General features: G+C 47.7%; 43 protein-coding genes and 1 riboswitch (1 of these 44 only partly in view). Of the genes, 25 read left to right on the forward strand and 18 right to left on the reverse strand.

Going from position 1 to position 54,587, the window contains the following annotated elements:
* From M3630_RS17330 to M3630_RS17360, 7 genes are all read right to left on the reverse strand, one after another.
* A protein-coding gene (locus M3630_RS17330; RefSeq protein ID WP_251252880.1) for a collagen binding domain-containing protein crosses the window boundary here: on the reverse strand, nucleotides 1-2,708 show its 5' portion. It extends 2,176 nt beyond the left edge of the window; 2,708 of the gene's 4,884 nt are visible here — the first part of the coding sequence; its start codon is at nucleotides 2,706-2,708; the stop codon falls past the left edge of the window.
* 54 nt (nucleotides 2,709-2,762) lie between these two features.
* Nucleotides 2,763-3,380: a class D sortase gene (locus M3630_RS17335; protein ID WP_251252881.1), complete on the reverse strand. Its 618-nt coding sequence runs from the start codon at nucleotides 3,378-3,380 to the stop codon at nucleotides 2,763-2,765.
* Between the two features lie 263 nt (nucleotides 3,381-3,643).
* Nucleotides 3,644-4,276, reverse strand: a complete 633-nt coding sequence (locus M3630_RS17340; RefSeq protein ID WP_251252882.1) for a YHYH domain-containing protein — start codon at nucleotides 4,274-4,276, stop codon at nucleotides 3,644-3,646.
* 11 nt (nucleotides 4,277-4,287) lie between these two features.
* Nucleotides 4,288-4,920 carry a LysE family translocator gene (locus M3630_RS17345; RefSeq protein ID WP_251252883.1) on the reverse strand — a complete coding sequence of 211 codons (633 nt, stop codon included), beginning with the start codon at nucleotides 4,918-4,920 and terminating at the stop codon, nucleotides 4,288-4,290.
* Nucleotides 4,921-5,072: 152 nt separating this feature from the next.
* The gene (locus M3630_RS17350; protein ID WP_251252884.1) at nucleotides 5,073-6,836 is read right to left on the reverse strand and encodes an SH3 domain-containing protein; all 1,764 of its coding nucleotides are present in this window, start codon (nucleotides 6,834-6,836) and stop codon (nucleotides 5,073-5,075) included.
* Nucleotides 6,837-6,850: 14 nt separating this feature from the next.
* Nucleotides 6,851-7,786: a hypothetical protein gene (locus M3630_RS17355; RefSeq protein ID WP_251252885.1), complete on the reverse strand. Its 936-nt coding sequence runs from the start codon at nucleotides 7,784-7,786 to the stop codon at nucleotides 6,851-6,853.
* Entirely contained in the window at nucleotides 7,783-7,932 is a 150-nt protein-coding gene (locus M3630_RS17360) for a hypothetical protein (protein ID WP_007724683.1), read from the reverse strand. Before M3630_RS17360 ends, M3630_RS17355 begins: the two co-directional genes overlap by 4 nt.
* Before the next feature lie 199 nt (nucleotides 7,933-8,131).
* Between M3630_RS17360 and M3630_RS17365 the strand changes: the two genes are divergently transcribed.
* The 9 genes from M3630_RS17365 to M3630_RS17405 all read left to right on the forward strand — a co-directional run bounded on the left by M3630_RS17365 (nucleotide 8,132) and on the right by M3630_RS17405 (nucleotide 23,706).
* Nucleotides 8,132-9,925: a vWA domain-containing protein gene (locus tag M3630_RS17365; protein WP_251252886.1), complete on the forward strand. Its 1,794-nt coding sequence runs from the start codon at nucleotides 8,132-8,134 to the stop codon at nucleotides 9,923-9,925.
* Between the two features lie 13 nt (nucleotides 9,926-9,938).
* A complete protein-coding gene (locus M3630_RS17370; protein WP_251252887.1) occupies nucleotides 9,939-13,328 on the forward strand; it encodes a tubulin-like doman-containing protein in 3,390 nt (1,129 codons plus the stop codon).
* Between the two features lie 118 nt (nucleotides 13,329-13,446).
* Entirely contained in the window at nucleotides 13,447-14,559 is a 1,113-nt protein-coding gene (locus tag M3630_RS17375) for an RNA-guided endonuclease InsQ/TnpB family protein (protein WP_251252888.1), read from the forward strand.
* Between the two features lie 159 nt (nucleotides 14,560-14,718).
* On the forward strand, nucleotides 14,719-17,067 hold the full coding sequence (locus M3630_RS17380) for a hypothetical protein (RefSeq protein WP_251252889.1): 2,349 nt from the start codon (nucleotides 14,719-14,721) through the stop codon (nucleotides 17,065-17,067).
* Complete coding sequence (locus tag M3630_RS17385) at nucleotides 17,064-18,341, forward strand: vWA domain-containing protein (RefSeq protein WP_251252890.1); 1,278 nt, start codon at nucleotides 17,064-17,066, stop codon at nucleotides 18,339-18,341. The genes M3630_RS17380 and M3630_RS17385 overlap by 4 nt, the downstream gene beginning before the upstream one ends.
* Before the next feature lie 17 nt (nucleotides 18,342-18,358).
* The gene (locus M3630_RS17390) at nucleotides 18,359-18,994 is read left to right on the forward strand and encodes a beta-mannanase (protein ID WP_251252891.1); all 636 of its coding nucleotides are present in this window, start codon (nucleotides 18,359-18,361) and stop codon (nucleotides 18,992-18,994) included.
* A 13-nt stretch (nucleotides 18,995-19,007) separates the two neighbouring features.
* Complete coding sequence (locus tag M3630_RS17395; RefSeq protein ID WP_048035301.1) at nucleotides 19,008-20,273, forward strand: TRAFAC clade GTPase domain-containing protein; 1,266 nt, start codon at nucleotides 19,008-19,010, stop codon at nucleotides 20,271-20,273.
* Nucleotides 20,273-22,771: a GAP1-N2 domain-containing protein gene (locus M3630_RS17400; protein ID WP_251252892.1), complete on the forward strand. Its 2,499-nt coding sequence runs from the start codon at nucleotides 20,273-20,275 to the stop codon at nucleotides 22,769-22,771. The genes M3630_RS17395 and M3630_RS17400 overlap by 1 nt, the downstream gene beginning before the upstream one ends.
* 200 nt (nucleotides 22,772-22,971) lie before the next feature.
* The gene (locus M3630_RS17405; RefSeq protein WP_251252893.1) at nucleotides 22,972-23,706 is read left to right on the forward strand and encodes an MBL fold metallo-hydrolase; all 735 of its coding nucleotides are present in this window, start codon (nucleotides 22,972-22,974) and stop codon (nucleotides 23,704-23,706) included.
* A 111-nt stretch (nucleotides 23,707-23,817) separates the two neighbouring features.
* Here M3630_RS17405 and M3630_RS17410 read toward each other — a convergent pair whose 3' ends face one another.
* Nucleotides 23,818-24,444 carry a cupin domain-containing protein gene (locus M3630_RS17410; RefSeq protein WP_251252894.1) on the reverse strand — a complete coding sequence of 209 codons (627 nt, stop codon included), beginning with the start codon at nucleotides 24,442-24,444 and terminating at the stop codon, nucleotides 23,818-23,820.
* A 129-nt stretch (nucleotides 24,445-24,573) separates the two neighbouring features.
* Between M3630_RS17410 and M3630_RS17415 the strand changes: the two genes are divergently transcribed.
* Nucleotides 24,574-30,483, forward strand: coding sequence for an AAA family ATPase (locus M3630_RS17415; protein ID WP_251252895.1), 5,910 nt, complete (start codon nucleotides 24,574-24,576; stop codon nucleotides 30,481-30,483).
* A gap of 44 nt (nucleotides 30,484-30,527) precedes the next feature.
* On the opposite strand, the gene M3630_RS17420 is transcribed toward M3630_RS17415, so the two are convergent.
* The 3 genes from M3630_RS17420 to M3630_RS17430 form a co-directional block, all read right to left on the reverse strand.
* Nucleotides 30,528-30,884 carry a response regulator gene (locus M3630_RS17420; RefSeq protein WP_173610273.1) on the reverse strand — a complete coding sequence of 119 codons (357 nt, stop codon included), beginning with the start codon at nucleotides 30,882-30,884 and terminating at the stop codon, nucleotides 30,528-30,530.
* Between the two features lie 194 nt (nucleotides 30,885-31,078).
* Nucleotides 31,079-31,441: a carboxymuconolactone decarboxylase family protein gene (locus M3630_RS17425; protein WP_015893867.1), complete on the reverse strand. Its 363-nt coding sequence runs from the start codon at nucleotides 31,439-31,441 to the stop codon at nucleotides 31,079-31,081.
* Nucleotides 31,442-31,528: 87 nt separating this feature from the next.
* The gene (locus tag M3630_RS17430) at nucleotides 31,529-32,203 is read right to left on the reverse strand and encodes a Crp/Fnr family transcriptional regulator (protein ID WP_087350557.1); all 675 of its coding nucleotides are present in this window, start codon (nucleotides 32,201-32,203) and stop codon (nucleotides 31,529-31,531) included.
* A gap of 198 nt (nucleotides 32,204-32,401) precedes the next feature.
* Between M3630_RS17430 and M3630_RS17435 the strand changes: the two genes are divergently transcribed.
* The 5 genes from M3630_RS17435 (at nucleotide 32,402) to M3630_RS17455 (ending at nucleotide 37,157) form a co-directional block, all read left to right on the forward strand.
* The gene (locus M3630_RS17435) at nucleotides 32,402-33,166 is read left to right on the forward strand and encodes a DUF4097 family beta strand repeat-containing protein (protein ID WP_251252896.1); all 765 of its coding nucleotides are present in this window, start codon (nucleotides 32,402-32,404) and stop codon (nucleotides 33,164-33,166) included.
* A 250-nt stretch (nucleotides 33,167-33,416) separates the two neighbouring features.
* Nucleotides 33,417-34,370 (forward strand): ABC transporter permease, encoded by a 954-nt coding sequence (locus tag M3630_RS17440; protein ID WP_251252897.1) that lies wholly within the window; start codon nucleotides 33,417-33,419, stop codon nucleotides 34,368-34,370.
* Nucleotides 34,367-35,308: an iron chelate uptake ABC transporter family permease subunit gene (locus M3630_RS17445; protein ID WP_016739568.1), complete on the forward strand. Its 942-nt coding sequence runs from the start codon at nucleotides 34,367-34,369 to the stop codon at nucleotides 35,306-35,308. Before M3630_RS17440 ends, M3630_RS17445 begins: the two co-directional genes overlap by 4 nt.
* Nucleotides 35,305-36,063: an iron ABC transporter ATP-binding protein gene (locus M3630_RS17450; RefSeq protein WP_251252898.1), complete on the forward strand. Its 759-nt coding sequence runs from the start codon at nucleotides 35,305-35,307 to the stop codon at nucleotides 36,061-36,063. The genes M3630_RS17445 and M3630_RS17450 overlap by 4 nt, the downstream gene beginning before the upstream one ends.
* 104 nt (nucleotides 36,064-36,167) lie before the next feature.
* Nucleotides 36,168-37,157, forward strand: a complete 990-nt coding sequence (locus M3630_RS17455; RefSeq protein WP_353057242.1) for a siderophore ABC transporter substrate-binding protein — start codon at nucleotides 36,168-36,170, stop codon at nucleotides 37,155-37,157.
* Nucleotides 37,158-37,246: 89 nt separating this feature from the next.
* On the opposite strand, the gene M3630_RS17460 is transcribed toward M3630_RS17455, so the two are convergent.
* The 7 genes from M3630_RS17460 to M3630_RS17490 form a co-directional block, all read right to left on the reverse strand.
* Nucleotides 37,247-37,903 carry a DJ-1/PfpI family protein gene (locus M3630_RS17460; protein ID WP_173610277.1) on the reverse strand — a complete coding sequence of 219 codons (657 nt, stop codon included), beginning with the start codon at nucleotides 37,901-37,903 and terminating at the stop codon, nucleotides 37,247-37,249.
* Between the two features lie 204 nt (nucleotides 37,904-38,107).
* Nucleotides 38,108-38,974 carry an ABC transporter ATP-binding protein gene (locus M3630_RS17465; RefSeq protein ID WP_251252899.1) on the reverse strand — a complete coding sequence of 289 codons (867 nt, stop codon included), beginning with the start codon at nucleotides 38,972-38,974 and terminating at the stop codon, nucleotides 38,108-38,110.
* 176 nt (nucleotides 38,975-39,150) lie between these two features.
* On the reverse strand, nucleotides 39,151-39,444 hold the full coding sequence (locus tag M3630_RS17470; protein WP_251252900.1) for a YxcD family protein: 294 nt from the start codon (nucleotides 39,442-39,444) through the stop codon (nucleotides 39,151-39,153).
* Nucleotides 39,432-39,866, reverse strand: a complete 435-nt coding sequence (locus M3630_RS17475; protein WP_047070069.1) for a hypothetical protein — start codon at nucleotides 39,864-39,866, stop codon at nucleotides 39,432-39,434. The genes M3630_RS17470 and M3630_RS17475 overlap by 13 nt, the downstream gene beginning before the upstream one ends.
* Nucleotides 39,867-40,015: 149 nt before the next feature.
* Complete coding sequence (locus tag M3630_RS17480; protein WP_251252901.1) at nucleotides 40,016-40,678, reverse strand: methionine ABC transporter permease; 663 nt, start codon at nucleotides 40,676-40,678, stop codon at nucleotides 40,016-40,018.
* Nucleotides 40,678-41,715, reverse strand: coding sequence for a methionine ABC transporter ATP-binding protein (locus M3630_RS17485; RefSeq protein WP_173610281.1), 1,038 nt, complete (start codon nucleotides 41,713-41,715; stop codon nucleotides 40,678-40,680). The genes M3630_RS17480 and M3630_RS17485 overlap by 1 nt, the downstream gene beginning before the upstream one ends.
* Before the next feature lie 43 nt (nucleotides 41,716-41,758).
* On the reverse strand, nucleotides 41,759-42,589 hold the full coding sequence (locus M3630_RS17490) for a MetQ/NlpA family ABC transporter substrate-binding protein (RefSeq protein ID WP_251252902.1): 831 nt from the start codon (nucleotides 42,587-42,589) through the stop codon (nucleotides 41,759-41,761).
* A 102-nt stretch (nucleotides 42,590-42,691) separates the two neighbouring features.
* A riboswitch (SAM riboswitch) is annotated at nucleotides 42,692-42,794 on the reverse strand.
* A gap of 220 nt (nucleotides 42,795-43,014) precedes the next feature.
* On the opposite strand from M3630_RS17490, the gene M3630_RS17495 reads away from it, so the two are divergent.
* The 10 genes from M3630_RS17495 (at nucleotide 43,015) to M3630_RS17540 (ending at nucleotide 54,269) form a co-directional block, all read left to right on the forward strand.
* The gene (locus M3630_RS17495) at nucleotides 43,015-43,371 is read left to right on the forward strand and encodes a Na-translocating system protein MpsC family protein (RefSeq protein WP_173610495.1); all 357 of its coding nucleotides are present in this window, start codon (nucleotides 43,015-43,017) and stop codon (nucleotides 43,369-43,371) included.
* A gap of 196 nt (nucleotides 43,372-43,567) precedes the next feature.
* Complete coding sequence (locus tag M3630_RS17500) at nucleotides 43,568-44,641, forward strand: ABC transporter substrate-binding protein (protein ID WP_251252903.1); 1,074 nt, start codon at nucleotides 43,568-43,570, stop codon at nucleotides 44,639-44,641.
* 188 nt (nucleotides 44,642-44,829) lie between these two features.
* Nucleotides 44,830-45,759 carry a nucleoside hydrolase gene (locus tag M3630_RS17505; protein WP_251252904.1) on the forward strand — a complete coding sequence of 310 codons (930 nt, stop codon included), beginning with the start codon at nucleotides 44,830-44,832 and terminating at the stop codon, nucleotides 45,757-45,759.
* A gap of 26 nt (nucleotides 45,760-45,785) precedes the next feature.
* Nucleotides 45,786-46,607 (forward strand): ABC transporter permease, encoded by an 822-nt coding sequence (locus M3630_RS17510; RefSeq protein ID WP_007724617.1) that lies wholly within the window; start codon nucleotides 45,786-45,788, stop codon nucleotides 46,605-46,607.
* Nucleotides 46,608-46,612: 5 nt separating this feature from the next.
* Nucleotides 46,613-47,401, forward strand: coding sequence for an ABC transporter permease (locus M3630_RS17515; protein WP_232774300.1), 789 nt, complete (start codon nucleotides 46,613-46,615; stop codon nucleotides 47,399-47,401).
* Between the two features lie 15 nt (nucleotides 47,402-47,416).
* Nucleotides 47,417-48,478: an ABC transporter ATP-binding protein gene (locus M3630_RS17520; RefSeq protein ID WP_251252905.1), complete on the forward strand. Its 1,062-nt coding sequence runs from the start codon at nucleotides 47,417-47,419 to the stop codon at nucleotides 48,476-48,478.
* Nucleotides 48,479-48,496: 18 nt separating this feature from the next.
* Complete coding sequence (locus M3630_RS17525; protein WP_251252906.1) at nucleotides 48,497-50,206, forward strand: adenine deaminase; 1,710 nt, start codon at nucleotides 48,497-48,499, stop codon at nucleotides 50,204-50,206.
* Between the two features lie 237 nt (nucleotides 50,207-50,443).
* Entirely contained in the window at nucleotides 50,444-51,928 is a 1,485-nt protein-coding gene (locus tag M3630_RS17530; protein ID WP_251252907.1) for a lytic polysaccharide monooxygenase, read from the forward strand.
* Between the two features lie 135 nt (nucleotides 51,929-52,063).
* Nucleotides 52,064-53,431 (forward strand): MATE family efflux transporter, encoded by a 1,368-nt coding sequence (locus M3630_RS17535; RefSeq protein ID WP_251252908.1) that lies wholly within the window; start codon nucleotides 52,064-52,066, stop codon nucleotides 53,429-53,431.
* 142 nt (nucleotides 53,432-53,573) lie between these two features.
* Nucleotides 53,574-54,269, forward strand: coding sequence for an MgtC/SapB family protein (locus tag M3630_RS17540; protein WP_173610291.1), 696 nt, complete (start codon nucleotides 53,574-53,576; stop codon nucleotides 54,267-54,269).
* The last annotated feature ends 318 nt before the right edge of the window (nucleotides 54,270-54,587 follow it).

Below are 54,587 nucleotides of genomic sequence, written 5' to 3' on the forward strand. Positions count from 1 at the left end.
CCGTATGCGGGTCTCACGGTCGTCTTGCCTTTATAGAGTGGAGTGCCTGTTATGTCACTATCATGCATAGTGGCATTGTTTTCGTACACTTCTCCGACAGGGAGATCAGCCAAACTGGTTGTGTACGTGATGCGATAGGCCGAATCGATCTCTCCAAGATGCAGTTCAAAACCGTTGGTTAATGGGTCGAATTTGATAGGAACAACTGGTCCTTCGACCACTTTCACGCCGTCTGCTCCACCTGTAAGCAACAATTTATGCACTCGTAACGAGTCTTTCACAAAAGTTTGTTCTCCGGTATAAAAATCCCGAATAATCGCGTTGTTAATCTTGTGAAGGTTATAGTTCACATCGATTGTCCATGTGATTTCTTTTGTGCGGGCGTCGTATGCGCCTGTTTTGTTGCCGTTATTGCTGGTGTAGCTGTCTGGTTTAACAGTAGCGGATTTCGTGATGGGGTCTTGTGCTTTCCCGTTTTCCTTCCAGTTCAGTTCAGCCTTGTTTTTGTACGCGGATGGACGGTCCTTGGAAGTAGGATCGAACTTCGTCAGGTACGTAATCACAAGGGCTTTTGTGACTGGTTTGTGGAAGGTGATCTTGAATCCTTCCTCGTACTTTGGATTCGGAGAGATGGTGTAGTCTTTGTCAGGGCCTTCTTCCAAATCCTTTGTCCAATCGTTGATTTTTACTTTGTCAGGAAGAAGAGTCAGCCCTTGTCCCGCATAACTGTCGGTAATGACGACTTCATCCATCACCTGATTGTCCTCGTTTAGACTAAGCGTCCACTCGATCGTTTTATTCAGGTAATCGACTTTTTCCTTTTTGGCGTTTTTCCAGAAGATTGCTTGCGTGATCTCTCTGGATGCATCTTTTTTGGTTCCATCATAGATCTCTACTTCATTTTTCACGAGGTAGCTGTCTTGGTGGACCCGATTTTTGGCTTTGGTTTGGTAGGTGATTTCGTAAGCTGCTGATACGTCATGGTCAAACTCCAAGCGGAAGCCGGTATCCGATGGGGTTACGTTGTACCCTTTGATGGCAGCCCCGTCTTTTGTTCCGTTTCCGTTGTCGCCGATGGTCATTTTATGAACGGTAAAAGAACCATTCACGAGCTCTTGATGACTGGTATCGAAGCGATCCTCGAGCCATGCATCGCTTTGCTTGATCAGTTTTTCATTGTAGTTGTACTGAATAGCCCAGGTGATTGTTTGCGTGTTGTAATCATAGCCAATCGCTTTTTTATTCAAAGGCTGGCTGAATCGAACAGGGACATTTGCGGAATCGATTAAATCCTTTGGAAGGTTCGTTCCTGTGACAGTGGCTTTATTCGTGTAGGTTGTATCTGTCGTACCGGTGACGTTGGTCTTGTACGTGACCCGATAAGCACCGTCGATGTCGCCAAAGTTCATTTTGAACCCATTTCCTTCTGTCAATTTCTCAGGAGTGAAGGTAGTTACCTCAGCCATTGGATTAACAGAGCCATTCAACTGAACTTCTAATGGAAAAACCTTAATCGAGCTCATGTCGATGTCCAGACCGCTTGGAATCTCATCCGTAAAGATAGCGCCTTTAATCGGATTTTCACTCATGTTAAAATCGACGGTCCAGTCGAGGTGGCTAGGATTCATGCCCTTGTTTGCTTTTCCGTTCTTGTCGATTTCATTATTGTTTTTGGCTTTGAAATGGACAGAGATCGGGGCGATGCCATCGAATTTAAAATCGATTTCCTGTCTCGTGCCGCCCTCAAATTTTTTCTCATCAAATTCCCGCCATACATAGAACGTTCCGTCATTGATCTCTGCGCCGTCATTGATGCTATCACTAAAAATGAAAGTGACGGTGCCATCTGTTGTTACTTCATAGGTGCCGTATCCTCCGTTCAGATCTCCGGTCAAAACGCGATCGGTCCGAAACTTATCTGGGAGAGGGAAGGTAAAGGTGGCACCTTCTGAGTAAGGATGTCCAGCAGGGATTTTCCAAGTGAAATCAACTTGAACACGCGAGCCCTGATCAGGGCGGATGTCTTCAATGTTGTTTCCGTCTTTGTCCTTCATGACTACGCTGGTGATGATGTTGTCTTTGATGATGTTGTCTTCAGGGTCTGGAACTGGTACCGGTACCTCTGGTAGAGGAACTGGTGGTTCAACAGGTGGCGTAGTCGGAGTTCCCGTGCCCGGATCGGTAGGAGTCCCTGTGCCCGGATCGGTAGGGGTTCCCGTGCCCGGATCGGTAGGAGTTCCCGTGCCCGGATCGGTAGGAGTTCCCGTGCCCGGATCGGTAGGAGTCCCTGTGCCCGTATCGGTAGGGGTTCCTGTACCCGGATCGGTAGGAGTTCCTGTACCCGGATCGGTAGGAGTCCCTGTGCCCGGATCGGTAGGGGTTCCTGTACCCGGATCGGTAGGGGTTCCTGTACCCGGATCGGTAGGAGTCCCTGTGCCCGGATCGGTAGGAGTTCCTGTACCCGGATCGGTAGGAGTTCCTGTACCCGGATCGGTAGGGGTTCCTGTGCCCGGATCGGTAGGAGTCCCTGTACCCGGATCGGTAGGGGTTCCTGTGCCCGGATCGGTAGGGGTTCCTGTGCCCGGCTCCCCACTATTGCCAACGACAACCTCATCTTGTGTTTGGGCATACGTGGTTGTCGTGAAACCGAAAAAGTTTTGGATGATGAGCAAAAGTGCCACCACAACGACCCAAGATTTCCTTTGCATATGCTCCTCCTGTACGTAATCAAACTAGCTCATTCTTTCTTTCAGTAAGAAGTGTTAGGGCTGAGATGAAGTCGTTTGTTTCCATTCAGCTTGAACGATCAGTCTGTCCTTCGGATCTTTTGCTCCAACAGGGGTGCATGTGACCAAGGTGATCAATGGCTTCTTTTGATCCACTAGAACTTCTATTTGTGTACGATCTACGATAAAGGCTTTCACGACAACGAATTGGTAGGTTGCCGTTTTCGTCCTGATCTCAATCTCATCATTAGGTGCTAGTTCGTCCAAACGATTGAATTGCTTACCATGAGTAATCCCGCGATGACCTGCCAGTCCAACATTGTTCACACCGAATTCCTTGTCTGGCTCGATCAGGCCAACACCTTTACTCAAGGCATGCTTGTCCGCGCCTTCAAAAATCATCATTTCCAGATCAATTTTGGGAATCCGAATCACGCCTCTGGCACCTTCCAACATAGCGAGCGGCGCTTGTATCTGAGGAGCTGGTGGGTCCTCGGATGTAGATGTTTCTATTTGCTCGCTGACGTTGCTCAGTTGTTCGAACGCTTCGATGAGCTGTTCTTGCTTTTGTGCAGATACCGCCGTTTCCCATTGAGGATAGAAAAGGAGGAATAAGCCTGCCAAGATAAACCCAGCACTTAACAGCACTCGCACATTCTTCAACTCCCTTTTTGCACCGTTAACTCAATTCATCTTTCCCCCCTTGTCCTGATTTTTAGTTATACTAAACTTTTTCAACAAGGGCATTCTTCGTTGTACAAATCTTGCTAGTCGAGAACAACAGATTCACCCGCTGTTCCAGTTGTGAAAAAATGCCTAGAGGTATCATAATCATTTGATCTAAACAATTTCTGAACATGAAAAAAGCCAGAGGAGAAAGAATCTCCTGCCTGGCTTTTTCGGTCTTTTTTCTATAGTTAATAGGCGACGCTTTTCGAAACAAATCCAACTAAAACCTTCCCATTTGCATCGATGGTGGAGCCGTAATACCAATCTCCACGTTCACCGACTACTTGAACAAGTGCATCTCTGACAGCGTAGCCCCTGCCTGGACTTTCTGTGGAAGGGGTCGAGAAGAAGTAGCCTTTCTCTCCTTGAATTTTAACGGTCTTGGGAGTAATTGGTGTATAAGAGGTGACCACTGTTTTGGAAACGTAACCTTGATCCATGGCGATAAATTCTGGCTGTGTACCGGATGCTTTGATTTCAAAACCATACCATAGGGTTGCAGTAACGATAGAGTCAAGGGATGGAGCAGAATAAACGTTAGCATTGTCTACAGCAACAATTGTTTTTGAAGGTAGTATTTTAGGTTGTGTACGGGGCGCCGCTGGCTTTGGAGGGGCCGATTTTTTCACTTGGCTGTTGGAAGAGCCGCCGCCACCGTTGTGATAGTGATATTCTCCATACTGTAATCCCCATTTTTCGCAGTTTGTTCTACAGGTGTGCCCACCATTCGCATCCGTTCTGCCTGGATGTGCTTCAATCATTTGAACAGGTAAAAAAGCAAAGCAAAGAATGAGTGCGAGTACTGAAATAATCTTTTTCATAGACAAACCTCCTAAGGATTCGCTTTCGCCCGCAACAAATTCAACCCCATCCCGATAAAAACAATCCCCGTCAGCTTGTTGAGAATGACAGAGAACTTCTGGTTATTGCGCAATTTTTGTGTAGCGAAGGAAGCAAACAGGGCGAGGAGACTACACCAGATGCCACCCGTAACGGTAAAAGTAAGACCAAGAATAAGGAAAGGGAGTGGTCCGGCTTCCGTCGCGCTAACAAATTGCGGGAGGAAGGCGATGAAAAACAGGGCGACCTTTGGATTCATGACACTTGTCAGGATCGCTTGCAGATAGACCTTTTCACCCTTCACCTTCTTGGAATCGGCTGCGTCAAAAACTGGTGATTCCTTCGTCATGAGCATCCGAATGCCCAAATAGACGAGATAGGCGACGCCCAATATTTTGACGATGTTAAAAAGCACGATGGACTGCGCCAAAATGAGCGACAAGCCGAAAGCAGCCAAGAGCGTGTGAATGAGTGAGCCTGTCAAAATGCCGAGAACCGAAAGAATACCTGCCTGTTTTCCTTGCGAAATGCTGCGGGTGATGATGTACATCGTGTCTGAGCCGGGTATCAGATTCAACATGATCGCGGTCATCAGAAATGCTTCATAATGAACGATTCCAAACATTTCTTCTCACTCCTATCTGTCTATAAAATAAAAATAAATTATAGAATAATCTGACACCTAACGCAACGCGGAAAAATGAGGAAAAGCCCCCGACGCAGATCAAGGAAGGTATGCCATGATCGCGAGGGGGAGCTCCTAATTCAGCAAACAAATTACGGCGTTGATTCGGTAGCGCGTATCCAGCCTTCTTTTCCATCAAACACAATCTGATACCAGCCATTCAGATCTGCGATGACTTGGAAGGAACCATCTGCTGCTACCTGACCGATCTTCTCATATTCTTCACCGGGACCTGCAAAAACATCGATTTTTTGAGTGGCAGGGGGAGTTTTATCCGTCGCTTCTGTTGTGCCGTCAGCAGGGGAAGGCGCTTCTTCTGACCCGGTTCCCTCGGTCGTTTCTTCGGAACCCTCCTCCAAGTCAGCCAGCTTTTCGATGTAAGCCAAGCCATTGTCCTCGAGCTTGAACAAAGCGATTTCGTTTTCCCCTTTGCCTACCGCATTTTTCATGATCACATGCTCGGAGTCTTCTACACTGAGTTCATCAGCCTCGACCGAAAAGCGCTTCTCGAGTGACTCTTTTGTCAAATTCGGAGACAGTACAGCGTAGGCATTAGCACGCTCCTTGCCGGATGCACTCACGATAATCACAGGCTTTTCTTTACTTCCAAGAGTATCGTCGATCTTAATCTTTGCCGATTTCACGTCCACATCGAGCGATTTATCCAGATAGAGGACCGAGTCATTCGGCATTTCCGCTGCGAAGTAAAGACGTTGATCTGCCTCAGAGAGTCCAAATGCGTAAAGCTTTGCTCCCCAGCGATCTGTACCGGAGAGCATGTCGGTGAACGTTCTGTCTGGATATCTCAATTGCAATAAGCGTGCTGGATCGTATTCCAACCAGAGCTTTTCCAGATCGGAGAGGAGTGTAGCTGTATCCTGGAGTGGATTCAACTGTTCGTACAATTCACGTGCTTTGGTGAACTCGAACGACTTGATGTATTGTTCTGCCTGCTTGAGCTTGCCTTCCAGATAGCGGGTAATCGAATCGAGGACAGGTGAATCACTGGACAGCACATCCTCGATTTTGCGATAGGCGGCTGCCATGCCAACGAAGGCACTCAAATCCTTTGAACGAATGACTTCCTTGATTTCAGCTAGCGCATACTTTTCCAACTGACCCACTAGCCAATCTGTCTCAATACCCAGTTTTTCGTAATGACGTATGCTTGTAGCCGTTTTGGTGATGACTTCTTCAAAAGGAGCAGAAGCGATCAATTTCCGTAGCTTCGTCTTTTCATAGTCCTGGAACAAGGCCGTGAGCTCTGCCTGCTTCTTCTTTTTGCCGCCGTAGTATTCATCTGGAATGGCAAGGAGTGTTTCAATGAAAGACTCGTCCTGATATTTTTCCTTTTCGAGATTCGCTTGTGCCTGAGCCTTCGATGTTTGCAAGGCATTCAAGTAATAGTCGGAAAAGCTCTTATCCATCCCCATCTGAGCGGACAATTGCTGGAAAAACATCCCCGGTACGTCCTTTTGATTCTGATATTTCTGTTTGACTGCTTGGTATTGTTCGTAGACCGCGCCGATTTCTGCGACCTTCTTTTCCGAAATGGCCGCGAGCGATTGCTGTTGAAGCCCCTCCAGCTCAGTACGGATCGAAGTCAGTAGGAACATGATAGAATTCCATTCGTCATCCCCGTAGGACAGGACAGCCATATCATGGGCACGAGAAAAGGTTTCCTCGGCTTGCAGCAAGTTCTTTTGTTCGTAAAACGCCTTTGCCTGTTTATACAACGTAATTTGCTTGTATCCGAAACCGAGCTTGAACAGAACGGCGATCAAACCCAAGGCAAAGAGTCCGAGAAAAATATTACGGACCCAAAGGGACCTATGATAGGGAGAGATAGGCAGCATAAAAGGCTCCTCCTTCACAGTATGCCTTTGAAATCCGGGTCAAAGGCGTAATGCGTATCCACCCTGTTTTTGGTAGAATGATATAGTTGTTCCCAACCTTCATTCTTATGGGTTTGTACCATTTTTGCCAATCGCAGAAGGCGCTCGCGAGGCAAAAAATCGATAAATTCGATAATCAGATCCTGATATTCATCCACATACGACTTCATGCGGAGCGCTGCACCTGCCACCTGACCGATGAGTTGATCCCCGTTTTCCAGCAACAATATTTGCTTTTTATAACGTCTGACATAGGTAAGCACGGATTTTTTGACGAGCGAAGGCTGGACCTTGATGACTTCGCGCACATACTCCATGAAGTCCTTGTCGTACATAGACGGGATGAGCGTTTCGAGCTCCAACTCCATGTCTTTGCGCAGGACGTAATGATTGAGGAACATGATCTTGCGTATCTTGATCGTGTCGGAATCGATGAAGTGCCCGATCTCTCTCGTTTTTTCATAGGCTTCCTTGAGGTGTCCTTCTTTGACGTCGTTGCCCACTTCCTCTAAATGATGGAGAAGTGACTTCTTGATCGTCTGCATTTCCCTCGTTAAAAAGTGTTGAAATTGTATGTCTCTTTCATAGCTGCCGTATTTTTTCTGCATCATGAAAAACAAGACGAACAACACACAGCCAATACCTCCTGCGAGAGCTAATTGCAAAAGGGTATCCGCAGAAAGGACAGCAAGACAGACGAACAAGCCCAAGAGCAAAAAGCGCGTCTGCACATAGCGGCGCGTCACAGCGTGGGAAACCTGGCGGATCGGTGTGTAGGCTCTCCCGCAGGTCTCACAATGTGTCTCCCACAGGACATGATACGTATGGCATCGCGTGCACGCTTGAATTCTTTCATACGTATGAGTGGTTTTACGGGTTTTGCGAAATTGTACGCCGATTCGTTTTCTCATGGTGAATCCCTCTTCTCATTCAGTAAGGCATGAAGATGCTGGTCGATTTCGGCGTTGGAGAGATTGCGCCGTTTCAGTCGCAGCAGCTTGAGGAATCGGACCGCTAGCAGCAAAAAAGCCGCAAACAACAGAAAGTAAGTTAACATAAAATTTCTCCTAACGAAGTTGTCGAAATCTGTAACAAAGAATCATGTCGTATCGTATTACGAGTAAGGGGCAATCATTCTAGTACTTTTTTATCATCTGTCTCTACTACTTCTTGAATCTAGTGGTAATAGTGTCATAGTCTTACTTTCTTTGCAACACTTCACAAATTCTTTGTAACGAACAAGAAAAGGAGCACTTATGAAAATAATACGATTCCGAATGTTATGTCGATACGTAGCATGTCTTGCCCTACTCTTGGTCAGTGTCCTCTCCGTCACTCATCCGGGCTTTGCGCAAACAAGCGGAAACAATATGGACGCTGTCCTGGTCGTGGACGTCAGCAACTCCATGACCCAAAGCGATAAGAACAAAGTCAGCAATGAAGCGATGAAAATGTTCGTCGACATGACGTCGATCCAAGCGAACAAGGTTGGTGTCGTCGCCTATACCGACAAGATCGAGCGGGAAAAAGCACTGCTTGAGATTAATTCCGAAGAAGACAAGAACGATATCAAAGCCTTCATCGACAGCCTGCAAAAAGGGGCCTACACCGATATTGCAGTAGGCGTAACCGAAGCAGTAAAAATCCTTGATGCGGGACGCAATCCAAACAATGCGCCGATCATCGTGCTGCTGGCAGACGGAAACAACTATTTGAACAAAGCATCAAGCCGTACCCAAACACAGTCTGATCAAGAGCTACAGCAAGCTGTGAAAGAGGCCAAAGACAAGGGCTATCCGATTTACACGATTGGCTTGAATGCAGACGGTCAGCTTAACCGCACGACACTACAGCAGATAGCTGCGGAGACAAATGGTAAATTTTTCGAAACGAGCACAGCGGACAAGCTCCCGCAAATTTTGAGCGAAATCTTTGCAAATCACCTGAAGCTGAAGGTTGTCCCGGTTAAAAGCTTCGTCGCAAACGGTCAAGCTCAGGAGATTCCGATCCCAATCCCGAATGGCAGTGTCATGGAAGCCAACATCTCGATCATGTCGCAAAAAGCAGTGGAAGTGAAGCTGTATGACCCAGCGGGCAAGGAAGTACAAATCCCTTCCAACCAGGTGAGACTGTCGAAATCCAATGCGTACACGATGATCAAGCTGGTCAAGCCACAGCAGGGAGATTGGAAGCTACAGGTAAAAGGTGTCCCGAAGGAAAAAATCGATATTAACCTCATCTTCAACTACGATCTGCAATTGGAGATGGAGCCAGTCACATCCAAGAGCTTCAAGGCTGGCGATGTCGTACCGATCAAGGCAGCACTTGTTTCAAACGGACAGAAGGTAGCGAGTCCTGATCTGTACAAGCAAATGAAGGCGACACTGATCGTCAATGACAAGACGGATAATAAGACAAATGAGGTCGTCCTGAACAATACGGGCAGCGGATTCGAAGGCAGCTTCACTATCCCGGCTGACCATACGTACGAGATAAAAATCAAGGCAGAAGACACCAGCTTTTACCGGGAGACGAAGCCACTCCTTGTCGATGCTGCCAAAACGGCAGGCTCTGGAGCGAACAAGCCGAACACAACCACTAATCCTGATGCAGAATCGAAACCATTTCCATGGATGACCGTAGTAGGAGGTACCGTGGTTCTCCTCCTGTTGATCGGTGCAGGCTTGTACGCACTGTCGATCTATCGCAAGGCGAACAAGGGCTTCGCTGGCCAAATCGCCATCGAGATCGTGGATGAGGACACAGGCGAAAAGTCTAATCCGCAATACAAGAAACTGAACGCATTCAAAGGAAAAGTGAAGCTGCACCAGCTCTTGCAGCTCGCCCCTGAGTTTGCGGAGACAGAGAAGGTCATCTTTTTACCAGGGAAAAACGATACACTAATCATCGAAAACCGTTCGAGCTGCCGAATCGAAAAGGCAGGGCGTGTACTCGATGCAAGCAAAGGCAAAGAGTTGAAGAAAAACGATCGCATCAAAATTTCGTTAACGAATGTGAACAAGTCCTTATATGTAGATTACATCGTCTAGGAGTGAGTCGATTATGAAAGCAGTTGTGAGAGAACACATTCAACAATTGGACGTATCCCTCGGCGGAGGAATCGTCAGTGACAAGATTCGCGTAGATACAATTGATAACCCGATGCTCGTCATCGGTCTTGGCGGTACAGGAATTGATGCGCTTTTGCGCCTGAAATACCAAGTGAACAGACGCTTCAAGCTTCCGGTAGACCAGCTTTCCAAAAAGCGCAAGGAAAAGCCGGACAATATTGAATTCATCGCGTTTGAAACGAATGAGCATGACCGCAACAAAAAGTACAAGGGCATCGGACTCGATCCAGTGACGGAGTTCGTACTCCTGTCCAACCCTGAGATCGGCGGTGTGTTGCAGAATCGCAGCATTCTGGAGCCGTACATCACGGACTGGCTCTCGCCAGAGCTGACAATTACGGACGGAATCAGCGGAGCATCGGGTGTACGCCAGGCAGGGCGACTCCTTCTCTTTACGAAAATCACGCAAGTTGTCCAAACGATTGAGAAAAAGATCAAGATGCTGTGCGAGGGCACGAACAAAAAGCTGACTGTTTTCCTCTTGAGCGGTTTGTCCGGGGGAACGGGGAGCGGTTGCTTCCTCGACATCGCCTATATCGTACGAGGCATTTTGGAGCGTGACTTCGGCAGTGCGGGGGTAGACAAGGTGAATACGCTGGGCTACCTGTTCACGCCTGACGTCAATCTGTCGAACAAGAGTCTCAGCTCGCACACACGCGACTATATCATGAAAAACGGTTATGCGGCCTTAAAAGAGCTGGACTACTGGATGAATGCGGATGAGCGCAATGAGCGTTTCCGCCAGCAATACGGCAACGTGCTCACCGTGCAGTCGCCAATGCCGCCATTCAACCTGTGCCATTTGATCTCTGCGACTAATCTGGAAGGCAAAGCATTGGAAAACGCCTACGATTACTGTATGAACGTAACCGCGGAGAACATCACGAACTTCATGGCGAGCGAAGAAAAGCGCTCGGGTGAAGAGTTTGCCATCCACGACTATATCAGCAACATTCGTACGAACATCAACCAGATGCCAAAAGCGTACGCAGCCAACTACCAGTACAACGTCATCGGTGCTTCCTCTGCTGTCTTGCCAATCGAAGAGATGACAACGTACCTGGCATATCGTTTGTTTAAAAAGATGGAAAAAATGTTCACGGTAGCCCCAACGCAAGAAGATGCAGAGAAATTCGCTCGCAAGCTCGGAATCGACATCGACTCGATTTCCCGCAAGTTCGAGGAGCGCGTTCCTGAGCCTTTGCCAGGCTATGAAAACAGCGAGCGTCTAAACTACAGCAACGTGATCACCCAGCAAGTCGTGAGCATCGACCACGAGCTGGAGCAAGGCTATCTCGCCAAAGCGCGCGAAGCGTACATCAAGTCCAAAAAGCAGATGCCAGGCGACATGATCTCTGTTTTTGGCGAAATGATCACGCGTGTATTCCTGCATCCGCAGCAAGGACCATTCTATGCATCCCGTCTGATTCATTCGGACAAAGGCTACTGCCTGATGAAAATGATCCTCTCCTACATCGAGAGCCTCAAGGCGAATTTGGAGAGCTTCCCTCCTGAGATTGAGGGCGCACGAGAGAATGCGAATGAAAAGCTGGGCGATGCCCGCAGTGCTTTCATCTCCAAGGAGAAGAAGAAAAACAGCTACATCGAAGCGAAGATCAACGAATACCAGCTCCTGGCTGATCAGGAAAAGCTGGAACAAATGATCGAATTCTACGAAGAGCTGCACCGTTTGTTGAATGCAGAAAACAACCGCATTTATAACGTATTTACTGAGATTTTGAACGCACTCAACCAAATTTTCGAGCAAAACGGCGACATCCTGATCAACGGCGGCGAAGAGAGCGACCGCACTGGCAACAAAACGTACTACTGGAACATCGTCAGTGTGCCGGATATCTCCAAAGTCGTCAGCAACATCCTGGAGCAAAAAGATGCGGATGACCTGATCCGCGATTTCACCAGCGAGCTGCTGCGACACTCCGATCAGTGGGTTAAAGAGCAGGAGCTGGATATCGTCAGCTCGATTTCCGAATTCCTCTCGGAGAAGTTCGGTGAGGTGATCACCAAGTCGATGGAAGAATTCCTCGTGATCAAATACGGCCAGGACGAGACACTCGACCGCATCGTAGAGCGCAAGATTGCGAGCAAGCTGGATGAAGAGGCGATTCCAGTCTTCCACCTGAGCAACAATCTCGGCAATATGCACTTCCCTTCCTGGGGCTTCGTATCGGTACCGCTGAAAGCACCATCGATCTTGAAGGGGATTAAAAACTATCAAAATACAGCGATTAGCGGTTCTCGTTTTACCGTCAAAGAAAGCGAAGTCAAAAACCGCATCTTCTGGCTGAATACAAAAAACGGTGTTCCACTGTTCGCTTACACACCGTTGAAGGTCTACGAGGAAAGCTACGAACGTACAATTCTGGACAGAGAGGGTATTGGACGCCACCTCGTTCAAACGGAAAAGAACAACTGGGCGTATCTACCATCCCCTATTCCGGAAAAATCGTGGGGAGACACGTACCAAAACGGGCGGATCAAAGCGTACAACGCCAAAGTACGCGAACTGTTTGACCGTGCGGTGCGCTACGGAGTCATCCGCGAAAAAGGCAGCGACAGCCAGACCAGCAACCGCTATGAATCCATCGTGACGAAGCCGTTCTCGCTGGCCACTTTCCTGGCTAAGCATCAAGCGCAAGGAGACGCAACCAAGCTGAGCCCTGGCGAGATCAAGCGTGTATTGGTTGAGCTCAAAGGCTTCATGAGAGATGGTCTGGAGCAAGAATTTTCACGTGATGTGTTCGGCAGTATCAATGAAGAGATGGCAAAAGAAAACCTGATTCGCTATCCGGAGCAGATTCGCCTGATCGAACAAGAAGTGCGCAAATACGAAGAAATCGAGGCCAAAATCCAGGAGCTGGAGCAGATCGTAGGTGCCATCAAGGACGAAGAAGAGCTGGTGACCCGATTCATCGAAGCCCTTTACACAGGGACGATTTGCAAGCGCGGTGCGCTGTACGTCTACGACAAGGATGAGGAAGAAGATGCGTGGGAGCCATTCATCAACCTGATGAAGGTCAACAAGCACGTTGAATTCGCTATCTATGAAAAATTCCGCGCATTGGATCACAAGAGCATGGCAACCATCCAGCGCAAGGCTGCAAAACGCAGTGACGCGATGACTTCAGCAGAGGATACGCAGCAGCTGCTGGCAAAACTCGAAGAAATCGCAACTGCTTTCCAAGAAACGAAAAACGATCTGGAATACGATCGCGACGAATACGTAAACGGTGAAGAGTTGTTCCAGTTCTACAAAAAGGTCTGGTCAAAAGTAAACGATATGCGCAAGACGCTGCAATAGCCGAGGTTATTGGTCCTATTTTCCATATCTAGTACGATGCTCGGAGTACAGTCTAATGCTTTGCAGATTTTAGAGAGTGAAACTAAATCATAAGTTTTGTCTTGTGATGGTGATATAAATGATACTTGCAATGCAAGTTAGATTGAAACCCACTCCCAAACAAGAAAATCAGTTATGGAAATCAGCAGGAATATCTCGTTGGGCTTATAATTGGACACTTGCTAGGCAGGAAGAAAACTACCGAAACGGTGGTAAGTTTTTACCTGATCGAAGTCTGCGTAAAGAACTAACACAGGTGAAACAGTCAAAGGAATTTGCTTGGTTATACGATGTTTCCGACGATATAACCAAGCAAGCAGTCAAAGATGCTTGTGATGCTTATCAAAAGTTCTTCAAGAAACAAGCTGACAAACCTAGATTTAAAAGTCGTAAACATACAAAACCTTCATTTTACAACGACCTGGTGAAGTTGAAGGTGAAGAAAGATCTCGTTTTCCTTTTGAAAGTAGGGTGGGTTTCTACTTCGGAACAAATTCCGATGGATACAAAGTATATCAATCCTCGAATATCATTTGACGGCAAGTACTGGTATCTATCTGTTGGCATTGAAAGAGATGGAGTAAAGCCTGCTCTAACAAATGAAGTCATTGGAATCGATGTAGGTGTGAAGAAGCTGGCAGTTTGTTCTAATGGTATGACCTTTAAAAATATCAACAAGACACAAGCAATAAAGAAAGCAGAGAGACGTTTACGGAGGTTGCAACGTAACGTCTCTCGCAAATACGAGATGAACAGGGAGGGAAACCGTTTTGTCAAAACTTGCAACATTGTAAAAGTGGAAAAATCCATTCGTTTGCTCCACCGAAGGCTAACAAATATCCGTACTAATCACCTCCATCAATCTACAAATGCTATTGTGAAAACCAAACCTAGCACTGTAGTGATGGAGACTTTGAATATTACCGGCATGATGAAGAATCGCCATTTGTCCAAAGCTATCGCACAACAGAAATTGCATGAGTTTAAACGACAATTGCAGTATAAGTGCGAAAAACATGGTATTCGTTTCATGGAAGCAGATAAGTGGTATTCCTCATCAAAGACCTGCTCTGATTGTGGTCGAATAAACAAAGACCTAAAACTGTCAGATCGAGTATTCAAATGTAATTGTGGGCTTGAAATAGATAGAGACCTTAATGCATCTATCAATTTAGCTAAATTAGCAGGATAACATCTACAAGTTATTGCTAATTTGTACGGTTCGTTGTACCGGAATTTACGCCTGAGGAGTGTCATAAAAAATGCGAGTAGCTTAGGCAAAAGCAGACACAATGAAGCAGGAAGCAAACAAAGGATTTGTAGACTGTTACAATCTTTTGGCAACGGAAGCATGCGGGATTTGATAGGAGAGTTCGCGAGCCAATACGTTACGGAATTGGAAAGACAACTGGATAGCGGAAACGGACAGCGAAGCATTCAAAACCCCGTGCTCTTCCTTTTTCTCGGGGATAAGAGCGTAGAGGCATTGCAAGCTGTTCGTGCCCACAACGAGCGCAATTGGCAAAATGGTCACGGTATTCTTTATGTCCATGCGTATCAGGACAAAACGTGGGAGCATCCGCAAGTAATCGGCTGCCGCTTGCCGCAGGCTGATGACGACAAGAAAAAGATGCGTACTTCAATCCACGAGCGTTTTTTGCTCGATGAAGCTGTCACCATGGAACTGAACAAGGTAATGAAGCTGGCAAGCGTGCGTGTAGCGGAAATGGGCAAGTTGTTCACTGCTTTTCAGCAAGTCAATATTGCCGTCGTGGCAAGAGCAGATGACCCTGCCACGATTCTTTTGCCAGAGCTGACGCTGCTACTCAAGGGCTACCTCAATGAGCTGTTTAAAAACGTATCAGTCGATCTGTACGTCCTGTTACAGGAAAAGAACAATGGCGAAGCATTCGGGTTCTCGACAGCGCTCTCGGTCAGCTTTTTGGAAGAGGTCAATCGCTATCAGCGGAGTGACTACAGCTATCGAGCGAACCTCTTGGTAACGGAGGATCTCGTGAAACTTCCTGTGGAGCATGTGAACGCACCGTTGTTTTCGCTGGCGTACCTATTGAGTGACAAGACAGAGCATGGCTTGTTTATCGAAGGCGGCATGCAGGAAAATTACGAGCTGATCAGCAAGCTGGTGCTTTTGAACAACAAAAAGGCAGAGCCGGAGTTCCATGAAAGCAATGACGGCTATAACAAGCTGCAATTTATGCGCAGCATCTCGGTTGAACACGGGCAGACCAAGTTCGCGTCTGCTGGTCTATCCAAAGTAAAGCGACCGACTCATGCGATTGCATTGACGGTGCTGTCCGCAGTATTTGACCGCTATTGGGAGCGACTCCAGGACGGCGAGGTGTTGCCGAAAACTAAAGCGAGAGAAAAGCTCGGATTGACGGCACATGATTTGCAACGAAAACTGGCTGGTATTCTTCCAGAGGATCACATCTTGGATGAAATGACGGGGCTCATGACCTCTGGCATCAGCTACAGCGAGCTTTGCAATATGAATATGCGCGAAGCGGAGCTGGCTTTGTTTGACGGCAGCAGCCAAGCCTTTTTTGAGGCGAATGTCGTTTCCGGGGCGCGTAAACGTCTGGAGCACATGCTGTCTCAGGAGTCCTTGGCCGATTTGATTCAGAAAGCAGTCATCGAGGATGAACGGCTTGGGCTGTATGCGGCTTACTATCTCACAGCCGAACACGCCAATGGAGCAAACCTGCTGGATGAGCTGCGCACAGGCATTCGCGAGACAGCGCGACAGGTTGAACAGGTGAAAGCCGAGCTGGTCGATCTCTACCAAGAGCGGGTGGATCGGCAGGACATTCGCCTAGGAGGGTTTTTCACACGGGATAAGGAGCGTGTGCGGACCTTCATTCGCCATTTGCTGGACGCTATTTATGGCAAAAAGCTGGAGCTGCTGGATTGGGAGATGATGCTGTCCATCCTTGTGAGCTATGAGAAACAGGCAGAGCAGATTCACCGGCAGTTAGGTGAGCAAGTCGAGCAGTTGGAAGCCTTGCATAAGCAACTGCGGGAAATCGCCCAGACAAGCGTTCGGGAAGCGACTGATTACTTGGGCAAAAACGTGGATGAATATTACGAATCGGTCGTCCATGAAACGATCCGGTCATTGGAAGCTTCACGCGGCAGTGATTTTTACATGGAACAACGGTATATTGGCAGCGGCGCTCTACTTAGCGGGAATAGACTCGCCGGACTCGTGGAGAGGCTGTGTCAATTTTGTCGGAACGAGATTCTCACCCGTGCGCCATTTGCTTTATCTTTTGAGGCGGAGCTGCTTGCGCGTGCCAACGTCGGGGCGGCCTACGATAACCGAACCGTGCTGACGAAGGAGGATTTGTTCCTCGATCTGGCATTGGTGCTGGAAGAGCGGGCAGCGGTTCACATCGAAGTGTTCCATTTCTTGCAAAAGCACCGCTATGAGGAGAAGTACTTGTTTGCCGATATTCACAACGACTTCGTCCAGTATGCGCTGCACAAGGATGAGAGCACACGAACCTACAAGCTGGGCTGCATCCACGAGGAACAAAAAAGCGGAATAGAAAAAATGAACCTGATGGGTGGATTCGGCATGGAAGAGTTGATGTTTTACCGCAATAACAAGAAATACCATGCTTCCTATGAGGACAGCGGGTTTGTCTTTCGCCGCGTGGGAGGAGATGAGTCGTCATGAGTCAGAGAAGGGTAAGCTTACTCATGCTAGTGTGTAGTCTGGTAGGTGGCGTGATCGGTTTTTTGGTCGGGGAAGTCATGCTCGGCAAGCTTTCCGGAGAAATACCGCAATGGTTGTTAATGGGACTTTATTTTGGTCAATATGCCTTTTTCGTAGGATTGATGTGCCTCATTGCGGAAATGATCTCGCCACGACTGAATGGAGTCGGCTGGAAGCAGCGCTATCTGGGCTTTTCGTGGAAAATGCTCGTGCCCAGCACGTTTTTGATGGTGGGCTTAGTGGCGCTCTTGCTTCAGCTGCTGTACGGTTCATCATTTCAACAGGCCAGCGGAGCCAACAATATCATCATGGTTCTGGATACGTCAGGCAGTATGCAGTCGTCTGATCCGGATAACCAATTGTTCAAAGCAGCAGCCGACATGGTGCAGCGCATGGACAGTGACATGAACGTAGCAGTGGTAACGTTTCACGATCAAACGAACGTGCTGCAACCCCTCACCGAGCTGAGTAGCCAGTCTGTGAAGGATGAGGTTGTGAAGAAGCTGCTCCAATTTCCGCGCACGGATGGAGGCACGCGGATTGACTTGGCGCTGCAAGCGGGGCTGGACCAGCTGCAAGCCAATCAAATGGCGAACAGTACGGTCGTGCTGATGTCAGACGGCTATAGTGATCTGGATGTCCCTGCCGCACTTGCGCCCTACAAGCAAAACCAAGTAATTGTCCATACGGTAGGCATGAGCCAAATCGATGCAGACGGAACGGCACTGCTTCAAAAGATCGCTGCTGAGACTGGAGGCAGCTACTTCAATGTTGAACACGCGGACCAAATGACAGGAATCTTTGGTCAGATTTACGATATGAGCCGAACAGACCGCAATATTGTTTCCGAGCGGACAGGAGCGACAGAAGATAGCATGTTTTACGCCATTACCCGTGTGGTCAGTGTTCTGATCATCGGTGCTTTGCTCGGTTTGGCGTTGGGTCTGATTTTTGACAATCGCCATCTTGCCAAAAGCTTCACGATTGGCGGGGCGGTATCAGGACTGTTAGCTGGACTTGTTTTGGAAATGGGTCTGTCGTCGATCGACTTGCTCGATATGGTGATTCGTTTGCTGGCGTGTTCCTTGCTCGCCGTCATCCTGACATTGTTCACTCTCTTTGTGCCAGCTTCCACGAGTGGCGGATCGTCTTTTGCAAAGCGCAGACTGAACACCAGACAAAACCCTCGTGCCTTGGACGCCGGGAACCAGAGCAGCAAACGGTTTGATCTGTAAAGGGAGCATGATGAATCATGATTAATCGGGAGGCAACAACAGAAACCTTCATCAAGGACGTCACCTGCCAGCATCAAGGGAGCGAATACGTGCTCAATTGGCATTGGGCGCAGGATATTCCGTGCGTGTACGTGCACAAGTCGCAGTTTGGCGCCCCTTTTGACGTGTACGAGCTGGATGATCGTCAGTTCAAGCTGTATACCCGAGAGGAATACAAAGTCCACAAAGGGCTGCGGGAAAAAACAGACGGCATCGGCAGGTACACATACCGCATCTTTCCTTGCCGATTGGAAAATGGCAAGCCGATTCTGCTCATGCCAGACGGGGATGCCCATGTGATCCACGTCAGCACAGGAAAGGCCAAAATCTACTACTCGTTCAAACGGGGCGGAAGCTGGTTCAGCAAGCATCAATCGTTGCAGATTCGCATTTTTTCAGAGATTCCGATCGCGCGGGACGTACTCTGCTACGTAAAAAAAGAAGGCTCTCCTCCCGCCCACAAGGATGATGGTACCCGATACAATTTCATTCGTGATCTCGAGCCCGGTGTCAATCTGATGCCGGAGATCGAAGTCAGGAAAAAAGACGTCGTCCGCCTGTTTTTTACGGACGGGAAAAAATACGGAGAAATGTACGAACTGATTCCTGAATAGGAGGGGATGCGCCATGCTGTCGTTTTTGAAAAACATGTTTGAGAAGAAGCCGCAGGTCAAGGAACGGCTTCCTTTTTACGATATTGTCTGCCCGTACTGTTTCGCCAAATACGGACCGGACCAAGTTGTCTTTCGTGCCACGCATCATCGCCAGGACGACGAAGACTACGCGTTGCAGGAGGATGAGATTCTCAACGCGTATCGGGATAAATTCGGACTGGATGCCATCGACGAACTGGAAGCGGTGATCGATCCGGAATCCATCCCGTCGGAAAACCATTTGTACGTCGATAACGTTCTCGCAGGTGTGACCGACCGGTATGGCATGGTTTCCAAGCGCAGACTGTGTCCGAAATGCCACAACGAGCTGCCGATTACGGCGGGTAAAGCGCCGAGCAATATTATTTCGATTGTCGGGGCGTCCCAGGTTGGTAAGTCGGTTTACATGACCTCCCTGATCCATACCTTGCAGAACACAACCGCGAATCACTTCGATGCCGCGTGTATGCCGCTCAATGCGCAGATTAGCCGCAAGTTCCGGGAGAACTATGAGGCACCCTTGTTTGAACGCGGACAGCTGCTTGATTCCACGCAAAAAGAAAAGCGCCAGGAGCCGTTCATCTTCCAGTTCATTTTCAAGGATAGCGATAAGGCACCGTTAATCCTGGTGTTTTTCGACGTAGCAGGCGAGGGAATGGTCGACCGCGAGTATTTGGAGCTGTATGCAGCGCATGTGAAAAACTCGTCTGGGATCTTGTTCCTGGTCGACCCACTGCAAATCAAGACGATTCGTGATCGGGTCATGCTGCAAGCAGGGGATGAGCCAGGGGAATTCACAGCAAGGTACGACGAGCCGCGTGAGGTCGTCATTACGCTGTTTGAGAACTTCATCGGCTACCAAGAGCAGAGCAAGACACATATTCCAACTGCTGTCGTGTTGACGAAGAGCGACATGCTGCATCTGATCAAAGAAGACGACGGCGAATACATCAAGTCCAACAGCAACGTTTTCCGCAATTTCGTTCATGAACAATATTTAAATACGACTGAATTCGAGAACATCGATGGGGAAATCCGCCGGTTCATCGAAAAGGTGGATAGACCGTTTAAAGATGCGTTGGATGTTTATTTTACGAATACGGCCTATTTCGCTGTATCTGCGCTGGGGAGCAATCCCGTCAATCAAAGGGTGAGTGGTGTCGTGACGCCGATTCGCGTCGATGAACCATTTATTTGGTTGATGCACCAGCTTGATTACATCGAAGGGAGGGAGCGGTAGTGAGCAACCGTCAGCCCATTTTGCAGCAGTACTACACCCGCGGGCGACAAGGGGTTTTCCGTTCGAACGAAGGATACGATACTGTCGCCAAAACGCCAGGGCTGGATAACCAATTCATCAAGAAGACTCTTCATCCGTTTTGTGTGTACGACGCGCCGCGACAGCTTCAAGAGCGGGCGGAAAGCAATCTGGCACTCTTTCCAGAGGCGCTTGTCAGCTTCCAAGCCGAGTCAGGAGAGATGGTTCTCGGTAGAAGTGTCTTTGTCGGAGCGGATTTTACGGGGCAGCGCAATACGTTTTTCAGTCACAACTATGTCATTCCGGTAGAGCGGCGGGACGAGTTTATCAAGAATCCGGGCAAGATCTTCGGAGTGCGCACTTTTGCAGATCGCCACGATGATGCAGCGGGCAAGGAGCTTCCTACCGTGGATGACATCCCTTCCGAAAAAGGTTTGCCGCAAGATCGAAAACTGCTGCTTGGGCAATTGGGCATCGATGAGCGTTTATTCAAACAGCTCCTCTTTGCTGTCATGTCCTCGCTCGCGGCGAAAAAGAAGGTATTCATCAGCCTGGATGTGGATATCAGTACCTCATCCAAGAGTGCTGCTCAATTATTGGAGATTTTGTACAGTTGTCTGCCTTTTGAGATGCGCAGACATTTTGGTTTTCTCACGTTTAGCAACGAGCCGCAGAGCAAGAAGCATATCCACGTCACGTTTGTGGAAAAAGGGAGCATTCGCCCAGGCGGTGGGCATAGCGACAAAGACTTTTTGTTCGACTTCTCCCTTGGCCGCGTTCAGAACGTCGATTTGCAGGGCGGAGGACACGAATATCTCGACTTTGCCTGGGAGTATGTGAATGAGCCGCGGATTGTGGATGCGTTCCACGAATTTTGTGAGGAAGTGCTCGCTGGAGCAGATCATGCACTGGCCTTGAACATTCGCACGTACTATGAGCTATGTGCACTGTATTTGATTGAAAAGGGACGAACCTCCGTGTATGAGAGCAAGCGGGCGGGCGTTTGGCAGGCGTTGAACAGCTATTTGGGGCACAGCAGCTTGACCCGCAAGAAACGGCTGATCGAGCTTCAGGAAATGCTGATGCGAATCGAAGTAGAGGCGCTTTCGTCCAAACAGCTTCCTGACAGCGAGACGGTCAAGCAAATGATTGAATCCTACCGTGTCACCAGGCAGGAACGCCTGCAAATGGATTTGATCCGCTTCTTGATGGACGTGTTGATGAAGGCCAAGACAGCAAGACAGAGCAACTACGTGGCAGAGGTGTACAAGCATTTGTCCAGCAACCGCGAGCTGTTTGGCTTCATGATGCGGACGATTTTTGGCTACCCACAGTTGGTGAAGCCACTCTTTGAGGATTATATGACCGAGCGGGTAGCCGCTGTGACCAGCTTGGACCAGATGCTAAAGGAAATCCGGTTTTGGATGGAAACGGAACCACAAGCGATGCGCAATGCCGTCTTCGTAGCTACGACAATGGAAAAAGTTCTGCGTCTATTTGCACGGGAACGTCAAAAGCTCGCTGCCGCCATTACCATCCACCAGTTCTTTGAAAACATCGATGGAGTACGCAGCTATGCCGATGAGCTGTTGGATGAGCTGGACAAGTCCTTGATGAAGCTCGTCGCACTAGACACGCTATCCAAGGATGATTTTCAGGTTCTCATTGCCCTCTTGGAGGAGAAGCCACAGAGCTTTTTCGGAACGCTGGATATGGAGAGCCGCCACAAGCAAGAAATGCTCATGAATCTGGCGAAGCTGCATGAAGAGAGAAGCACGCCGCACCCGGCAGAATTTTTCCGAAAATGGGATCGGGATGCGATTTCCGTACAACAAAGAATGATCCAGAATATGTTGAGCAAACCGCTCCATGCTGACGAGTTCTCGCAGGTGCCGCTGGTCTTTTACAGGGAAGATCATTTTGGTAAGGAAGGATTCCAGTTTGTAGAATTGCTGGAGTATGTTCAGCAAAATGGTGGGGAAGCCGTTACCCTGTCCTTTATCCAATGGACGATGAGCCAGCGGATGTTTTTCGAAGGAAAGTATTTGCTGCCTGCTTACAGACAAGCATTGAAGGTCTTTTTCCTTGAGGAGAAAGGCAAGAGATTGCGGGACAAAGAATGGCGAAAACGGTGGTATGCGATCCGAAACGCTGATTTCCGCAAGCTTTTGGACGAGGTACGCAACGAAACAGCCAATCCGCTCGTGAAGCTGTTTCGGCACAAAGCTACGGTGATATCCAGCGCAGTTGTCTTGCTAGGTGCCGGAGCGTGGGGAGGCTATATGGTTTGGGGAGGTACAGGTACGCATGTGCAGCCACCTGAAACACAGCCTGAACCGACCCGCCCACCGGCTGTGTTCGTACCGGTTCATCGGTTGATGATGGACGAGCCTGACATCCAACCTGTCCGTGATGTTCTTGGGAAGCGAAGCCAAGATGCATCTACGGGTGGGCAGCCTGTTCAAACACCAACACCCTAAGGTAAAAATAACGCCAACGCGGTCTTCTCTAGTAAGAGCGACCGCGTAATTCGGGTGTAATTGCTGTTAAAGAGACTGAAAAATAGATATTGACAAATATTTTTATTTGTGATATAATTAAATATTTTGTTATCGACAACACTCCTCGCTCCGTGATAAAAAGTAGTTGTGCGATAAAAAGGTGTGAGGAGGAATAGGGTATGAAAGCGAACACAGGTGTGAAAATGATTCCGTTACAAGGAGAGGCATTTGGCAAGCCGATGGTGATCAATCCCACCTTGCTTTGGGATGATGAACGAGCGGTATTAGTAGATACAGGTATGCCTGGTTCATGGGAGACCATTCGTCAGGAAATGAGCCGTGCTGGCATACCACTTGAGCGTTTACAGACTATCATTTTGACACATCAGGACCTTGATCATATCGGAAGTCTTCCAGAAATAGTTCGTGAGCTTGGCGGACAGGTTGAAATATATGCGCATGAGCTAGATCGGCCGTACATCGAAGGCACACGCCCTCTCCTCAAAGCAAATCCAATAGTCATGGCTCCTTTACTTGCGATGTTGCCTGAAAAGGAACGCGAGTACTTGCAAAGGCTTTGTGATAATCCGCCAAAGGCAATGGTGCACAAGACACTGGCAGACGCAGAGATTCTGCCGTATTGTGGGGGAATTCGCATCATTTACACTCCCGGACATACGCCGGGGCATATCAGCCTTTATGTACAAGACAGCAAGACCTTGATAGTAGGAGATGCTATGGTGTACATGAACGAAGCACTACATGGGCCGATTCCGCAAAACACTCTCGATATGGAAATAGCAGTAAACTCTTTAAAAAAATTCGAGAACTTGGAAATTAATAGTATCATTTGTTATCATGGAGGCATGTGTCAAAACAACGTACAAGAGCAGCTTTCTGCTCTGATATGGTGAAGGAGTTACATGGTCTTGTACATTAAAACAACGAATCCAGGTTGGAATATGTAGATATAAGAAGCGTGGAGGACACCAAGCTGGAGTATTCCCAATGGTGTCTTTCTCATTTTATCCTTGCAACGTTTCTTGCGTTGTTTGCTCGACTTCGGAATGGGAGACTGATGCAGCCGAAGAGGTTTTGTAGTATTTTTCCAAAGACTTATCTGAGCCTGTCCAACGAGCCAATGCAGCGAGCACAGCAAACATGCCTTTTTGCAGGAAGCGCGGAATGATTGGGAGGTAAAACTGCCCCATCTGAAAGATCGTTCCCAATAGGAGAATATTTTTCGGGATATATTGCTTGATAAACGGCAAATAAAAGCTGCGCCCGTCTGTGTCGAGCCCGTATCCACAGCGGACAAACGCTTCAAAAGTACCGGCTGGCCGGATTTCGACATGGAAGCTGACGAATTCGTTAGAGGGATTGTGGAACCCATGAACCTTGTCTGTTGGTATGTTCAGCTTCTCTCCCGGCTTCAGGATTACTTTTTTTCCGTCAATGGTTACCTCTAAATTTCCAATTACACCTTCAAAGGTTTCGACAAGTTTTGTATGATAGTGTAGAAAAATCCCGTTATCCGGTGGAAGATCGGTACGGAATAATAAATATTCGCCATTCGTTTCTTCCGTTGTCTTTAAAAAGGTGACCACTTCATTATTGTGCGGGTTACTTACACTGCGGCTGAGATTTGACAAAACTATACCTCCTTGAAAAATAGTAAAAAGAGATTATATTAAGACAGAATATAGATTAAATATAGATTATTTGTTCCGGGGCAACAATTAAAAAGATAGGATGTTCTACCTAAAGATGGAGTGGATAGTATGAGCGGCATGATCGTGGTTCCAGGTTATAGGGTGGCAGAGTTTCTTTCCACTCATTCAAAATTGGGAATTTATCGGGGTTACAGAAATAATGACAATCTCCCTGTCTTATTCAAGGTACCGATGGAAGGACCTTCCCATAAAGAATCTCTGTGGAAACTGAAGCATGAATATCGCATTCTTCAATCATTGGAATCCCATGCAGTGGAAACGATCATCGAGCTCGTTAATCACAACCGTGAGACGGTAATGATTACGGAAGATTTCGGGGGAGTGCCGCTCTCCTTGCTTATGAAAATGAAAGGACTGTCGCTGAAGGAGATGCTCTTCCTTGCAGTTCGCATGGCTTCCTGCTTGAGAGAAATCCATCAGCACGGAATCATTCATAAGGATGTAAATCCCGATCATATCCTGGTTCATCCTGATACCTATGAGGTGAAGCTTGGTAGCTTTGGTTTGGCGACGAAATGCCACCAGGAATACCAAAGTGTGATGAATCCAAAAGAATGGAAGGGAAATCTTCGCTACGTCTCGCCGGAGCAGACGGGGCGAATGAATCGCACCGTCGATTACCGCTCCGATATTTATTCTTTTGGTGTCACGCTCTACGAGTTATTGACAGGAAAGCTGCCCTTTTTAACTTCGGACATGCTTGAACTCATACATGCTCATATGGCGAGAAAGCCGCTCGCCCCCTCCAGTGTAAAACCATCCGTTCCAGAGATTCTATCGGACATTGTGATGAAGTGTCTGTCAAAAAATACAGAGGATCGCTACTTTAGCATGTCTGGCTTGCTGGCAGACCTGCAGCGATGCTATGACCAGCTTGAACAAAATGGTTTGATTACGCCTTTTCCGCTTGCTTTGGAAGACCGTGCTGATCACTTGCGGATTCCAGAGAAGCTTTATGGACGTGAGCAAGAAATCCAGATGCTCATCGATGCATTTGAGCAAGTCACGAACGGCGCTACGAGGATGGTTCTCCTCAGTGGCTCGGCAGGTGTGGGTAAGTCTGCTCTCGTGCTGGAAGCCCAAAAAGCGTTTTTGAGAGGCCGAGGACGTTTTGTTTCAGGAAAGTTCGATCAATATAATCAAGCGGTACCTTATTCCGCTGTCATTCAAATTTTTCAGGATTTGATCAAACAGTTATTGGCAGGCCACGAACGTGAATTGCTCGCTTGGCGAGAGATGATACTCGACGCCATGCAAGGACTTGGTCAAGTGATTGTGGATGTCATTCCGCAGCTTGAAACAGTGATCGGCAAACAGCCTGCTGTACCTGAGTTGCCTGCAGCGGAAGCAAAAAATCGCTTTCAATGGGTGATGCAACGCTTTATTCGGATTTGGGCGCGACCGGAGCATCCACTCGTCTTGTTCCTGGATGATTTGCAATGGGCGGATTCTTCTTCGCTGTTCCTGATCCGAGAGTTGGTTGCAGATATGCAGATCAGTCATTTTCTATTGATTTGCGCTTATCGTGAGCATGATGGCAGTGTGATGAATCCGTTGATTGCCATTTTGACAGAGACAGGCATTAAGAGCCGAATTTTGCGCCAATTTACGTTATTGCCGCTTCGAGAACACGAGTTCAATTCGTTAGTAGCGGATACCTTGCATAGTGATCCAGACATGACGGAGCCGCTGGTTACGATTATCATGCAAAAAACAGCCGGAAATCCGTTTTATGTAAGAGAATTCATTAAGACGCTGTATGATCGGAACTTGTTGTGGTATGGGAGAGAAGAGCGGAGCTGGCAATGGGATTTGGCCGAAATCGAGAAGCTGGGTACAACGGAAAATGTGGCCGATCTTCTCGTAGAAAAAATGAGAAGATTGCCTGATTCTACTCAGCAACAGCTCGCTTATGCTGCTTGTCTGGGCAATTCGTTTTTGCTTCATTTGATAGCCAAGTCACGGAATCAAACGGAGTCAGAAGCCATCCAGCATATATCGCCTGCGATTGAGGAAGGTCTCATCTATCCGATTGAAGGAGCGGAATATCTGACCTACGCGGCGCTCGTGGAAGAAGAAGTGGCGTCTCAGATGAGGATTCGTTTCCGCTTTGTGCACGATCGCATTCAACAGGCCGCCTATTCGTTGTTAGCAGAGGCAGAGCGCGGACAGATTCACGTCAAGCTGGGCAGAATGATGTGGGAAATGTCCCAAGGAAGCGAATCCGGCTTCCTGTTCGAAATTTGCGATCATATGTATCGGGGCAAAGATATACTGGAGGATCAGACGGAGCGCATGCATGTAGCGCACTGTCATTTGCTCGCTGGACAAAAAGCGAAATCCTCTGCGGCATTTGAGTCGGCTTTGCAGTATTTCCAACGCGGTCTCGAGCTGGTGGGGGAAGAGGGCTGGCAGCGCAATCATGATCTGACCATGGAGTTGTGTGCGTTGTCTGCGGAGACGACGTATCTCTGTAACCAATTGGATGAGGCCAAACAATTGTTTGAACGCGGGATGCAGCATGCCAAGACCGACCTGGAACGAGTACGCATTTTGGAAATGGAAATTCGCATGTATACGCGACTGGCTGAATTTCCGCGTGTCATGGAGATCGCAAGCGAAGCCTTGGGGTTATTGGGCGTACCGATTCCGAAAAAGCCTGGCAAGCTCGATATCATTAAGGAAATGTTTCACATCAAGCGCCGCCTCAAGGGCCGGAAAATAGATGAGTTGCTGTATTTGCCGGATGTTCCCGATGAAAATTATCAGATGGCGATGAGCATCATCAGCTACGCCGGGCCATCTGCTTACTATGTCAATCTCAATTGGTTTGCTTTAACGATTTTGCGTGCCCTTCATCTGTCGCTCGTGCACGGAAACGCGGTCGCTTCGGCAAACGGTTATACCGGTTACGGGATCGTACAAGCTGCTCAATTCGGAAATTATCGAGAGGCGTACGAATTTGGACAATTGGCTTGCCGTGTGGCAGACAGCTTCGCCGATCCGATTGCCATGACGAAGGCGTATGGCGCGTTTGCCCTACTCATCAACCACTGGTGCGAGCATGCACGGACGAACATCCCTCTCCTGAAAAAAGCGATTCAGCTCGGCTTGGACGGCGGGGGCAACATTTATGCTGCCTACAATGCCCATGGTCTTTTGGAGGCCATGCTCTATTGTGGTGTGCCAGTGGAAGAATTGGAGCAGCAAATCGAGGAATACAGCGATATGATTCAACAAATCAAGGTCGTTGATCACGATGACCGGCTCCTGTTATTGCGCCAGGCGCTGCATGCTTTTACAAGGTGGACGGACAATGAACGAACGGCGTTTTGCCATGATGGCTTTGACGAAGTTGCCTATGTAAGCAACCTGAAAAAAGAAGGAAACAGCTACAAGCGGTACATGTACCACTACTATAAATCGATGGTTCACCTCATGTACGGGAACCATCTGGAGGCAGCCCAGCTGCTGGCTGAAGCGGAGCAATGGATGGATTCAGTCAGCGGACAAGTACTTGTCAGCCAGCAAGTTTTTATGCAAACACTGGCATTGACGGGGCTCTATGAGAACGCCAACGGACAGGAAAAATCGAAGTACGGGAAAAAAATCAAAGCAAATCTCAAAAAGATGAAGACGTGGGCAAACGAATGCCCGGAAAATTTTCAGCACAAGTGGTTGCTGATGTATGCTGAGTGGCTGCGTGTCACAGAGAAAAAACAAGAAGCGGGTCCTTTTTACGAACAGGCGGTTCAACTCGCCAAAAAGGATGCTTTCTTGCAAAACGAGGCAATGGCAAATGAATTGGCCGCCCAGCATTACTTGGCACTTGGACTCGAAACGATTGCGAAGGCATACATGACGGAGGCGCACGAGGTTTACATGCTATGGGGAGCGGTCGCCAAGGCACGGGAGATTGGGGAACGGTACCCTTATCTTTTGCAACGGGTTAGAAGCTTGGGAGCTTCCGCCGAAATTGCCACGACTGACCAGACAGCAGACCTCGTCGATTTAATGAGTGTCATCAAGGCGTCGCAAACGATTGCTAGCGAGCTCCGATTGGAAATGCTGTTGGCGACGATGCTGCGCACGGTGATGAGCAATGCAGGTGCGGAGAAAGGAATCCTCTTGCTGAAAAAAGATGGTGACTGGCTCATCGAAGCGGCAGGCTCTGTCGATTTGGACGTGGAGATCATGCAGTCTGTCCCATATGAGCATAGCGGAATGCTCTCTGTGGCTGTCGTGAATTACACGATTCGTACAGAAGAGATGCTGGTGCTCCACAATGCTTCGGTTGAAGGTGTCTTTTTCCGCGATACGTACATTGCGAAGCACAAGCCGAAATCGATTCTATGCTCCCCGCTATGGCAGCAAGGAAAAATGATCGGTGTCATTTATTTGGAGAACAATGAGACGACACATGTGTTCAACGAAAAACGCTCAGAGCCGCTCAGACTGATCTTCTCGCAAATTGCGATCTTTATTGAAAATGCGAGACTGTATCATCAATTGGAGCAATGGAATCAATCCTTGGAAAAGATCGTGACAGAGCGTACCAATGAGATTCAGGCACTTTTGCAGGCGAATAAAAATCTGTTGAACAATGCGGGACAAGGCTTCCTTTCTTTTTCCAGAAATCTGCTGGTCCATTCTGAGTACAGTCGGGAATGTCTACGGATCTTTGGCAGAGAACTGGCTGGGGTATCGGTCGCAGAGCTGCTTTACCCGGATCGCCCAGAGGACAGCGTATTTATTGAATCTCTTTTGGAAAAGTACTTTGAAGCCAAGGACCAAGGGCAAAAAGAGCTGTATCTCAGTCTGTTTCCTACGGAGATCCAGATCAATCAAATGCCGTTGAAGCTGGCATGTAAGCCGATTTATGAAGATCGGCGGGATTCGCCAGAGGGCTTGATGCTGATCCTGACAGATATGAGTGAGCAGCGGGCGCTCAAATCAAAGATGGAGCGAGAATGGCAAAGGTTGAATATGGTCGTAACGGTAGCGATTAGCCTCCCGCTCTTCCAAAAGGTACTGCGAGCTTTTGACGCTTTCTTTGAGGAAGGGTGGAAACGGGTCCTCGGAGAAGACATAGCGGAATCCGAGAAACTATTCAAATTGGTCGCTCAGATTCATCAGTTTAAGGGTGACTTCAGCCAATTACACTTGATTCATACACCGCAAAAGCTGCATGACTTGGAGTCATGGTTGATTCAATGGGCAAAGTCCGAACAACACCTGTCCGACAAGGATGCGCGCGCCCAGCAGTCATTCGCAGAGGTTCAAGCTGCGATGCAACAGGATTTGTCGATCATGCAGCACAAGCTCGGGATCGGATTCCTGGATCATAACGAGCATGTGTACACCATTGCAAAAGAGCAATGGGAAAGCTTCGAGCAGGAGATCACTAGTTTGGTACAGGGGAAAGCTCAGCAGGAGCTGCTCCACCGCATCCGCAAGCTGCGCTATCGTCCCATGAAGGACCTGTTGTCCCGGTACGAAGACTATGTAAGTGAGCTTGCCATCCGACTGAATAAGACGATCGATCGGGTCGAATGGGATGCGGAAGAAGTATTGGTCGATCCGGAGCGATTCGAGAATTTTGCGAGGAGCCTGGTTCACATTTTCAACAATGCGATCGATCATGGAATGGAAGAAGAGCAAGAACGATTGGCATGCGGAAAAGAACGCAGCGGCAAGATTCAATGCCGCATTTGGCAAGAGGATACTTCCCTGTGCGTCATGATTCGTGATGATGGGCGTGGGGGAGAAATGGAGAAGCTAAGGCTGGCATTGGCTGAGCATGTTACGGTACAAGAACATGCAAGTCTCGTATCGGGCAGAGGAATTGGCCTGTCCATTGTCAAAAAAGAGGTTGAGCAGTTGGGAGGAACCCTTCAGGTTCATACCCAAAACGGAGAAGGCACCCGCTTTACCTTCCGAATCCCGCTAGAACCATAGAAAAAAACTGAGGCGACAGTGCCTCAGTTTTTTTGGTTGATCGACTAAAGCGAATTCGTAATGGAAGCCAAAAGTCGTTCTTCATCGATCGGTTTTAGAATGTAATGGCGCGCTCCAGCGTTGATTGCTTCAAAAACGAGCGGCTTTAATCCGTTGGTGCTGACCATAATGATGTTGGCGTCGGGGAAGGTGCCGATGATTTTTTTGACGGTCTCTATGCCATTCATTCCTGGCATATTGATATCCATCGTCACCACGTCGGGAAGGTGGGCCGTATACTTTTGATAGGCGTCTAACCCATTCGTCGCTTCTGCAATGACTTGATGGCCCGCCCGTTCCAAAATGATTTTCATGTAATCTCGTACTACAAGGGAGTCGTCTGCTATCAGTATACGAGCCATAAATCCTCCTGTTTCGAAACGGTTAGTAATTCTTGGTAAGTGATCATCCTGCTTTTACCATAACACTGATAGGAAAAATGTCGCAATCATTTGATCATCAAAAGTGTGCAAACATACAAAAAAACAAACGAATTCCAGCTTTTGGTGAAACTGGATTCGTTTGTTTAGCTTTTCCAGATGGGTCATGTATTCGGTTAGCAAAAGCAATCTGGCTTGCCAGGAGCATCATGATAGGCGAGCAAGGCATTGACCCCATGACTTAAGATAGCACCGGAACGTGTCACTGCGGCAACCAGTAGAGCCTCCATAATTTCCTCCATGGTGCCGCCCAGTTCTTTATACTTTTTGACGTGAACATCGATGCAATAAGGGCAGCCAGTCACGTGAGCGACCACAATGGCAATCAACTCTTTCGTTTTGACCGGAAGCTGGTGGGATTGCTGGTAGATTTGCCGCTCGAAAGAAAAATAAGAAGCGGCAGCGTCAGGCGCCAATTTCATCAATTCTGGGATATGCGACAAATTTGCTGATTCATAATACGAACGTGCTTTTGACATGAAACATCCTCTCCCTTTTCATGGGTAGTCACTACGACTTTATTGTAGAGAGAGAAAATGGTTGCTTCTGTAACTTACTCACCAATCTCACCAATCACTAGGAAAAAGTTTTTCTTGGAGGGCATCACGGCGAATAGCTGTGATTCGGCCTCGGCCTAACTGAAGCCACCCGGCTTTTTCAAACTCCTTGAGTGACCGACTGATTACCTCTCGGGCAGTTCCGAGTTCTATGGCAATCGCTTCATGGGTGATGGAAAGATGATTGTGAGAATCTGTGGTACGACGGAGCAATAATTCGGCGATGCGGGCGTTGATCGGTTTAAACGCGATATCCTCGACCAGAGATGTGACGGAGACCATTCGGTTGATCATGTTCCGGTAAATAAACTGACGCAAGTCCTTATAGTGATCCATCCAGTCTTTGAAAACATCTACAGGCAAAAGCAGCAGCTCGGTTTCCTCTTCTAGCTGTGCGGATGCTTCATAGCCTGTCTCACCTAAAATACTGGCCATCATGAGGACGCAGACTCCCCCGCGTTGTACCCGATATAACGTAACCTCACGTCCTGACTCGCTGATGATATAGATGCGGACCTTGCCTGACAATACAAAAGCGGCATGGGCAAACAGATGACCCTGCTGCATCGTAAGCTGGGGAGAAAAGCGTTCCACTGTTATGTCAGGATGGCGCCATGCGGCTTCCGGAACAAGGGAAAAGCACGGAAAAGCATCCGTCACAAGTTGGATTCGATTCAAGTCCATTGTTTTACCCTCCGCGACAACTCAATTAGAGAAATATGCTTACTTGTAGTGTAGGGAAAAGACGGGATCTCTACAATGGAATATCCGTCTGCGGACTGACGAGAGAACAACCCTGTAGCCTGATTTCTCTTCTACGCTGTTTTGCTATGATGTTATAGAACTTATCTTGTAAAAATAACCAGTATCGAGGGGAAACAGATGAAACAAATGAAACAGTGGATAGGAGTAGGCCTTATTGCTGTGGGAATCGGCTTGGCCGGATGCACCATCAACAATAACGTGATCAAGGTTGAAGAAGAAAAAAGACAGCTTGAATTACCTGCGGAGTCCATCGAGGCGTTGAATATTGTGACCGATTCAGGCGATTTGATCGTCAAAGGTGATGAAAAAGCAACCGCGATTCATGTAGAGGCTGAAATCAAATCGAAAAATGTCAAACCCGAAGAAATCATCCTTACACTCGAGAAGGATGGGAATAACGCAACACTACGATCCGAAGTGAACACAGATATCGGTTTTAACTTTGTGGATATGACGATAACGGTAATCGTTCCAGCCAAGCTGCCGATAGCCCTTACCGATGGATCAGGAGATATTGACATGACGAATCTAACAGGAAAGCTCACGATTGAGGATGACTCTGGTGATATTCGATTAACGAATACGAACGGAGAGGTAGAGATTCGTGACCAGTCCGGTGATATTAAGATCAAGGACGCGTCAGCCCTCAAACTGATCGAAGACGATTCAGGTGAGATCGTCATGGAAAATACGGGTGGAAACGTAGCGATTCACGATCAATCCGGTGATATGTATATTAGAAAGCATAAGGGTGATGTTACGATATCGGACCAAAGCGGTGATATCGTCATTGATACAGTCGAAGGAAATGTGCTGATTGAGAGTGACGGGAGCGGAGATCGATTCGTTCAAAACGTAACAGGCTCGTACACATCCAAATAAATCAGGACCGTCAGGGTTTTTGCCCTGGCGGTTTTCTTGTTCGTGGCGGTATTTTGACAGGCTGAGGAGAAAATTAGCCGACTAATGAAAAAAAGCTTTCCCTTCCGATAAAGAAGTGCTAATATAACAAAGGTAGTTCTAATTGAGAATGAATCTCTTTATTAATGATCATGAGAATTATTCTCTTTGGTAAATACTCGAGTCAATACGGGACATTACTCCATGAAAAAGTAAGAAGAGTAGGGACGCGATGAAAAAGAGATATTTGGTTGTAGCACTGATTTTGCTATCGTTCGTTTCACTTTTTATTGGCGTGAAAGATATATCTCCGTGGGATCTGTTCAATCTCACAGATGACAAAGTGCAAGTGCTATGGATTAGCAGGATTCCGCGTGTGATCAGTATTATCATCGCAGGGGTCAGCATGAGTATCGCCGGATTGATCATGCAACAGCTAACCCGAAACAAGTTCGTTTCTCCGACGACAGCAGGGACAGAGGACTCCGTTCGATTCGGAATATTGGTTTCACTCTTGGTATTCGCCGATGCGAGCTCTTGGGTGAAGCTACTCGTTGCTTTTGCATTTGCTCTCTTTGGAACCTTTGTCTTTATGAAGATTCTCGAAAGAATCAAATTTAAAGACTCCATTTTCATCCCGTTAGTGGGACTGATGTTTGGAAACATCGTCGGGTCCATCACGACGTTTTTCGCTTATAAGCATGACCTGATGCAAAACATGTCTGCTTGGTTGCATGGAGATTTCTCCACCATTATGAAAGGCAGCTATGAGCTTTTGTACATAAGCATTCCGCTGGTGATTATCGCTTACTTGTATGCGAACAAGTTTACCATTGCCGGAATGGGTGAAGAGTTCGCCATCAACCTCGGGTTGAACTACAAGCATGTCGTCAACATTGGACTGGTCATTGTCGCTTGTGTGACCTCGGTAGTTATTCTCACAGTAGGGACAATCCCGTTTTTGGGGCTGATCATTCCCAACCTGGTTACGATCTACCTGGGAGATAACCTGAAAAAAAGCTTATCTCATACCGCTTTGCTTGGCGCGGTGTTTGTACTTGCTTGTGATATCCTGGGACGCCTCATCATCTTCCCATACGAGATTTCCATCGGCTTGATGGTTGGGGTCATTGGCAGCGGGATATTCGTGTACTTACTCATGAGAAGAAAGGCATATGAACAATGAAAGCGAAGATAGCTGCCTTGTCGATAGTGGCGATTGCTTTGATAGCCATTTTTATGATGATTGACGCCGGTGGCAACTGGGATTACGTCCTTCCTCGGCGGGCTAAGAAAATTCTTGCCATCATTTTAACCGGTTGCATCATCGCCTTTTCTACGATGATCTTCCAGACAATCACGAACAACCGAATCTTGACGCCTAGCATCATCGGCCTCGATTCGCTCTATATGTTCATCCAAACATTTGTGATCTTTGTTTTTGGCTCCACCCATTTCACCTTGATGAACAACAACGTCAACTTTCTGATCTCGACAGGTGGGATGGTGCTTTTCGCAGGCTTGCTCTACAAATTCCTGTTTAAGAGGGAAGGGCAAAACATTTATTTCCTGCTCCTTATCGGATTGATCCTGGGCACATTGTTCAGCAGTTTGTCCACGTTCATGCAAGTGTTGATTGATCCGAATGAGTTTCTGGTTGTGCAAGACCGAATGTTCGCCAGCTTCAACAATGTAAAAACAGACCTGTTGATCACGAGCTTTGTTCTGGTCATCGGTATCATGATTTACTTCTGGCGATACATCAAGTACTTGGATGTGTTATCACTCGGTCGGGATCAGGCGATCAATTTGGGGATTCCGTACGATTTTGTCATCAAACGGTTCCTCGTCGTCATTGCCATTCTCGTATCAATCGCGACAGCGCTCGTTGGACCGATTACCTTCCTCGGACTGCTGGTAGCGAATCTCGCCCATCAGTTTATGAAAACCTATCAGCATAAATACTTGCTGGTGGGCTCGGCTTTAATCAGTGTGATTGCACTGGTTGGCGGCTTGTTGATCGTGGAGCGTGTACTTGCGTTCTCCACGACGCTTAGTGTCATTGTCAACTTTATTGGTGGAGTTTACTTCATCTATCTTCTGTTAAAGGAGAATAAAGCGTGATCGAAGTCCGGAATGTCTCAAAACAATATGGTAGCAAGTATGTCGTGGAAGATGTCTCTGTGAAAATTGCCAAGGGGAAAATCACGTCCTTCATCGGACCCAATGGGGCCGGAAAGAGTACGTTGCTGTCGATGATTAGTCGCCTGTTGACCAAGGATCAGGGTGAGGTTTTCATTGAGGGTCAGGAGATTGGGCAGACAAAGAGCAGTGAGCTGGCAAAGAAAATCTCGATTCTCAAGCAATCGAACCACATTACGGTGCGGTTGACGATTCGTGAGCTGGTCAGCTTTGGTCGCTTCCCGTATTCACAAGGCAATTTGACAAAAGAGGATTGGAAGTATGTAGACGAGGCTATCCAGTATTTGGAGCTTACGGATATTCAACACAAGTACCTCGACCAGTTGAGTGGCGGTCAGCGTCAACGCGCTTACATCGCAATGGTTGTTGCTCAAAATACGGAATACGTCCTCTTGGATGAGCCACTCAACAATTTGGATATGAAGCATTCTGTCCAGATCATGAAAGTGCTGCGACGTCTGGTAGACGAAAGAGGCAAAACGGTTGTCATTGTCATTCACGATATCAACTTCGCTTCCGTCTATTCGGATTATATCGTCGCTCTCAAGGATGGCAAGGTCGTAAAGGAAGGCACTACAGACGAAATCATCACCCAACCTATCTTGAAAGATGTCTATGACATGGATATCCATATTGAAGACATTGAGCAGAACAAAATATGCGTTTATTTCGCGTAAGCTCTATCTTCCTATCGTTAAAATTTTGATGGCCTGCCGGGGGGTTCATCAGCAAGCTATCAATAATTTTATATACTTTTACATTCTATATAGAGGTGAGAGAAGTGAACAAAAAATTACTCATGCTGTTTATGGCAGTACTGTTGGCTGTATTCACAGCTGCATGCGGCTCCAATAACGCTGCTCCTGCAACAACTGCGGGGGACGCAACCAAAGCATCGGAAGCTGCACAAACATCCGAGGAAGTTACGATCAAGCATAAATTGGGTGAAGCAAAACTGAAAAAGAATCCAAAAACAGTTGTAGCATTTGACTTCGGTGTTCTGGATTCCTTGGACAAATTGGGTATCGAAGTAGCAGGTGTTGCACAGTCTACCAACATTCCTGCGTACCTGGAAAAGTTCAAAGATGCGAAATACACAAACGTTGGCGGTTTGAAAGAGCCAGACTTTGAAAAAATCAATGCAATGAAACCGGATGTCATCTTCATTTCCGGTCGTCAACAAGATGCTTACGAAGAGCTGAACAAAATTGCTCCAACCATCTTCATGGGTGTAGACAATGCGAAGTACATGGAATCTTTCAAAGAGAACATGAAAACATTGGGTACTATCTTCGGTAAAGAAACACAAGTAGAAGAAGAGCTGGGCAAAATCGATGCATCAATCAAAGAATTGAATGCAAAAGCAACGGCAAGCGGCAAGACTGCTCTGATCGTGATGGTTAACGAAGGCAAGCTGAACGCTTACGGCGCTGGTTCCCGTTTTGGTATCCTGCACGGTGAATTCGGATTTACGCCTGTAGACAAAAACATTTCTGTAGAAAATCATGGCCAAAGCGTTTCCTTTGAATATATTGCAGAAAAAGATCCAGACTACCTGTTCGTAATTGATCGTGGAAACGCGATTTCCAAGAATAAAGAAGTGTCTACTTCTACACAGCAAACGGTAGAAAACGACCTGATTAAGAACACGAAAGCATTCAAAACTGGCAACATCATTTACTTGGATTCTAGCAACTGGTACTTGTCTGGTGGCGGATTGGTATCCACCGCTGGCATGGCAGAAGAAGTTCTGAAAGAAGTTAAATGGTAAGAGGCTAGAAAAGAAAGTGGCGGCAGCCCATGGGAGTAAGGCATTCCCTGGGCTGTCGCCTTTTCATTTTTTAGAACGTGCTGATTCATTTATACTCGGGGCTCCCGCTTGGCAAACTCTTGTAACATCCCTCTTATTTGTTCAACCAATAAAGCAGGTGCCTTCTTTGGTGAACCCGAGTCAAACGGTGGCTGGGGATCGTATTCCAAAATCAACTGGACTCCTTTGCCCATATCCTCTCCCAATTCCCATGCAACCAATTGGAGTGCCATGTCGATACCAGAGGAAACGCCGGCTGCTGTAACGATTTTGCCCTGACGAACGACTCTCTCTTCTGTTGGAATGGTACCAAGAGATTGGAGCAGTTCGAAGGACCCCCAATGAGTAGTGGCTACGGCTCCATGTAACAAGCCTGCGGCACTCAAAATCAGAGAGCCGTTGCAAACAGACGTAGTCCATTTCGTCGTCTCATGTATGTGGCGAATCCACTGTAGAGTTTCTTCGTCATTCATAGGGGTTTTATAATTGGGCGGACTGCAACCGGGAACAACAAGAATATCAGCGGAAGTAACTTCTGAAAAACTGTAATCGGCATGTAAATAGCCCATATTGGAATCAAGTTTGATTAACCCTTTTTTCTTAGCGACAAACTTTACTTCACATTTCAACGTAGCAGCGAATACATCGTATGGACCAATTGCATCTAATGCGGTGATGCCGTCGAAAAGCAAGATGGCAACCTTCATGCTGATCTCTCCTTTGAAATGGGGTATTTTTCTTGCAAACAAATACTATCATACATATAGGGGGTATATGTATGTCTGGGTTGTGACTAACTGCAAGGTTTTCTAAGCCACGTAACGAGGAGAGATAAACAGTTGGTATAGCAAAAAGCCGGTTACACCGTAAAACGTGGTGAAAACCGGCTTTTTGCTAGCGGAATCTAACCGTTATCTGGCTCCAACCAGCTTGCGCTCTTCCGTGTAAACAGGTTGGGTAGTGTTTTCTTCGTTAGGTTGCTTTTGATCCACAGCATGACATAGCTCATATGGGAGGCAGAGCGGCACACCCGTGCGAGGGTCAGTCAGGATGTCTGCTTCGATGTTAAATACCTTACGCAGCATCTCAGGCGTCATGACTTCAGCAGGGCTTCCCTCAGCGACGACGGTACCGCGAGAGATGGCAACCATGTGCTGTGCATAACGGGTTGCGTGGTTCAAATCATGGACGACCATGACGATCGTACGATTTTCTTCGTCATTCAGCTTTTGCAGGAGCTTGAGAACCTCCAGCTGGTGAGCCATATCCAGGAATGTCGTAGGCTCATCCAGGAACAGGATGTCCGTTCCTTGCGCCAGAGCCATCGCAATCCAGGCGCGCTGACGCTGACCGCCGGATAGCTGGTCAACCGGACGATCATGGAAATCTGCCATGCCGGTCATGGAAATAGCCCAGTTTACGATTTCCTTGTCTTCCTTGGTCAAAGAACCGAAGCCTTTTTGATGAGGGAAGCGGCCATAGGTAACGAGCTCAGACACGGTCAAGCCATCGGGTGCGGTTGGGTTTTGCGGCAAAATCGCAAGTTGCTTGGCGACTTCCTTGGTCGATTGCTGATGGATCGACTTTCCGTCCAAAAATACTTGTCCGCCGGTTGGCTTCATAATCCGGGCGAGAGTTTTGAGGATCGTCGATTTACCAGAACCGTTTGCACCGACCAGGGCGGTGATTTTTCCAGAAGGAATGCTGATGTTCAAGTCTTTGACAATGGAAAGCTCACCGTATCCGATGTCCAGCTTTTGCGTGTATAAGCGCTCCACAATGGGCCAACTCCTTTTTAGGAAAGTATGTACATGTATGAGTAAACGCAGACAATGATAATCATTTTCACTAAGGTAAAGTATATAACGGAATGAAGCCAAATTCAATATGAAAAAGCCAACCTGCTCACATGTGTGAACAAATTGGCCTTGGGTTAACATACGATGGTCAAGCTTTAGTAGGTGATATGAGCGATAATACCTTCTTCGTCGTCCAATACCAGCTCGATACCGGCGGAATAAGGGTTGCGCTGCATTTGGGTCTCCAGGTAGTAGCGAATCGCTTCAATCATATTAATCTCGACCAAGATTTGTTGGCGATCCATCCAGTGTATTTCAGCAGAGAAGCCATACTCCTCGTCCCACATCAGCTCGACGGAGATGTCTTGTGGCTTCAATTGCTTTTTGTAAGCTGCATGAATGCAGATTGCATTAATGATATCTTGTTCAGAAAAAGTTATCTTTTCCATGCGTTCAGTTCCTGTTCTTTCGCGCGCTTGGTTTTGAAGTAGACGAACGCTTTGCGGATCAGGATAATCACAGCGAGGATCGCCATCAGGTTGATCATGAAGCCAAGGATGGAGCCGAGAATACCCATATCAGCGAACAGGCTTCCAAACAGCAAACCAGCCAGACCGCCAATCAGGAGACCTTTCATGAACCCGCCGCTTTTGCTTGCGGTAGCAGCAGGAGTTGTTGTGGTACCTTTATTGGTTGTTGCGTTTACATTTGAATCGGCTTTGTTGGTTGTTTGTGTATTGGTAGGAGCCGTGTTAGAGTTAAAAGATTTTTTCCCGGACTTATAACCTTTCGCATCGGCATGATCAATGAATCCTCCGGCCGGAGCGAGTACGAGCATTACGGCAACCAACATCATGATGAGTTTTTTCATGTTATTTGAGTAGCCCCTCTCATTAAAATGACTTGTATATATAAGTCTACATGAATATCGAGCGAAATACCAACGAACTTTCAGTGACGATCAGTCTAAATACCTACAAAAAAGCCCCTGACAAGCGATCTCGTCAGGGGTTCTTCGATTTACGCGCTCTTTTTCAGTTTTCGGGCTGCCCAGTTACCCAACGATTGAATGAGCTGGACCAAAACGACGAGGATAATGACGGTAATGATCATGACTTCGATATCCCATTGCTGGTAGCCGTAGCGCAAGGCGAGATCGCCCAATCCACCGGCACCGACTGCGCCCGCCATAGCAGTGGCACCGATCAAACCGATGGTCGCGATCGTCAGGCAGAGGACGATGCCAGGCCGTGCTTCACGCAGCATGATGCGAAAAATAATCTGCGTCCGGGATGCGCCCATCGCTTGGTACGCTTCGATCACGCCGCGATCTACGTCATGCAGGGCCGTTTCCATCAGGCGTGAGATGTAAGGTGTCGTATAGACGATGAGCGGCACAATGGCTCCCTCAATCCCAATCGAAGTGCCCACGATCAACTCCGTAAAAGGAATGATTGCAACCATGAGAATAATAAAAGGAAGTGAACGCACAATGTTGATGAGCGTATTCAGGGTGTGATAGATGATCTTGTTCGGGAAAAGGTGATTCGCCTGTGTGATGACCAACAAAATCCCGAGCGGAATCCCGATCAATGTCGCAGTGAACAACGAAATTCCGACCATGATGACAGTCTCTTGCAGGGATTGCCCGAATACCGGAATCATTTCAATTAAACGCTCCATTAGCTCCGCACCTCCTCTGGTGACACAATATCTACGCGGTAGACGGATTCGCGCAAGAAGCGAATGCCGTCTTGAATGGGCTGGTCTTCACCAGAAATGTGCAATAGCAAAATGCCGAGCGCCGTTCCCTTAATGGTCGTAATCGAGCCGTACAACAGATTGGTGCTAATCGGAAAGCGTGCGGACAAGGTACCTAGAACTGGATCGAGAGCGGCATCTCCGCGAAAGGCAACGCGAACAATTTTGGAAACGGGTCCGGTTTCTTTTATCTTGGACAAAATCTCCTGTGGTACCTGATCGTCAAAAACCGTTTTGATAAAATTGCGGGTCGTTTGCTCTTGCGGATTGCTGAACACATCCAGAACAGAGCCTTGCTCGATGACGACACCGTTTTCCATGATAGCTACCTGGTCGCAGATTTTTTTGATGACCTGCATTTCATGTGTAATCAGCACGATAGTCAGGTTAAACTTTCGATTGATGTCGAGCAACAGCTCGAGAATCGATTCGGTCGTTTGCGGGTCGAGAGCGGAAGTCGCTTCGTCGCAGAGCAGGATTTCCGGATCGGTCGCAAGCGCACGAGCGATGCCCACCCGTTGCTTTTGCCCACCGGATAGCTGAGAAGGATAAGCGTTTGCTTTATCAGACAAGCCAACCAAGCCGAGAAGGTCTTCTACCTTGCGCTTAATGACATCTTTGGGGACGCGATTCATCCGCAAGATTTCCGCCACATTGTCAAAGACATTATAGGAAGAGAGCAGGTTGAAGTGTTGAAAAATAATCCCGATCTTTTTGCGAGCTTGCCGTAGCTCTTTTTCCTTGAGGGTCAGCATGTTCTGGCCATTGACGATCACAGAACCGCTAGTTGGCTTCTCCAACAGGTTGATGGTACGGAGCAGGGTACTTTTCCCTGCTCCGCTAAAGCCGATCACCCCGTAGATTTGCCCTTTTTCCACCTGCAGGGATACGCCCTTCAATGCTTTTACCTGCTTGTTTCCTACTTGATACGACTTATGAATATCGGTCAGCTGTATCATAACGAGTTCTCCTTGTGGGTTCTTGATGTTCCTGGCGTCGATCTTACCAGGACGGCAGTACAGCTCCTTCAAAACGTTCGTCGATGAATTTTTTCACTTCTTCCGAGCGGTAGATGTCCACCAGCTTTTTGACGGCAGGGTTGTCTTTGTTGGTTTCGTTGACTGCCAAGATGTTCACGTACGGAGAGTCAGCCGTCTCAGCGAAGATCGCGTCTTTTTTCGGAGAGTAGCCAGCTTCCATTGCGAAATTCGTATTAATCGAAGCAACCTCTACGTTGCTCAGCGAGCGTGCCAGGAAAGCAGCCTCCAGCTCTTTGAATTGCAAATTTTTTGGATTTTCCACGATGTCCAATGGTGTTGCGTTGTCGCCCACGCCATCCTTGAGCTTAATCAAGCCAGCTGCCTGATACAGCAGCAAGGCGCGTGCTCGGTTGGTCGGGTCGTTTTGAATGCCGACAACACCGCCTGCCGGGATATCCTCGACTTTTTTATGCTTGGTGGAGTAAAGACCCATTGGATACGTCACGGTTTTTCCGACTTCGACGATTTTGGTTTTGTGATCCTGATTGAACTTCGCCAAGAACGGAATGGTTTGGAAGCTGTTTACATCGAGATTTCCTTTATCGAGAGCTTGGTTCGGCTGTACGTAATCGTTGAAAACGACGACTTCGACGTCGAGTCCTTTGCCTTTGGCGACTTCTTTTACTTTGTTGAGAATCTCTTCGTGCGGGCCGCCAGTGACGCCGACCTTGAGTGAGGTTTGTTCAGCAGCAGTGCCACCGTTAGCAGGCGCAGCTTCTTGTTTAACACCGCAAGCCGTTACGAGCGATGCAGCGAGCAGCAGTGTAGTGAGCAGTAGACCAGTCTTTTTCATGAAAATACCCCTTTTCTCTGGATGTAAGATGGAAACGAAAAAAGCCTCTTCCGACAGAAGAGGCGAAAACTGCGAGTATGTAAACACACTGCAACAATACCTCTCTTATCTGTCGGAATAAATTCCGCTGGATTTGGCACCATATCGTTTGCGATAGGTTGCCGAGGTGTCATAGGGCCAGTCCCTCAACCTCTCTTCATAAGAGAATGTGCTATGAAATTATCATTCCAAACATTGTTGTTAATTCTTATTTGGATAGTTGGATTATAACGACTGATTTTTTTAGTGTCAACTGTTTTTGCAAACGAATGACTTGGTGGAAAAATGTGAAATTGATCTAAATACGAATATTCTATTGAAGAATCGAAAAATCATTTGTATAATGAGAGCGAATGAACCCGATACCAGCTATCGCAGGTGATGACATGACTCTCGTGGACTCCAATGAAACCAGAAAAAAGCTGTCTGCCATCTATAATGAGATAGCAAAAGAGTTGTTCGGATTTGGAACGACTTTGCTCCGAGTCACGATTGAAAACCAGATGATTACGTTCCAAGCCAAGCATCGTCGCTCTCCGCGCTCACAAGCGTTGGAAGGAGAAGCGCCGGCCCTCAAGCTCGAAGTCGATTTTCGCATGTCCCTTCTTTATAAGAAGAAACTGAGAGAACGACTGGAAGAAGAGATGGGGTTGCCGTTGGAAGCTGTGCTGAGGGACTATGATGCGCCTACGCAGTGGGCGATCACGAATGTTATTTTAGCTGAATCAGAACTGAATACCTGACGCAATCGTTCGGATTTTCTCTTTTGATCTATCTTAAGGGGAGACCGTAGACTTTGCGTAAAACGGGTGTCACTTCTCTTTGTTTACGAAGAAAAGTGCTCTTGTTTAGAATGATACGTTCTAATCAAGGGTACTTTTCTTTTTATTGTATCACCATATTTTGTCATCAATTGAACCCAACTGGAGGAGAATTACGATGAAAAAATTACTTGCTGGAATCCTGTCTTTCTCTATGATGTCACTGGCTCTCGCTGGCTGTGGCAGCAATGATCAACCACAAGCGGGAGGGGCTGGCGGCGAAGCCAAGGGCGAGCCACAAAAGCTGGTCATCTCTACATGGGGCTTCTCCGAAGACTTTTTCCGCAAAGAAGTGTATGAGCCGTTTGAAAAAGAACATAACGTGAAAATCGTGCTGGAAATCGGGAACAACGCAGAGCGTCTGAACAAAATTCGCCAAGGAAGCTCCGATGTAGACTTGATCTACCTCTCTGACTACTATGCACAGCAAGGGATTGAGAGTGGCGCATTTGAAAAAATCGACCGCAGCCGCATCCCGAACCTGGATCAAATCTACGACATCGCCAAAGCACCACTGGGCGAGGAATACGGTCCAGCTTACACGATTGGCCAATTCGGGATTGCCTACAATCCAAAGCTCGTAAAAACCGAAATCAAAGATTGGAAAGATCTGTGGAACCCTGAGCTGACAGGCAAGCTGACACTGCCAAGCATTACGTCCACGACAGGCCCGATGGTTCTCGACAGTGCTTCTGCGGTCGCGGGCAGCAAGGAATTCAACGAGGATCAAGCCTTCGCGAAAATGAAAGAAGTCAACAAAAGTGTCGTGAAGTTCTACGATAAGACTTCCGAATACGTGAACATGTTTGGACAAGAAGAAATCGGCGTAGGACCGATCATGGAAATGTACTTCAAAGACATCAAAGCCGCTGTTCCAGAAGCTGTTTTCGTACAACCTGCAAGCGGCGGATATGCGGTCATGAATACGGCTAACATCGTAAAAGGCTCGAAAAACAAAGCACTCGCAGAAGACTTCATCAACTACCAGCTGAGCAAGGAAGTTCAGGAGAAAACAGCAAAGGCAAAAATCGATTCTCCTGTAAACAAAACGGTTCAACTGACAGAAGAAGAAGCAAAAGGCGTAACGTACGGGGAAGCAACCGTAAGCAAGCTGAAAATGCTGGATATGAAATTCGTGAACGAGCACTCCAAAGCATGGATTGACCGTTGGAATCGTGAAATCACGCAATAACGAACGATAGAAAAACAAAGGGCGAGGGTATAGACAATATCGGATATACCCTCGTTTTTCAACGTATAGGAATTTATAAAATAAATTCCGGAGCGTATGTAAACATTCCGCTAAAACGCGGTCGCTCCACGTTGAACTGGCTTCGATAGAAGTTTTCTTATGAGGAATGAACGTGAGGAGGACCATTCGTGCAAAAGATCATTCTTGACGTGGATACGGGCATTGATGATGCGCTTGGCATTATTCTCGCTGTGAAGAGCGGGCAATTCGATCTGGTTGGCATTACTACGGTGAATGGCAACGTGTCGTTGCGACAAGCAACAGAAAACACGTGCAAAATTCTCGATTTCTTGCAAGTCGGCGAGCAAATCCCTGTTGTCTGTGGAGCATCTGAACCGCTGCTGCGACCGTTGTTTTTCGAGCATGCCGTACATGGTGAGGATGGTTTGGGAGGAGCCCTTGCCGGAGTTCCGATTTACAAGGAACCGACAGCTGGCTTTGGCCCTGATTTCATCGTGGAAAACGTACTTGCTCATTCCGGCGAGATTACACTCATCATGACGGGGCCGCTGACCAATTTGGCTTTGGCGGTGAAAAAATGCCCGGAGCTTGTTCAACACGTCAAGGAAGTCATTTTCATGGGTGGGGTTGTCCGCGAGCATGGCAATGTGACGCCAGTTGCGGAGTACAACATGTACGTCGATCCAGAGGCAGCGAAGGTCGTATTTCATGCCGGATTCCCGCAATTGACGATGGTTGGACTGGATGTGACGCGAAGAGTGCTGCTGAACGAGGAGCATATTCGCGAGTTGGGAGATACACCGATGGGCGAGTACGTGAGACAGAGTACGTCTGATTACCTCCATCGTTATTTTCAACGAAATGGCATTTATGCGTGCGCCATGCATGATCCATTGGCTGTCGCAGTCGCACTCAATCCGAAGCTGGTGAAGACCAGGAAGTTATATGTAGATATCGAAACGAGAAGTGAGCTGTGTGATGGGCAAACGGTTTGCGACTTTCAAAACCGCCTGAAAAAAGAACCGAACATAAACGTCTGTCTGGACGTAGATGCAGATGCGTTCTTTGCGCGTTTTCTCGGCGCATTGAAAGCCTGACGATACCGTGAACAGGAGTTAATCAGATGAGAAAAACGGGTCTTTATTTATTGCTGTTGCCGGGTGTGCTGTTTTTGACGCTGTTCATGGTCATTCCGATCGTGATGACGATTGCGTCCACCTTTTATCAGGATGGTAGCTTTACGATCCAGGGCTATCTCCAATTTCTTACCGACGCGTACTTCCTGAAAATTATGCTGACAACGTTGCAGGTCAGTCTGGTCACGACGATTGCGTGTGTTCTGATCGGTTTTCCTGCCGCGTACTACATTTCCAAGCTTGGCCCACGCAAAAAAGGCATCCTGCTGGCATTGGCGATTTTTCCTTTGCTGACCAGCTCTGTCGTGCGGTCGTTCTCTTGGATGATTATTCTCGGAAAAAAGGGCTTATTGAACAGCTCGCTGCTTGCCATCGGGCTCATCGATAAGCCGTTGGAAATATTGTATACGCCGACTGCGATGATGATTGGTTTGATTCATTTGTTCCTGCCGCTGATCATTATTACGCTGGTAGGGGTGATGGAAAACATCGACCCAGATTTGCTGAAGGCGGCGGAAAGCTTGGGTGCTTCCAAGTTGACGGCCTTCTGGAAGGTCATTGTGCCACTTAGTGTGCCAGGACTCATCATCGGTAGCATTCTCGTGTTTGTCGGAAGCCTGACCGCCTACACCACGCCTGCCTTGCTGGGTGGAAAACAGCGGGTCATCTCCACGTTCCTGTATCAAAATGCGATTACGCTCAATGACTGGCATTTGGCATCCGTCATTGCCACGATCATGATTGTCATAACATTTGTCGTCATCTATTTCATGAACAAGCTGGCGACGAAATTAAATCCGAAGGGGTAGAAGCTATGCAGGAGAAAAATCGCGGGTTGGCCCTGTTTACCTCTCTCGTCTTTCTGTTTTTGCTAGGGCCACTCATTATCATTTCTTTTACGTCGTTTGAGCCGGGGAGCGTCTTGAAGTTTCCGCCGGAGGGCTTTTCCTGGCGGTGGTACGAAAACATTTTTGAGGTAGAGATGTTCATGACGACGTTCAAGACGTCGATGTTCGTTTCTTTGCTGGGAAATCTCTTGGCGCTCTTGTTGGGGATTCCGGCAGCTTATGCACTCAGTCGCTTTGATTTTCGCGGCAAGGGCATTTTGAATGGCATTTTCATCTCACCTGTCCTGATTCCGGGTATCGTGATGGGTTTTGCCATGCTGAAATACGTCATTGTCGTATACCATTTGCCGATCTATGCGGGACTTCTCGTCGGTCATACGGTGCTGATGCTTCCGTTTATCATTCGCGTCATTGCATCTTCCTTGTCCAACTTTGACTTCGCTATTGAAGAAGCGGCGTTAAGCCTTGGGGCAGGTCGTCTCGAAACCTTTTTCAAAGTCGTCTTGCCGAATATTCGCTCCGGGATTATTGCTGCGATTCTGATCGCTTTTCTGGAGTCGTTCAACAACGTAGATATCTCTGTTTTCATGACGGGACCAGGGGTAAGCACGCTGCCGATCCAGATGCTGACGTACGTAGAAAACAACTTCGATCCGACGATCGCCGCGATTTCCGTGCTGCTCATGATTTTTACGGCTATTCTCATGTTCATCATTGAACGTCTGATGGGGCTTTCCTACTTTACAAAACGATAACGGAGGCATCAACTCATGGCATTGCTCACGCTGGAAAACGTATCGGTTGCCTATGACAATCAATATATATTGCAAAACTTCAATCTCAATATCGAAAAAGGACAGCTCATCTCTTTGCTTGGTCCGAGCGGTTGCGGAAAGACGACGACGCTGCGTTTGATTGCGGGTTTTCTGGAAGCAAAAGATGGACGATTCATGTTTGAAGGAAAAGATTATACGCGTGTTCCGGTAAACAAACGCAACTTCGGGTTTGTGTTCCAGAGCTATGCGCTGTTTCCGCACCTTTCTGTTTTCGATAACGTGGCGTTCGGTTTGCGCCTGCGCAAGGTCAATGAAACAGAGGTAAAGACCCGGGTGCAGCAAATTCTTGAAGTCGTGAGTCTCGGCGGCTACGAAAAGCGTTTCCCGAAGGAGCTGTCCGGTGGTCAAAGACAGCGCGTGGCGATTGCCCGAGCACTGGTGATTCAGCCTGACCTGCTGTTGTTCGATGAGCCGCTCAGTAACCTCGATGCCAACCTGCGGATCAACATGCGCGTAGAAATCCGTCGTATTCAGCAGGAGCTGGGAATTACGACTGTATACGTATCACATGACCAGGAGGAGTGCTTCTCCATTTCTGACCAGGTGGCGATCATGAACAAGGGTGTGATCGAACAGCTCGACGATCCAGCCACCATTTTCAAATATCCAAAGACTGAGTTTATCGCTCGCTTTATTGGTTTTACCAACTTCATCGACTTCACGGAGCGCACCGAGCAGAACGGAGAAATCGGCCTGCGTGTCGGTGATCATCATTTTACCGCGTCCAAAAATCCGGGCACTGCGAATCAGTCCGGCAAAAAATGCGCAATGCGACCAGATGACCTTCTCGTCACGACAGAAGAGAGCATCGAGCCGGGAATGAACCGTTTGCGCGGGACGGTAAAGGTAAGCACGTTTTTGGGACGCAGCTATCAATATGTCGTGGAAACAGAGCTGGGCGACTTCACGGTCAATCAAGAGATGGAGACGCCGTACAAGACTGGCCTAAACGTCAATCTGCTGTTTCCAAAAGACAAAGTGGTACTCGTGGACTAAAGACAGGAGGTTATTTTCGTGAAGGTCGATTTGTTGATTCAAGACGTCCAAGTATTTAACAGCTATTTTAAAAAGTTCATCAAAGGAAACGTCGCTGTTTTGGATGAACGATTCTTCTATATCGGTGAGCGGAGTACGGAAACATTTGAAGCGGCCGAGATCGTGGACGGACAAGGCCGCTACATGATTCCAGGTCTGGTCGATATACACTTGCATATTGAGAGCACGATGGTGACGCCGGAGACGTTTTCCTTTGGCCTGATTCAAAACGGAGTGACGACGATCGTACCGGAGCCGCATGAGATGGCCAATGTGTTCGGAATCGAAGGGATCAAAGAGATGATTCGCGCGAGCCGTGATTGTGTCGTTGATATGCTGTACGCGATCCCGAGCTCCGTACCAGCTACCTCAATGGAAACGACGGGTGGGTCTGTCGAGATTGCAGATATGGACGAGCTATTGCGCTCCGAAGAGATCATTTGCCTCGGCGAAATCATGAACTACGTAGACATCATCAAGGACCCTGACTGCAAGACGAATCGCATCCTGGAGCATATCCGCAAGACGTATCCAAAGCTCGTCATCGAGGGACATGTTCCGAAATTGCTTGATTTGGACCTGCATCGCGTCATTTATGCGGGAGTGGATTCTGATCATACGCACCAGACGCGTGACGGCATGGAAGCGAGAATCGCAGCGGGCATGTTTCTGGAGATTCAAGAAAAATCGATGACGGATGAAGTCATGGACTATTTGATCAAAGAGGATGTTTCCGAGCATTTTTGCTTTGTGACGGATGATGTGATGACTGATTCTCTGGTCAATCGTGGACATTTGAACCATATCGTGAAAAAAGCCATTCAAATGGGAATGAAGCCAGAGCGTGCGATCTACGCAAGTACATTTACTCCAGCCAGACGTATGAACATGACGGATCGAGGGGCGGTTGCTCCCGGCAAAATAGCGGATTTCCTGTTGGTGTCTGATCTGCATGAATTCAAGATCGAACGCGTCTACAAAAATGGGAAGAAGGCTTACGACGCTAAGGAAGAGTACCGACAAGTAGTTAAAGAGAAGCAGTTTCCTGCGCATTTTTATGAGAGCATCAAGCTATCGCCACTGACAGAGAAAGACTTCCGCGTCAAAGTAGATGTGCCGGATAATCGCTATCCATGTCGGGTCATGCTCGTTCAAAACGGTTCTACTTTCACCGAGGATCACCGTGGAATCGCTGAGGTACGGGAAGGGCAACTCTTGTGGGAGGAGAGTCCGTACGGGCTGATCGCCGTCTTTGAACGCTATGGCATAAACGGAAATCGCGGTTACGGCTTGATCAGCGGCGATACGATCAAGCGAGGTGCGGTAGCCACTAGCTATTCGCATGACAACCACAATCTCTTGGTTGTCGGACACAACCCGCACGACATGATGGTCGCAGCCAATGAAGTCATCCGCAATCAGGGCGGCTTTTACGTGGTAGAGGATGGCAAGGTGATCGCGAGCCTTCATTTGCCGGTCGGAGGCATTTTGACAGAGGAACCATTGGAAAAGACTGCAAAGGAAGTCGAGCAACTTCGCCGTGCCATGGAGTCGCTCGGTTACAATCATTACAACCCGATCATGTCGATCAGCACGCATTCCTTACCGGTCAGTCCAGCCTTGAAGCTGACGGATCTGGGGTTGATCGATGTAAATGACGGGAAAATAGTTCCGTTGCTCTTGATGTGATAAAAGTTGTCTGCTGAGAATATTATTTTCGGCAGGCAATTTTTTTTGATCAAAAAGTCCCGAAAGAAGCATATAAATTTTCATGCATAGGTATACGCGCCTGATTCATCTCCCTATTTTCTGACTGGAATTCGGGTATTTGGTAGGTTTTGGTTTAGGTATTCAGAATCTGTAATACTGGAAAAAATTTCTGTAACATGGAATTCGATCCTAATCCAGAAAAGAGGAGATAAATAAATGGATAACGTAGGGTTGAGAAACAAACTGTTCAGTAAAGGGCTGTCGCTTTTGTTCATGCTGGCAATGATGCTGGTAGCAGGCGCAGCTACGCTCGTGTTCGCTGAGAAAGCTTCGGCTCACGGGTACATCGAATCCCCAGCGAGTCGTTCTTACTTGTGTAAGACGGGACAAAACACAGGCTGCGGTCAAATCCAGTGGGAACCGCAAAGTGTGGAGGGCATTGGGGGGTTCCCGCAATCTGGTCCCGCCGATGGTGAATTTACCGGTGCAGGCCGCTATCCTGAGCTTTACACACAAACAACAAATCGCTGGACAAAGGTTACCTTGCAGGGTGGACAAAATGCGTTTACTTGGAATCTGACAGCCCCGCATAGTACAGCGGAGTGGAAATATTACATCACGAAAAAAGATTGGAATCCTAACAAGCCGCTTGCCCGAGCGGATTTGGAACTGTTCTGCTCGTTTCAGGACGGAGGGAAAAGACCGCCATTCACGGTAACACAATCGTGCAATGTACCGACAGATCGTAGCGGTTACCACATTATTTTGGCTGTTTGGGAAATTGCTGATACGGGCATGGCTTTTTACCAGGCAATTGACGTGAATTTGATTAACACGGGAACAGGTATCGTAGAAAAGCCTACCGTTCCAGGCAATGTGACTTCCGTATCGCAAACAGCTACAAGCATTGACCTTAGCTGGACAAAATCCGTGGCATCTGAGGGAATCAAGCAATACGATGTGTATCGCGATGGCAAATTCATCGCATCTACGAAAGAAACAGCTTACACGGACAAAGATTTGACGCCTGCTACGGCTTACAGCTACACCGTTGTGGCTGTTGATGGCAAAGGGAAAGAGTCTGAGGCTAGCAAAGCACTGACCGTTCGCACAAAAGCAGAAGATATCGTTGATACAGAAGCACCGACGGCACCAGCAGGAATCATGACTCACCATCCAACAGAGTCAGAAATCGACCTCATGTGGAGTCCTTCTCGAGACAATGTGGGTGTGGTGAAATACGAGATTTACCGTGATGGCTCCCATGTAGGAACGGTTGATAAGCCTTCCTTTGTCGATAAAGGATTAACGGCAGGAACATCTTATACGTATATGATCAAGGCAGTTGATGCAGCAGGAAATATTTCCGAAGAGAGCGCACCTTTTGCTGCAAGCACAAAGGAGAAAAGGCCTGAAGTACCGGGTGAAATCGCTGAGTGGGATTCCTCTGCTGTGTATGTACAGGGCGACCGCGTCTTGTATGATGGACTGGAATTCGTAGCAAAATGGTGGGTAACTGGTGAACAGCCAGACCGTTCCGATGCGTGGAAGCTGGTAAGCGATGTCGCACTGTCGTGGGATTCCGGCAAAGCGTATGATGGCGGAGCGCAAGTGAACTACGAAGACAAGGTTTATGAGGCAAAATGGTGGACCAAGGGCGAAGAGCCAGGGAAAGCCGATGTATGGAAGCTTGTTGAATAATGGAGCAAAGCCCGGGTGATCTGCCTGGGCTTTTGTTCGTCAAAGTGCAGCCAGTATTTTGCTGATTCCTGCTTGTTTTGCTATACTTATAATTTGAAAGATAAGCCCATCTTATAAGTTAGAAGGAAATGAAAAATGAATGAAACCTATTCGCTAAAAGAAAAATGGCGACAGTTTTTGGCTGTTTTGCTTCCGATCTTGATCTCACAACTTGCGCTGTTTTCGATGACCTTCGCCGATACCATCATGTCTGGACATGCAAGTCCGACAGATTTGGCAGGGGTAGCGATTGGGGCTAGTTTATGGACACCTGTTCAAGCAGGCTTGACGGGGATTCTGATGGCTGTCATGCCGATGGTTGCACAGATGGTTGGGGCAGGGAAACAAGATCAGGTGTCTTACACGGTTATGCAAGCTTTGTATTTGAGTGTAGGGATTGCGGTCGGTGTCATCATCGTCGGTGGTTTGGTGCTTGATCCGATCCTGAACTGGATGCAATTGGAGCCTGAGGTGCGTACGATTGCTCGCGGCTTCCTGCATGCAATCGCTATTGGAATTATTCCGATGTTTCTTTATACGGTGCTCCGTTGCTTTATCGACGCATTAGGACAGACACGGGTAACAATGTTCATTACCCTGCTTTCGTTGCCGATTAATGTCTTGTTGAACTACGCTCTTATCTTTGGTAACTTTGGTTTGCCTCGACTGGGTGGAATCGGTGCCGGGCTTGCATCTGGCATCACATACTGGTGTATTTTGCTGATTACTCTGTTTGTCGTGAATCGCGTGCACCCATTCATTGAGTTCGGTTTGTTCTCCAAATTTCATCGGATCTCGATGAAGGCATGGAAAGAGCTGCTGAAACTGGGGCTTCCTATCGGATTTTCGATCTTTTGCGAGGTTAGCATTTTTGCGGCCGTCACTTTGTTCATGAGTGAATACAGCACGATTACGATTGCTGCGCATCAGGCAGCGATGAACTTCGCATCATTCCTGTACATGGTTCCATTGAGCATATCCATGGCGTTGACGATTGTCGTCGGCTTTGAGGTGGGAGCCAAAAGGTTCCGGGACGCGAAGCAGTACAGTTATTTGGGTATAGGTATCGCTCTTGGTATTGCCCTTTTGTTCGGAATCAGCTTGCTGATGTTTAGCAAGCAGGTGGCTGGTTTTTACACGACCGACATCGAGGTGTTGGAGCTTGCCCAGCATTTCTTGATGTACTCGATCCTCTTCCTGATCTCTGATGCCGTCGCAGCACCTATTCAAGGGGTACTGCGCGGGTACAAGGATGTGACCGTTACCTTTATCGTTGCGCTGATATCTTATTGGGTGATTGGCTTGCCTTTGGGATACATTCTGGCGAAATTCACTTCGCTTGCCGCATTCGGATATTGGATTGGTCTGATTACGGGATTGGCTGCCGGTGCCATCTTCCTTTTTGGACGTCTGCTGTCGTTACAGAAACGCATGATTCGCAGCCATTCATTAGGAAACAGATAAGCGGAAAATCCCTGATGTGGGGTTTTCCGCTTTTTGCATGAAGAATGAAAGCCTCGTTTACACTAGGTGAAAGACCAGATATACTTCTTATCATAGATGATGGAAGATAACCTGACATCAAAGCAGAGGGGGGGAGAGACTCATGTCACTCTCGGTATTCACAACGTATGATTTTTTGCTAAAACTAGGAGTTGCACTATTTCTAGGCTTGATGATTGGTATGGATCGGCAGCTCAAGCACAAGCCGCTGGGTGTAAAAACCAGCATGGTTATTTCGGTTGCGAGTTGTCTCATTACGATTGTCTCGATTGAATCCGTGCATCGGTTCTCCTTGCCCGGACACACGAATATGGACCCGCTGCGCTTGGCTGCTCAAATTGTGAGCGGTGTAGGTTTCCTTGGGGCTGGTGTTATTCTACGCCGGAGTAATGATGTCATTTCAGGTTTGACCACAGCATCGATGGTCTGGGCGGCTTCTGGACTTGGGATTGCAGTAGGTGCAGGATTTTATTTTGAGGCAGTGACCGCGACGATCCTCATTATTTTGGCGATTAATTTGTTCCCAGTCATTCTTCGCTTGGTTGGTCCAGAATCACTCAGACAAAGAGATTTGTCGATCAAGATTGTGGTCGAAGGCGGGGGCGATTTGGATTTGGTGTTCAAGCAGATTAAGCACCTCGAACTGCAAGTGAAGCGGGTGAAGGTCAAAGACTTGGACAATAATCTGCAAAAGCTGGAAATGATGATTACAGCGTCGGAAAATACGTATACGACGGATATTTACAGCTTGTTGAAGGCTGTCGATCATGTCATGTCGGTAGAAGTAGAAAGCAGATAAAAAGGAATACTAGAAGACGGGGGCTATGATGTAGCTTTCGTCTTTTTTATTTCATTTTCAAGTGGCTGTCGTGAAGGAAGAAGCGCATTTCCAGTCTACGCTTCGGCCTCCGCCCCACAAGGGGTGAAGACTGTCCGCTTAGGAAAAAATGGCGGGAGCGCTTCAAACGTAGGTGGTTCGAAGAAGGATTCCATAAGTTATTATGAACGAGGACAGCCCCTATTCGTAACTTCGTAGGTTACTCTGGCTACACTAAGGGCAAGTACGCCAATAGACAGAGCGCTACAATACGAAAGGAGCTGCTACTTATGAAGGATT

The sequence above is a fragment of the Brevibacillus sp. MER 51 genome (assembly GCF_023714195.1).
In the GTDB taxonomy this organism is placed as follows: Bacteria; Bacillota; Bacilli; order Brevibacillales; family Brevibacillaceae; genus Brevibacillus.

What these genes read in the sequence shown, in the direction of transcription:
- M3630_RS17470 (WP_251252900.1), bottom strand. Translation starts at nt 39,444, where the DNA reads ATGGAAAAGATAACTTTTTCTGAACAAGATATCATTAATGCAATCTGC.
- M3630_RS17365 (WP_251252886.1), top strand. Translation starts at nt 8,132, where the DNA reads ATGAAAATAATACGATTCCGAATGTTATGTCGATACGTAGCATGTCTT.
- M3630_RS17445 (WP_016739568.1), top strand. Translation starts at nt 34,367, where the DNA reads ATGAAAGCGAAGATAGCTGCCTTGTCGATAGTGGCGATTGCTTTGATA.
- M3630_RS17540 (WP_173610291.1), top strand. Translation starts at nt 53,574, where the DNA reads ATGTCACTCTCGGTATTCACAACGTATGATTTTTTGCTAAAACTAGGA.
- M3630_RS17495 (WP_173610495.1), top strand. Translation starts at nt 43,015, where the DNA reads ATGACTCTCGTGGACTCCAATGAAACCAGAAAAAAGCTGTCTGCCATC.
- M3630_RS17485 (WP_173610281.1), bottom strand. Translation starts at nt 41,715, where the DNA reads ATGATACAGCTGACCGATATTCATAAGTCGTATCAAGTAGGAAACAAG.
- M3630_RS17405 (WP_251252893.1), top strand. Translation starts at nt 22,972, where the DNA reads ATGAAAGCGAACACAGGTGTGAAAATGATTCCGTTACAAGGAGAGGCA.
- M3630_RS17415 (WP_251252895.1), top strand. Translation starts at nt 24,574, where the DNA reads ATGAGCGGCATGATCGTGGTTCCAGGTTATAGGGTGGCAGAGTTTCTT.
- M3630_RS17440 (WP_251252897.1), top strand. Translation starts at nt 33,417, where the DNA reads ATGAAAAAGAGATATTTGGTTGTAGCACTGATTTTGCTATCGTTCGTT.
- M3630_RS17395 (WP_048035301.1), top strand. Translation starts at nt 19,008, where the DNA reads ATGCTGTCGTTTTTGAAAAACATGTTTGAGAAGAAGCCGCAGGTCAAG.
- M3630_RS17480 (WP_251252901.1), bottom strand. Translation starts at nt 40,678, where the DNA reads ATGGAGCGTTTAATTGAAATGATTCCGGTATTCGGGCAATCCCTGCAA.
- M3630_RS17500 (WP_251252903.1), top strand. Translation starts at nt 43,568, where the DNA reads ATGAAAAAATTACTTGCTGGAATCCTGTCTTTCTCTATGATGTCACTG.
- M3630_RS17420 (WP_173610273.1), bottom strand. Translation starts at nt 30,884, where the DNA reads ATGGCTCGTATACTGATAGCAGACGACTCCCTTGTAGTACGAGATTAC.
- M3630_RS17375 (WP_251252888.1), top strand. Translation starts at nt 13,447, where the DNA reads ATGATACTTGCAATGCAAGTTAGATTGAAACCCACTCCCAAACAAGAA.
- M3630_RS17425 (WP_015893867.1), bottom strand. Translation starts at nt 31,441, where the DNA reads ATGTCAAAAGCACGTTCGTATTATGAATCAGCAAATTTGTCGCATATC.
- M3630_RS17520 (WP_251252905.1), top strand. Translation starts at nt 47,417, where the DNA reads ATGGCATTGCTCACGCTGGAAAACGTATCGGTTGCCTATGACAATCAA.
- M3630_RS17510 (WP_007724617.1), top strand. Translation starts at nt 45,786, where the DNA reads ATGAGAAAAACGGGTCTTTATTTATTGCTGTTGCCGGGTGTGCTGTTT.
- M3630_RS17475 (WP_047070069.1), bottom strand. Translation starts at nt 39,866, where the DNA reads ATGAAAAAACTCATCATGATGTTGGTTGCCGTAATGCTCGTACTCGCT.
- M3630_RS17535 (WP_251252908.1), top strand. Translation starts at nt 52,064, where the DNA reads ATGAATGAAACCTATTCGCTAAAAGAAAAATGGCGACAGTTTTTGGCT.
- M3630_RS17345 (WP_251252883.1), bottom strand. Translation starts at nt 4,920, where the DNA reads ATGTTTGGAATCGTTCATTATGAAGCATTTCTGATGACCGCGATCATG.
- M3630_RS17360 (WP_007724683.1), bottom strand. Translation starts at nt 7,932, where the DNA reads ATGTTAACTTACTTTCTGTTGTTTGCGGCTTTTTTGCTGCTAGCGGTC.
- M3630_RS17350 (WP_251252884.1), bottom strand. Translation starts at nt 6,836, where the DNA reads ATGCTGCCTATCTCTCCCTATCATAGGTCCCTTTGGGTCCGTAATATT.
- M3630_RS17340 (WP_251252882.1), bottom strand. Translation starts at nt 4,276, where the DNA reads ATGAAAAAGATTATTTCAGTACTCGCACTCATTCTTTGCTTTGCTTTT.
- M3630_RS17390 (WP_251252891.1), top strand. Translation starts at nt 18,359, where the DNA reads ATGATTAATCGGGAGGCAACAACAGAAACCTTCATCAAGGACGTCACC.
- M3630_RS17530 (WP_251252907.1), top strand. Translation starts at nt 50,444, where the DNA reads ATGGATAACGTAGGGTTGAGAAACAAACTGTTCAGTAAAGGGCTGTCG.
- M3630_RS17435 (WP_251252896.1), top strand. Translation starts at nt 32,402, where the DNA reads ATGAAACAAATGAAACAGTGGATAGGAGTAGGCCTTATTGCTGTGGGA.
- M3630_RS17370 (WP_251252887.1), top strand. Translation starts at nt 9,939, where the DNA reads ATGAAAGCAGTTGTGAGAGAACACATTCAACAATTGGACGTATCCCTC.
- M3630_RS17380 (WP_251252889.1), top strand. Translation starts at nt 14,719, where the DNA reads ATGCGGGATTTGATAGGAGAGTTCGCGAGCCAATACGTTACGGAATTG.
- M3630_RS17460 (WP_173610277.1), bottom strand. Translation starts at nt 37,903, where the DNA reads ATGAAGGTTGCCATCTTGCTTTTCGACGGCATCACCGCATTAGATGCA.
- M3630_RS17430 (WP_087350557.1), bottom strand. Translation starts at nt 32,203, where the DNA reads ATGGACTTGAATCGAATCCAACTTGTGACGGATGCTTTTCCGTGCTTT.
- M3630_RS17385 (WP_251252890.1), top strand. Translation starts at nt 17,064, where the DNA reads ATGAGTCAGAGAAGGGTAAGCTTACTCATGCTAGTGTGTAGTCTGGTA.
- M3630_RS17515 (WP_232774300.1), top strand. Translation starts at nt 46,613, where the DNA reads ATGCAGGAGAAAAATCGCGGGTTGGCCCTGTTTACCTCTCTCGTCTTT.
- M3630_RS17490 (WP_251252902.1), bottom strand. Translation starts at nt 42,589, where the DNA reads ATGAAAAAGACTGGTCTACTGCTCACTACACTGCTGCTCGCTGCATCG.
- M3630_RS17355 (WP_251252885.1), bottom strand. Translation starts at nt 7,786, where the DNA reads ATGAGAAAACGAATCGGCGTACAATTTCGCAAAACCCGTAAAACCACT.